The sequence below is a fragment of the aff. Roholtiella sp. LEGE 12411 genome (assembly GCF_015206995.1).
In the GTDB taxonomy this organism is placed as follows: Bacteria; Cyanobacteriota; Cyanobacteriia; order Cyanobacteriales; family Nostocaceae; genus Komarekiella.
The window spans coordinates 1-57,671 of record NZ_JADEXR010000021.1 but is presented as its reverse complement, the minus strand read 5'-3'; the positions used below and the strand labels follow the sequence as shown (position 1 = coordinate 57,671).

49 protein-coding genes and 3 pseudogenes are annotated in these 57,671 nt (G+C 41.2%); 21 read left to right on the top strand and 31 right to left on the bottom strand.

Annotated elements, in window-relative coordinates; genetic code table 11:
- Positions 1-153 precede the first annotated feature (153 nt).
- Together IQ246_RS31220 and tnpA are read right to left on the bottom strand one after the other, a co-directional pair.
- Positions 154-300 carry a transposase gene (locus IQ246_RS31220; protein ID WP_370588466.1) on the bottom strand — a complete coding sequence of 49 codons (147 nt, stop codon included), beginning with the start codon at positions 298-300 and terminating at the stop codon, positions 154-156.
- Positions 290-559 carry an IS200/IS605 family transposase gene (gene tnpA / locus IQ246_RS31215; RefSeq protein WP_370588465.1) on the bottom strand — a complete coding sequence of 90 codons (270 nt, stop codon included), beginning with the start codon at positions 557-559 and terminating at the stop codon, positions 290-292. Before tnpA ends, IQ246_RS31220 begins: the two co-directional genes overlap by 11 nt.
- A gap of 411 nt (positions 560-970) precedes the next feature.
- Here tnpA and IQ246_RS29840 point away from each other — a divergent pair, with 411 nt between their 5' ends.
- Positions 971-1,333: a hypothetical protein gene (locus tag IQ246_RS29840; RefSeq protein ID WP_208492049.1), complete on the top strand. Its 363-nt coding sequence runs from the start codon at positions 971-973 to the stop codon at positions 1,331-1,333.
- Positions 1,334-2,077 carry a transposase gene (locus IQ246_RS29835; RefSeq protein WP_339379192.1) on the top strand — a complete coding sequence of 248 codons (744 nt, stop codon included), beginning with the start codon at positions 1,334-1,336 and terminating at the stop codon, positions 2,075-2,077.
- Positions 2,078-2,212: 135 nt separating this feature from the next.
- Here IQ246_RS29835 and IQ246_RS07365 read toward each other — a convergent pair whose 3' ends face one another.
- The 8 genes from IQ246_RS07365 to IQ246_RS07330 all read right to left on the bottom strand — a co-directional run bounded on the left by IQ246_RS07365 (position 2,213) and on the right by IQ246_RS07330 (position 16,904).
- The gene (locus IQ246_RS07365; protein WP_370588464.1) at positions 2,213-4,516 is read right to left on the bottom strand and encodes a peptidoglycan DD-metalloendopeptidase family protein; all 2,304 of its coding nucleotides are present in this window, start codon (positions 4,514-4,516) and stop codon (positions 2,213-2,215) included.
- Positions 4,517-5,340: 824 nt separating this feature from the next.
- A complete protein-coding gene (locus IQ246_RS07360) occupies positions 5,341-5,802 on the bottom strand; it encodes a tRNA (cytidine(34)-2'-O)-methyltransferase (protein ID WP_194001544.1) in 462 nt (153 codons plus the stop codon).
- A 238-nt stretch (positions 5,803-6,040) separates the two neighbouring features.
- A complete protein-coding gene (gene gshA / locus IQ246_RS07355) occupies positions 6,041-7,180 on the bottom strand; it encodes a glutamate--cysteine ligase (RefSeq protein ID WP_194001542.1) in 1,140 nt (379 codons plus the stop codon).
- A 213-nt stretch (positions 7,181-7,393) separates the two neighbouring features.
- A complete protein-coding gene (locus IQ246_RS07350) occupies positions 7,394-9,310 on the bottom strand; it encodes a hypothetical protein (protein ID WP_194001540.1) in 1,917 nt (638 codons plus the stop codon).
- Entirely contained in the window at positions 9,288-13,610 is a 4,323-nt protein-coding gene (locus tag IQ246_RS07345) for an AAA domain-containing protein (RefSeq protein WP_194001561.1), read from the bottom strand. The genes IQ246_RS07350 and IQ246_RS07345 overlap by 23 nt, the downstream gene beginning before the upstream one ends.
- Before the next feature lie 70 nt (positions 13,611-13,680).
- The gene (locus tag IQ246_RS07340; RefSeq protein WP_194001538.1) at positions 13,681-14,598 is read right to left on the bottom strand and encodes a histone deacetylase; all 918 of its coding nucleotides are present in this window, start codon (positions 14,596-14,598) and stop codon (positions 13,681-13,683) included.
- A gap of 34 nt (positions 14,599-14,632) precedes the next feature.
- The gene (locus tag IQ246_RS07335) at positions 14,633-15,337 is read right to left on the bottom strand and encodes an actin-binding WH2 domain-containing protein (protein WP_194001536.1); all 705 of its coding nucleotides are present in this window, start codon (positions 15,335-15,337) and stop codon (positions 14,633-14,635) included.
- A 22-nt stretch (positions 15,338-15,359) separates the two neighbouring features.
- A complete protein-coding gene (locus tag IQ246_RS07330) occupies positions 15,360-16,904 on the bottom strand; it encodes an FAD-binding oxidoreductase (protein WP_194001534.1) in 1,545 nt (514 codons plus the stop codon).
- A 372-nt stretch (positions 16,905-17,276) separates the two neighbouring features.
- Between IQ246_RS07330 and IQ246_RS07325 the strand changes: the two genes are divergently transcribed.
- The 7 genes from IQ246_RS07325 (at position 17,277) to IQ246_RS07295 (ending at position 25,138) form a co-directional block, all read left to right on the top strand.
- Positions 17,277-18,548 (top strand): glycosyltransferase, encoded by a 1,272-nt coding sequence (locus tag IQ246_RS07325; RefSeq protein ID WP_194001532.1) that lies wholly within the window; start codon positions 17,277-17,279, stop codon positions 18,546-18,548.
- A gap of 154 nt (positions 18,549-18,702) precedes the next feature.
- On the top strand, positions 18,703-19,767 hold the full coding sequence (locus IQ246_RS07320) for a glycosyltransferase family 2 protein (protein WP_194001559.1): 1,065 nt from the start codon (positions 18,703-18,705) through the stop codon (positions 19,765-19,767).
- A gap of 166 nt (positions 19,768-19,933) precedes the next feature.
- The gene (locus tag IQ246_RS07315) at positions 19,934-20,806 is read left to right on the top strand and encodes an ABC transporter permease (protein WP_194001530.1); all 873 of its coding nucleotides are present in this window, start codon (positions 19,934-19,936) and stop codon (positions 20,804-20,806) included.
- A gap of 2 nt (positions 20,807-20,808) precedes the next feature.
- Positions 20,809-22,086 carry a polysaccharide ABC transporter ATP-binding protein gene (locus IQ246_RS07310; RefSeq protein WP_194001528.1) on the top strand — a complete coding sequence of 426 codons (1,278 nt, stop codon included), beginning with the start codon at positions 20,809-20,811 and terminating at the stop codon, positions 22,084-22,086.
- A 281-nt stretch (positions 22,087-22,367) separates the two neighbouring features.
- On the top strand, positions 22,368-23,177 hold the full coding sequence (locus IQ246_RS07305) for a DUF6817 domain-containing protein (protein WP_194001526.1): 810 nt from the start codon (positions 22,368-22,370) through the stop codon (positions 23,175-23,177).
- A gap of 114 nt (positions 23,178-23,291) precedes the next feature.
- Positions 23,292-24,293, top strand: a complete 1,002-nt coding sequence (locus tag IQ246_RS07300) for a glycosyltransferase (RefSeq protein WP_194001524.1) — start codon at positions 23,292-23,294, stop codon at positions 24,291-24,293.
- 269 nt (positions 24,294-24,562) lie between these two features.
- Positions 24,563-25,138 (top strand): Uma2 family endonuclease, encoded by a 576-nt coding sequence (locus IQ246_RS07295; protein WP_194001522.1) that lies wholly within the window; start codon positions 24,563-24,565, stop codon positions 25,136-25,138.
- Here the strand turns inward: IQ246_RS07295 and IQ246_RS07290 are convergent.
- The gene (locus tag IQ246_RS07290; protein ID WP_194001519.1) at positions 25,121-27,145 is read right to left on the bottom strand and encodes a pentapeptide repeat-containing protein; all 2,025 of its coding nucleotides are present in this window, start codon (positions 27,143-27,145) and stop codon (positions 25,121-25,123) included. The genes IQ246_RS07295 and IQ246_RS07290 overlap by 18 nt on opposite strands.
- A gap of 72 nt (positions 27,146-27,217) precedes the next feature.
- Here IQ246_RS07290 and IQ246_RS07285 point away from each other — a divergent pair, with 72 nt between their 5' ends.
- From IQ246_RS07285 to IQ246_RS07275, 3 genes are read left to right on the top strand one after another with little or no spacing between them, the layout of a single operon-like run.
- The gene (locus IQ246_RS07285) at positions 27,218-27,505 is read left to right on the top strand and encodes a hypothetical protein (RefSeq protein ID WP_194001517.1); all 288 of its coding nucleotides are present in this window, start codon (positions 27,218-27,220) and stop codon (positions 27,503-27,505) included.
- 27 nt (positions 27,506-27,532) lie between these two features.
- Complete coding sequence (locus IQ246_RS07280; RefSeq protein ID WP_194001515.1) at positions 27,533-27,775, top strand: hypothetical protein; 243 nt, start codon at positions 27,533-27,535, stop codon at positions 27,773-27,775.
- Positions 27,768-27,983 (top strand): type II toxin-antitoxin system RelE/ParE family toxin, encoded by a 216-nt coding sequence (locus IQ246_RS07275; protein ID WP_208492047.1) that lies wholly within the window; start codon positions 27,768-27,770, stop codon positions 27,981-27,983. The genes IQ246_RS07280 and IQ246_RS07275 overlap by 8 nt, the downstream gene beginning before the upstream one ends.
- A gap of 121 nt (positions 27,984-28,104) precedes the next feature.
- On the opposite strand, the gene IQ246_RS07270 is transcribed toward IQ246_RS07275, so the two are convergent.
- On the bottom strand, positions 28,105-28,692 hold the full coding sequence (locus IQ246_RS07270; protein WP_194001513.1) for a Uma2 family endonuclease: 588 nt from the start codon (positions 28,690-28,692) through the stop codon (positions 28,105-28,107).
- 84 nt (positions 28,693-28,776) lie between these two features.
- Between IQ246_RS07270 and IQ246_RS30195 the strand changes: the two genes are divergently transcribed.
- From IQ246_RS30195 to IQ246_RS07245, 5 genes are all read left to right on the top strand, one after another.
- On the top strand, positions 28,777-28,998 hold the full coding sequence (locus IQ246_RS30195; protein ID WP_244141953.1) for a hypothetical protein: 222 nt from the start codon (positions 28,777-28,779) through the stop codon (positions 28,996-28,998).
- Between the two features lie 355 nt (positions 28,999-29,353).
- A complete protein-coding gene (locus IQ246_RS07260) occupies positions 29,354-31,213 on the top strand; it encodes an NAD(P)H-quinone oxidoreductase subunit F (protein ID WP_194001511.1) in 1,860 nt (619 codons plus the stop codon).
- Positions 31,214-31,396: 183 nt separating this feature from the next.
- Positions 31,397-32,914, top strand: a complete 1,518-nt coding sequence (locus IQ246_RS07255; protein ID WP_194001509.1) for an NADH-quinone oxidoreductase subunit M — start codon at positions 31,397-31,399, stop codon at positions 32,912-32,914.
- Between the two features lie 3 nt (positions 32,915-32,917).
- A complete protein-coding gene (locus tag IQ246_RS07250) occupies positions 32,918-33,106 on the top strand; it encodes a hypothetical protein (RefSeq protein ID WP_194001507.1) in 189 nt (62 codons plus the stop codon).
- Complete coding sequence (locus IQ246_RS07245) at positions 33,103-34,410, top strand: CO2 hydration protein (RefSeq protein ID WP_194001505.1); 1,308 nt, start codon at positions 33,103-33,105, stop codon at positions 34,408-34,410. Before IQ246_RS07250 ends, IQ246_RS07245 begins: the two co-directional genes overlap by 4 nt.
- Before the next feature lie 216 nt (positions 34,411-34,626).
- Here IQ246_RS07245 and IQ246_RS07240 read toward each other — a convergent pair whose 3' ends face one another.
- Both IQ246_RS07240 and IQ246_RS07235 read right to left on the bottom strand, forming a co-directional pair.
- Positions 34,627-34,845 carry a hypothetical protein gene (locus IQ246_RS07240; protein WP_194001503.1) on the bottom strand — a complete coding sequence of 73 codons (219 nt, stop codon included), beginning with the start codon at positions 34,843-34,845 and terminating at the stop codon, positions 34,627-34,629.
- A gap of 21 nt (positions 34,846-34,866) precedes the next feature.
- Complete coding sequence (locus IQ246_RS07235; protein WP_194001501.1) at positions 34,867-35,076, bottom strand: hypothetical protein; 210 nt, start codon at positions 35,074-35,076, stop codon at positions 34,867-34,869.
- A 425-nt stretch (positions 35,077-35,501) separates the two neighbouring features.
- Here IQ246_RS07235 and IQ246_RS07230 point away from each other — a divergent pair.
- Positions 35,502-36,455, top strand: a pseudogene (locus IQ246_RS07230) (lipoxygenase family protein); the annotation flags it as partial.
- 366 nt (positions 36,456-36,821) lie between these two features.
- On the opposite strand, the pseudogene IQ246_RS07225 reads toward IQ246_RS07230, so the two are convergent.
- The 3 genes and pseudogenes from IQ246_RS07225 to IQ246_RS07215 all read right to left on the bottom strand — a co-directional run.
- A pseudogene (locus IQ246_RS07225) lies at positions 36,822-36,923 on the bottom strand (transposase family protein); the annotation flags it as partial.
- A 57-nt stretch (positions 36,924-36,980) separates the two neighbouring features.
- Positions 36,981-37,712, bottom strand: a complete 732-nt coding sequence (locus tag IQ246_RS07220; protein WP_194001499.1) for a hypothetical protein — start codon at positions 37,710-37,712, stop codon at positions 36,981-36,983.
- A gap of 83 nt (positions 37,713-37,795) precedes the next feature.
- Entirely contained in the window at positions 37,796-38,809 is a 1,014-nt protein-coding gene (locus tag IQ246_RS07215) for a sensor domain-containing diguanylate cyclase (RefSeq protein WP_244141954.1), read from the bottom strand.
- Positions 38,810-39,199: 390 nt separating this feature from the next.
- Between IQ246_RS07215 and IQ246_RS07210 the strand changes: the two genes are divergently transcribed.
- Positions 39,200-39,928, top strand: a complete 729-nt coding sequence (locus tag IQ246_RS07210) for a PEP-CTERM sorting domain-containing protein (protein WP_194001495.1) — start codon at positions 39,200-39,202, stop codon at positions 39,926-39,928.
- A 56-nt stretch (positions 39,929-39,984) separates the two neighbouring features.
- On the opposite strand, the gene IQ246_RS07205 is transcribed toward IQ246_RS07210, so the two are convergent.
- The 3 genes from IQ246_RS07205 to IQ246_RS07195 form a co-directional block, all read right to left on the bottom strand.
- Positions 39,985-40,746, bottom strand: coding sequence for a class II aldolase/adducin family protein (locus IQ246_RS07205; protein WP_194001493.1), 762 nt, complete (start codon positions 40,744-40,746; stop codon positions 39,985-39,987).
- Positions 40,747-40,861: 115 nt separating this feature from the next.
- Complete coding sequence (locus IQ246_RS07200) at positions 40,862-41,005, bottom strand: hypothetical protein (RefSeq protein ID WP_194001491.1); 144 nt, start codon at positions 41,003-41,005, stop codon at positions 40,862-40,864.
- Positions 41,006-41,212: 207 nt separating this feature from the next.
- Positions 41,213-42,316: a response regulator gene (locus tag IQ246_RS07195; RefSeq protein ID WP_194001489.1), complete on the bottom strand. Its 1,104-nt coding sequence runs from the start codon at positions 42,314-42,316 to the stop codon at positions 41,213-41,215.
- A gap of 439 nt (positions 42,317-42,755) precedes the next feature.
- Between IQ246_RS07195 and IQ246_RS07190 the strand changes: the two genes are divergently transcribed.
- Together IQ246_RS07190 and IQ246_RS07185 are read left to right on the top strand one after the other, a co-directional pair.
- Positions 42,756-45,959: an ATP-binding protein gene (locus tag IQ246_RS07190; protein ID WP_244141952.1), complete on the top strand. Its 3,204-nt coding sequence runs from the start codon at positions 42,756-42,758 to the stop codon at positions 45,957-45,959.
- A 20-nt stretch (positions 45,960-45,979) separates the two neighbouring features.
- A complete protein-coding gene (locus IQ246_RS07185; protein ID WP_194001485.1) occupies positions 45,980-46,474 on the top strand; it encodes a hypothetical protein in 495 nt (164 codons plus the stop codon).
- Positions 46,475-46,587: 113 nt separating this feature from the next.
- Here the strand turns inward: IQ246_RS07185 and IQ246_RS07180 are convergent, their stop codons facing one another.
- The 11 genes and pseudogenes from IQ246_RS07180 to pgmB form a co-directional block, all read right to left on the bottom strand.
- Positions 46,588-47,025, bottom strand: a complete 438-nt coding sequence (locus IQ246_RS07180; protein ID WP_194001483.1) for an Rrf2 family transcriptional regulator — start codon at positions 47,023-47,025, stop codon at positions 46,588-46,590.
- Between the two features lie 317 nt (positions 47,026-47,342).
- On the bottom strand, positions 47,343-48,734 hold the full coding sequence (rppB, locus tag IQ246_RS07175; RefSeq protein WP_194001481.1) for a two-component system sensor histidine kinase RppB: 1,392 nt from the start codon (positions 48,732-48,734) through the stop codon (positions 47,343-47,345).
- Complete coding sequence (gene rppA, locus IQ246_RS07170) at positions 48,715-49,425, bottom strand: two-component system response regulator RppA (RefSeq protein ID WP_194001479.1); 711 nt, start codon at positions 49,423-49,425, stop codon at positions 48,715-48,717. Before rppA ends, rppB begins: the two co-directional genes overlap by 20 nt.
- A 31-nt stretch (positions 49,426-49,456) precedes the next feature.
- A complete protein-coding gene (locus IQ246_RS07165; protein WP_194001477.1) occupies positions 49,457-49,942 on the bottom strand; it encodes a DUF2808 domain-containing protein in 486 nt (161 codons plus the stop codon).
- 486 nt (positions 49,943-50,428) lie between these two features.
- Positions 50,429-50,944, bottom strand: a complete 516-nt coding sequence (locus IQ246_RS07160) for a hypothetical protein (RefSeq protein ID WP_194001475.1) — start codon at positions 50,942-50,944, stop codon at positions 50,429-50,431.
- Positions 50,945-50,960: 16 nt separating this feature from the next.
- A complete protein-coding gene (locus IQ246_RS07155) occupies positions 50,961-54,077 on the bottom strand; it encodes an efflux RND transporter permease subunit (RefSeq protein ID WP_194001473.1) in 3,117 nt (1,038 codons plus the stop codon).
- A gap of 76 nt (positions 54,078-54,153) precedes the next feature.
- The gene (locus tag IQ246_RS07150) at positions 54,154-55,836 is read right to left on the bottom strand and encodes an efflux RND transporter periplasmic adaptor subunit (protein ID WP_194001471.1); all 1,683 of its coding nucleotides are present in this window, start codon (positions 55,834-55,836) and stop codon (positions 54,154-54,156) included.
- A 429-nt stretch (positions 55,837-56,265) separates the two neighbouring features.
- A pseudogene (locus IQ246_RS29830) lies at positions 56,266-56,439 on the bottom strand (type II toxin-antitoxin system RelE/ParE family toxin); the annotation flags it as partial.
- A 125-nt stretch (positions 56,440-56,564) separates the two neighbouring features.
- A complete protein-coding gene (locus IQ246_RS31210) occupies positions 56,565-56,696 on the bottom strand; it encodes a hypothetical protein (protein WP_339379189.1) in 132 nt (43 codons plus the stop codon).
- The gene (locus IQ246_RS31205; protein ID WP_339379188.1) at positions 56,697-56,822 is read right to left on the bottom strand and encodes a type II toxin-antitoxin system ParD family antitoxin; all 126 of its coding nucleotides are present in this window, start codon (positions 56,820-56,822) and stop codon (positions 56,697-56,699) included.
- Between the two features lie 162 nt (positions 56,823-56,984).
- The coding region (gene pgmB / locus IQ246_RS07135; protein ID WP_194001469.1) for a beta-phosphoglucomutase at positions 56,985-57,671 on the bottom strand (687 nt) is incomplete at its 5' end.

Sequence of the window (57,671 nt, the reverse complement as noted above, 5' to 3'; positions counted from 1 at the left end):
ATTTACATCGTTATTTATGATAGCATACAACTATGCTTAAGCATAGCTTATTTTGCGATGAATTTTTATTGATCGTGCGTCAAACCCCGTCCCCTCGTGGGCGGGGATGTAAGCGCGGTTAAATTAGGGGGTTCAATGCCCCCTAATTTAACACTATCCACGTTGTTTTTGAGTGGCAATATACTGCTTAACTGCTTCTTCTGAGGCTCCACCTACGGAAGAGTAAAACGTTCCATCGCTCCATAATCCAGAACCCCAAAATCTACGTTTTTTTAAATCCTTAAACGTACTAAAATATATGCACAGCAGAGATTGATTTCATTGTCTTGGCTATCTCTACTGGGGCTGTCGTATGGTCTGCTTGCACGAACACATGAACGTGGTCTGACATGATCTCAATCGCGTGAAGTGTCCATCCGTAAGTTTGACAGGTTTCACCAAGGATTCGTTTGAGTTCTATCTCTATCGCTCCCTGAAGCACCTGATTACGGTACTTTGGGCAAAATATGATGTGGTAGCCAAGGCAGTGTTTAGCGTGGGAGGAAGACAATATTTTCATTGAGTGGCGTGTATTGACAAAACATATCTAATAGAGAATCATCTAAAAATACAATATTAGTGACACTACTATGTTTGTGTTTTTAATTAAATAGGACTTACGCATTGACAGGAAAACCCAAATATGGGTTACGGATTCTAGGGATTAATCCTTGATTTTTCGATACCTTTTAGGCGATCGCTATTTATCCAAGGATGATTTATAAAAGCCTGAACGACGTATTTTCGTTGATACACAAGATAATCAATTTGTACAGTGCGTAAGTCCTATTAAAGATAAAGGGATTGTAATTGACACTTTGCCTATTCCTCTTGCAACAACTAGTGATCAAGCCTGGAAAATTGCAAGCATGGCATTAGCTGATTATCCTCATGATTGCGAAGTGTTGCTCGAAGAACGAAACGATTAAGCATGAAACGCACCGTCTCTATCCCAGTCGAATTACCTGATGAAAGATTTTTAAATCTGATGAATCAGTGTGCATCAATATTTAATGCACATATTGATTGGGCGATAGAGAACAAAACTTTTAACAAAAGCAAGGCACACAAAAATTTGTACGCCATCCTACGGCTACAGTATCCAAGTGTGCCTTCTGCTTTGTTGCAAACAGTTAGGGACAACGCTTTAGAGGCAATCAAGGCTACTAAATTTAAGCGTATCCCCAGAAAGAAACCAACATCAGGGTTGAGGTATGATAAGCGCACTATGACGCTGCGCGGTCATCAACTAACCTTGTCCTGTATTGGTAAACGGATAAAATTAGTCCTATAAATTCCTGATTATTTTAAAGATGTTTTTGAAACTTGGGAATTTTGCGGTGCAACTTTAACTTACTCAAAGCACTCAAAACAGTTTTGGGTACGACTAGTTTTTGAGTCAGATAACCCTCAAGAAATTAGTGGAACAATTCAGGGAATTGACCGGGGACTTTACCATCAAGCAGTAACTTCTGATGGACAGTTTTTCTCAAGTTCCCAAATTAGAAATACTCAAAGACGTTACTTATTCAATCGTCGTAAGCTCCAACAAAAAGGCACTCGTAGTTCTAAACGTCGTTTAAAGTCGATGTCTGGACGCGAGAAGCGGTTCATGTCGGATACGAACCATTGTGTAAGTAAAAAGCTAGCCAAGCAACCAGGAGTAGCTGTTTTTGTACTTGAGGACTTGTCTAGCATTCGCACCCAGCGACGCGGCAAAAAAATGAATAAATGGTTGGGTAGTTGGGCATTTTTCCAACAAGAACAGTTCTTGGCTTACAAGGCAGAAGCTTTAGGGAAAAAAGTAGTACATCAAGACCCTAGATACACTTCCCAAAAGTGCAATGTCTGTAAGCACATTAAAAGAACAAATCGCCATAAGTCTAAGTTCCATTGCAGCAATTGCGGATATCAAACTCACGCGGATCTTAATGCTTCCAGAAATGTCCGTGATGACTATATTCTCTCCTCTACCCACGGGACGGAGGAGCAGGGGTCAGTCAATACCCCGTATGTTTCAGGAAATTCTGTTTCCTAGCTACAAGCCACATCCCCTCGTGGGTGTGGCAGTTGACATTGCCAAGTCTGTTTCTATTGAGATGATAGACAGCAAAAGAGGGAGGTAAACTCCCTCAACAAACCAAATCATTTTTTAGATGGAGACAGCCAAGAATTACAGACGTTCTTGGGGCAGCATGGCTATTGGGTTAACTGCGCCCTTGCCTGATGGATGGATTTCAAAATGGCTGTGTGGCCCAGTGCTGTGACCAGTGGTTCCCATTAAAGCAATTGTTGATCCTTGATTTACCTGCTGACCAGGTTGCACCAAAATCTTGCTGTTATGAGCATAGCGAGTTAGGCTGCCATCAGGATGGCGGATTTCGACGAGTTTGCCATAACCACCGCTGTTCCAACCAGCTTTTTCTACTGTACCTTCAGCTGAGGCAACAATCGGCGTACCAGTCGAGTTAGCAATATCAATTCCCTTGTGCATTCTTCCCCAGCGCCAGCCATAGCCCGAAGTCAGAACACCCTTCGCTGGCCAACTAAAAGCTACAGACGAAGTAGACGGAGGGGGTATAGCTTCGTCAATCGACCTGGGTAGGTATTGATCCACTGCTGCCAAAGGCGGTATTGGTAGCTGTGGAGAAACGGTAGTTCCCCGCATTCTTCCTAGGGAATCAGAGGAGTTTAAACCAGCAGGGGGCGTTGCTATCTTCGTGCTGGATGGACTACGAGAGGGAGTCCACTGAGTAGCAGGGCCTAAATTGGGCAAGAACTCTGGATTTACTGGCTCGTTAGTGGGTCTAGTAGCACTGAATTGTGGCTTAATGGGTTGGGTGCTATAGCTAGTAGATCCAATGGGTGTGGGAACTGGAATTGGTATGGCAAGATTACTTGGTCGAGAAGCCAAGTCGGATACTGGACTGAGATTATTGGGACTAGAAACCGGAATCTGTACCGCAGCAAGGCTATTAGTTTCGGTAGCTGCTGGCACAACTAAGTTTCCAGACTGTTGAGCGCGGTATCTTGCTTGTAATCTCTGGATTTCCGCTTGTAAGCTTTGTAGACGTTCATTTTTTGCCCTTGCTACCTTTTGAGGCGGTTTTTTAGGCAGTTGTATTTCGGCAAAAGCTGTTGGTGGAATGTCTCCACCTATGCCACGAGAAGCTGGTGTGTTAGAAGATGTTCCTGGAGCGATGTTAGTTTTTGCCTGAATCCGATTGTTCGCAGTTGTTGGTGTAGGGACGAAAATACTGCTGTTGTCGGCAATAACTGGTAGTTGTGAAGCAACAGGTAGATTTAAGTTGACGCCAGCTGTGTTCACAGGGGAAGTAGGTATATTGGCAGTAACACTGGACTCCCTGAAACTGGTCTTAACCGATACAGTTGCGTCAACTTTAGCAATGGGAATAATTAGTTTTTGACTGATTTGTAATTGGTTGGGGTTAGTAAGACTATTTGCCTTAACTAATTCTGATACTGAAGTACCGTGATGGTTAGCGATCGCTGCTAGTGTATCTCCAGGCTTAACTTCGTATGGTGTTGCAGCCGATGCTATTACTGTTGGTCTTGTAGATGATGCAGGCTTTGTTGCTTGCGGCACGGAGGTGCTTGTCTCTTGTTTCTGTTTTAATCTCGATATCAGACTGGCTTTGCTTGCATCAGTCACTATTTCCGACTGCGCTATTACAGTTTTCTCGGCTATAGTTATTGGCTGTGACAACTCGATACCAGCTTGTGATAAATTTTTGCTCTCCCCAGACCGCAACTGCGCTAGGCTTTTTCTTAAACGGTTCGATTTGTCTTGTAAGCGATTTAGTGCATACTCTTGTTGTGCTTTAAGTTGTGCATTAATTTTACCGTCGGTTGCGTCAGAGGTTGCAGCTGCTTGTAATTGAGCAGTCTGGGATGTATTTTCACCGCCAGTAATACCATCAGCGCTAGAGAATTTTTGTGTCGTCTCAGATAGCTTATTGACTGTTTGTAAATCGGTATTAGCTGAGGTGTTGCTCAATCCCTGTGCTAGTTTGGACTTTAGGTAGATAGAATTTTTATAATTTGTTGTTGTTTGGGAAAGTGCTTCTGATACAGGAACTGTTACAGACATTCCATTTACCGCGACTTGCCATTTAGCTTCAAGCCCAGGCACTTGCGAAACTGCTGTTGGTTCCATTATGACAGGATTTTCAGGCACGCTCGCTGATGAGACGGCTCGATACTCCAGCTTTTTGGAGGCAAATTTCACATCAGTGTCAGGAGCAGCCGGAATTGATGAGGTTGCCTTTTGGCTGCCTACAGGTGCCGCTGCTTGGGCTTGATCGCTTTGTCGAGTCACCAAAAGGCTGGTTGCTCCCATAGAGATTGCCAAGCCAATCATCGCAGCTTTTGTCCGTACCCGGCGGTTAACTCTTGGATTAATCACATTTAGCTGTTCTACCGGGGCATCATCGCTATTGGGGGTATTATTCAACACAGCCTTTACTCTCTTTTTCAATGCTCGTTTCAAAGACGACCTCCTATGATCACTAGCGCTTAACTGATCTCGATTTTTCAGCTGGATACTAGTCAATGGTTTAGATCACAACGAACGATAGATCAAGATCACATTCACCAGAGATGCTTAGGCAAGATTAACCTGCTTCTCTGATTTAGACAAGTTTACACTTATTAGCAAAACTTAAAATTGCTGTGCTTACTTGTCCGAACCACTCCTCACACACTTCACACATTTGGTTTTGCTCTTTGCAGTTGTCCGCGCTTGTCTTGCTTCAATCGCGGGGACTGGACAAACACAGATTTGCCAAGTCCACTGTCGCTGCTATGAATTAAATTGCTGCGACTTCTGGAAAAGCGTTGCCCTCTGCTGTAGATATCTTCAAGATATTTCTACCAAATCCGTACTTCCCAATACGAGACTTTACGTTGATTATTCCCTAAAAGGCAACCGTATGAGCTCCCAGGTAGTTTTGGGCTACTTTCCTAAGCTACTCAAGTCTAAATAGCTGAAATACCTCATTAGACTGGGTTTTATCGGTTTTGTTCCATAATTTCGGATGATTCCAATTCATCAAAATCTATCATTCAAATTTGGTATTGCCCTGAATTTCATATACAAATTTCTTATAATATCCTCTCCATATTCGTAAGTATCTTCCACTACAATTTGACCATAAATTTAAAGTTAAGTATATTAACTTACATTATTGCTGTAACAATACAGATTTTCGCAGCCCAAAAGTAGATACTTTGGTGATGAATAAGTATTTATACTTATTAAAGTGTTGCCAATCCGAAAAACTATTGCAGATGACCTAACTGACGGCGAGCTTCAAACAAACTAATTGCTACACTCACTGACAGATTCAAGCTGCGAACTCCTGGTTGAGCCATGGGAATGTAGAGATTAGCGTCAGTTGCGGAGAGAACAGTTGATGGTAAACCTGTGGTTTCACTACCAAACAGCAGCCAATCATCTGCTTGAAAATTAAAGCTTACGTAATTGAAACTTCCACTGACCGTAAAACCTAACCATCTTCCTCCACGCTGCTGATGTAACTTTTTAAAGGCTTCTAGCGATTCATGATAGTGCAGTTTGACATACGGCCAGTAATCCAAACCAGCTCTTTTAAGGTAGCGATCGCTAATTTCAAACCCCAAAGGCCCCACCAAATGCAATTCCGTACCTGTAGCGGCACAAGTACGAGCAATATTACCTGTGTTAGGAGGGATTTGCGGGTTAACTAAAACTACCTGAGGCATTGTTTGGCGAACTTACGTATTGTATAAAATCATCTATCATCAATATGAAATCTACCAAAGGGTAGAGGTGATATATAGGTTTTGTTAATAATACCCAAGCAATCACCATCGATTAGATTTTTAAAATCAAGCACAAATATTCTTAGAACATTAATTTACATAAGATAGTTGCCAGTATCTTTAAGGAGATACAAGCAACTCTTACGAAAATATACCATTTGTCAGAGGGCAGAAGATGTTAAGCCATCAAGGACGAACACAATTTGTTTTCGAGTTCGATTTCGCGCTCTTGGGTAGCAACAATAGCCTGGGAAATCACACGCTGGGTGTCAAAACCAACTGCATGTAACTGCAACCACTGTTGGGCTTCATTCCCTTCGCGGAGGATTTTGTTTAAGGGGGAAAGAAAACAGCTAAAGCCATTTTGTTTAGCGATCGCCCAAACGTCTTGGCATAGTTCAGCAATCCAATCTCTAGCTAGAATACTTCTCCCGTCTTGCCAATGCGTGAGATGAGCATCAAGACTAGCTGTAGCAGCCGCCGCTTCATTGTCAGCAGTCAGGGTAATGAGTTCTTCGGGAGAGAAGGTACTTTGAGTTAACGGGTCAATGCTGGAATTGTCGATTATTTGTAATATACGGGCTTCTAATAAGGCACAAATTGCCAGTAAGGTGATTGGGTCTGTAACTAAATCGCAAATCCGCAGTTCTAGGCGATTTAGGTCGTAGGGACGGCGATCGCCATTTGGTCGTACGGATGTCCACAGATGGCGCACATTTTGCATTGTACCGATAGCCAGTTGATGTTCTACCCACTGAATATGAGCGGCGTGGCTGGCAAATAAAGGTACATGGGTGGGTGTTTGCGGGAACACGCCCCAACGGGTGGAGTGATAGCCAGTAGCTTTGCCATCCAAGAAGGGAGAGGAGGCGCTGAGGGCGAGAAATAGAGGTGCTTCGGTGCGGATCACCCGACACGCCCGCATTAATAGTTCTGGGTCGCTGATGCCTATGTTTATATGTACGCTAGCGGTGACTACTTTTGTGCCGTAGGTTTTCTCGATGTAGTCGTGATAGGGATTAGTTGGATCGGAACGAAGAAAGCGATCGCTAGCACCTAAAGATAAGGTACTCCCTGGTATCAGGGTATAATCGCCCAAGCGGTTGAGGTAATTTCGCAACTCCCGCCGAGGACGCAGCAAGGCACACAACAAGTTCTCATAATCATGGGATGGTTGAGTTATGTATTCCACGTTGCGGCTATCTGGCTCACGCACAAATCCATCCAAATCTGCGACAATTTTGTCGGAGAGACCTACGATTTCTCCTTGAGGTGTGCCAGTGTACATCTCAATCTCAAAGCCTTTAGATAAGACCACTTTCAATTACTCCTTGGCTCTCCCAGTTTATAAATTGTATCAAATTAAACGAATTTATGTATATACATCTAAGTGAATAATAAAGTTAAAAATCAGTTAATCAATAAGTTAGAAAGACAACTTTTCTTTTACCTCTAAAGAAAGATGAGTACTAACAGCAGAAAAAAAATCTCAAATTCCTAGTTCTTTAATAATCTCTAAGTAAAAACTAATTTAGCTTTTTTCCTTTTTCTTGGTTTTATGATCTACTTTTTCTCCCTTTACTCTCGTCTTATTTTCTTCCTTTTCTTGATGCTGAGATATAGTACATTGCGATATAAAATTAGCAGGTGAATCATTTATTGGAGCAATATTGAGACGTAAGAATTGCACCCATACTTCATTGTTGAGTAAGTTGAAAGCAGTTTCGGGATTTTTAGTAGCGATCGCGCCCATAACTTGACGCCATCCTTGTCGCAATAACTCAATAAAAGCTTCTTCACCCGAAACTTTACTCAGTAACGAAAGTGCTTTTTTATAAATTACTAAATCTAATACATTTTTCGCTTTTATATTCTGAAGAACCAGATTCAGCCACATTGGTAGAAGTTCCAGCCAGTTGTTTTGTTCTATCTCTTGGAGTGCAATGTCTTCCATACCAAGCGCACCCCATATACACAAAGGTTCTACAGATAGTTGAGAATTACGATTCTCTAGAGCATTTTTCCATAATTTTTGAGCGTGGTTTTGGAAGCGATTAGCAAGAAATTCATAGGCTTCCTGGACTTGATGGGGAATTGTCACTTTATAAACTGATTCACCTGTTGGTAAATAGTTACCACCATAAGAAAGCCAGTTATGAGAACCACAAACATAGATTTTTTGGTCAACTATTACTTCTCTGATGTGGGAATCTCCTAAACAAAAAAATTGTATAGACGGTAATCCATCAGGTGTTTTTATCGCTCTAAGTTTTTCCTCTACTTCTAATAGTATTGGTTTCCCTTCATTTTCTTGTCGTTGTGCAATTCCGTATCCAATCAAAATCCAAACTCCGCAATTAGCCAAATTTTGTAATAAATTTAGAAATTCATCATCTATAACTACCTTATTTACCCAAGGCGAATAAATGATAATTTGATGTTTTGCGGAATTTAAAATTTCTAAAAAAGCTTGACCAATTTGTCCATCACGTAACTGTATAACTGTTCCTACTACAGTGGAATCATTTTGTTCTTTACTGATATATGTGGGAGTTTCTAATGCCTTTTCTCGAATCTTTTCGACTCTAGCTTCAATTTCTGTATTTTGATGATTAAGAATCGCCTCACGCTCAAAACTAATTGTTTCATCTGATAATTTACACAATGCCTGTAAGGATATTTTACCTTCTGATAGTAGTACTTCCAGACAACTTGATTCAGCCTCTAAAATTTGCTTGCCATTTATTATTTGCACGCTCAACTTATCTTTGAGTGCATCGAAGATAACGAAAAACGATAGAGTTTTTCCAATTTTTTTAACTGGAGATATTCCTTTACAAGAAACAACTATTTTACCCTCTTGTGGGAGATGAAATGCTAAATCTGAAGCTTGGATACTTTGCTGTAGTTCCTCAAGTGATAAAGAAGAAATATCAGGAATCAGATGATCAATAGTTACAAAATCTGCTAAATCAGGCAGTTTTACTAGTTCATCGTTTAAGGGTTCACATTGAAAGGTAAGTTTTCCAGTTAAAGGATCTGAAATAGCATAAATTTGTACAGAGTATGGTGGCTGTGGCACAGACCCTTTCTCATAAAATGAACGTCCTTCAGAAGTAACTGTAATTGGCGATGTTGCTGACAGAGTTTGTAACGCCTGAAGAGTTGCGGTAGTACTGCGGACAAATACAGGATCAAGACCAAGTATAGATGCTAATTCATCTTCTGTTGGAGAAGGATCAAATTCAATACCTGCACGAATAATAAATTCTTCTAATACATTAAAATCGCGGGATTCTTTTATGGTTATTTCTACAAGATTTTGATATAAACTATAGCGTAATTGACGCGCTGCTATAACTGATATGCTATGATTTTTCGCTTCAATTTCGTTTACAAAATTCTTGAGTTTAGCATCTATAGTTTTAGCAGAAGACGCGAGAAACATCAACAAAACCTCCATGAAGACTGACAATATTTGAAACTTCAGAATACATCATTCCAATTTTGCCTGATTGATGAGTAAATAAATCGTGACAACCCACAATTATCAGTAGTTCTTGAGCGCGAGAAAAAGCAACATTAACCCGCTCTGGCTTTTTAGCAAATCCTACATCTCCCTTACTATTATTGCGAACCATACTGACAATTACAACAGGTCGTTCCATACCTTGAAATCTGTCAACTGTTCCTGTGCGAATTTCTAGCGAAGGGAAAAGTTCAGATTGTAGGCGTTCATCAATTTTTCTTAGTTGAGCGCCATAAAATGTAATCACGGCAATTTCTTTTTTTGGTTCACCATTAGCTACTTTAGAAATCCAAGCGTTCTCAAACTGTTGACACAGACGTTCAATCACATCAATTTCCCGAATATTAGAAAAAGAAGTTCCTTCACGTTGTTCTTGAAACTCATTTTCTTTAGGCATTTTTACCCAAGTAATATGGTGATCTTGTTGAATTATTGTGCCTGCTAAATTATGTGCGCGTTTGGTGTCAGGTTCTAAAATGCCACATTCTAGTTTCCCATCATAAAACTGATTGATTGCTCCCATAATAAATGGATGCATTCGATATTGGGTATTTAGCATTTGCTTGATGGTTTGATCAGCAGTTTCAAACTGGCTTTTGAAAAGTGATTCTTCTAAGAATTTTAGTTCTTCTATTGGACTGCCAATTGCTTGAGCAACTTCTTCTAAAGTGCTAGTATTTAGCATTGGCGGTAATTGTCGATGATCGCCTACCATTACTAACTTTTTAGCTTTCAAAGCTGGGATTAGTAACTCTGGTGGAGTACACTTGCTCACCTCATCAATTATGGCAACATCAAAGTATTTGAATTCTTCAGAGAAATCTCGGCCTGCTGCTTGAACGCAAGTGATACCGACGACATTGGCATTATCTAGATAAATGCGCCTTAAATCGTCGCGATCGCGCTCGGTTGGGTTTCTTAATTTTCCAATCCAATCTCGGACAAAGTGTTGATATCTATTGAGATGAACTTCATCTTTATTAAGTTGCTGTTGCCAATATTTAAACTTAGCTTTGATAATGCGTAAAAAATCTAGATTAAACAAATCTGTAGTATGAATATCTGGTTTGAATTTATCAGGTATGGATTGCCATGTTATCTGCCACCATGTTCTTTGCGCTAGTAATTTTTCTGATAGCTGCGGCTCTATTTCATTTTCTAATTCACGTAGTTCTATTTGTAAATTTTCGAGTTGCTGCATAGAAATTGTAGTTTCTTCTTTCAGCTTTGAGAGATGCTCAAACATGGAGTTTTGAATCATCTCCAACACAGCAAAAGGCTCTGATAATGAAATCAAAGTTTCAAGCTGACTTATACTACTTTCCCAAGAATGTACTTGTGTTGAAAATTTTTGTGGCTGTTCCCAAATATTTGACTGCGTGGTGAGATATTGTTCAGCTAAAGTACATAATTGAGCAGGTACATTTTGTTGTTGGGTAAGTTCTTGCAAAATACCGATTACTCGTCCAAGTTTTAAATTAGCATCTTGTCTTGCTGTTTCTACCTGACATTGAGTAGTAGATATTTGCTGTTGATTGATTACATTTATTTGAAGCTCTTGTAATTGTTTTTGGATGTTTTGAAGTTGTTGTTCAGTTTCATTCTTGACTTGTAAAACACATTTCCGGGCATTTGTTAAGATGCTATCTAGTAATTCTTGGGTAATTCGGGTAAGAGTAGAGTCGATGTTATTCCATTCCCATGATTTGCCATAAGTCTGTTGCATTCTAATTAAGAAAACCTGGGTATTCTCAATCAGTAATTTTCGCTGCTTTTGAGTGAGTAGTTGATAATTATTAAACTGTTGATAAGTCTCTTGCCATTGAGTGCGATCGCTCTTTGACAGCACCATTGGAATTTGACTTAAATTTTGCTGTAAAAAGTAACTAAAATTATACTGCTTACCCCGTCTGTCAGTGAAACCTCCCTCTACTTCATAAGACATTGCTTTTGTTAATAGCTCCCAATCTGGTAGGTTAAGTTGATAACCTTTTGGCACAATTTGTAATTTTAATGTATTAGCAAACATCAACAAGCCTAGTGGTAAATCTACCAAATTATCTGTTAATGGTAGATTAGATTGCTGGCAATTTTTTAAGATTTGATACAGATGAAAATCTGCTGTAGATTTCCATTCCTTAACTGCTGTGATAATATAGTCTATTTCTCGTTTGCGATTTTGCCAAATTTGGAGTGTTTGCTGCAAACTTTGCTGCTTATTAAGTAATTGCTGATCATCTATTTTTAATTGATTCAAATTAGTAGAATTATGTTTGATGATTTGCGCTAACTCTGCAATCTCCAACATCGCCTCAGTTGCATTATGAGCATAACTGAGTGCTGTTTTAAATTCAGAAATTTCAGTGGTTACAGTTTCACGTAACCAAACCGCCAATCCAAATGCACCACGCGTAGGGCGAACAAAGCCAAGTTCATCAGTATATTTAATGGCTTGGCGAACATTGGTCAAAAATTCTTTTACTAAATTGTTGCCTTCTGTGTATGGTTGAAGGCGCGGCAAAAAGTTCGTAACTTCTGGAGTTTCCCAATCTATATTTTGTGTAGTATCTAGCAAATTATCTAACCTGGAAACCAGAGATTCAACCTCGCTTTTTTGGACTTCGGTTTCCTTGGTGACTATTTCTTGTTTTTGACAGGTTGCCTCTAAATCTGCCTTAATTTTATTGAATTCATTTTGTTTTTGATTAAATTCTTTCTCGGCTTTTAGGTATGCTGTGAAACGTTGTGATGATGTTAGTAATTGACTGAGATTTTCTACATTATCGAGCCGTTGAGTAAGGTTATTTTCGCAGTCAGTCGCGGTATTTTGCAGCCATCTGCCAATTACTTGGTCTTCTAAAAATGGCTGTCCTTCCTCCCCAACTTTCTCGGCTCGTCCCTTGCGTACAGCCCGAATTACTGGGTTATGAACTAATCGACTCAGGGCATTATCTACTGCTAGATTAGCTTGAGAAGCAATTAGGGTGCGACCACCCCGGAGAGCAACTTGATAGCAAATTTCGGCAATCACGGTAGTTTTACCTGTACCTGGTGGCCCTTGAATAAGAACTAGATCTTTAGCAGCAAGCACCGTTTCTACTGCTGCTTTCTGACCAGGATTAGCAGAAGATAATAACAAATCTTCTGATTGAAGTTGGATAGTTTTTTGAATAGGTCTTGCTTGGGAAGCGTCGAATAAGAAGTTACCTAAATAGGGATTTTGAGTGTAACCATTATTCAAGTCGTCTAAGGCTTTTTTCTTACGCTGAATCTGTTTGATGTCACCAACAGCCTCGAAACATAAAAATCCAGTAGTTGGTAACTGATAGCGTTCTGCTGCCATATATTCAGCTAAATCGCGTTCTAGCCTGATGCTGATAATGCAACGTTTAGGGTCAACTTCTTCAATAGACCCTAGTTGGCGGCTATTTTGCCAGTTCTTTCCGGTGGGAGCAGTCTCGAAAAGCTTAATTTCTTCGTTTTTTGCCCGTTTCACTCGTTCCCAGAAGCTTTGTACATCGAGGGGATTTTCATTAGAGCCGTCAAGGGTGGCTGAGGTTACATCAATTTCAAAACTGATCCGCCTTTTAAAGTTATAGTTGTGACTCACATAACGCACACAAAATTGACGAGCCTTAGCGATTTTTTCTTCAATTTGCAAAAACGCTTTCCAAACTTTAAGCTGATCTTCTGTAGGTACATGATCGCCACAAATTGGCGTGGCTGCCATGCGTTTTAATGTTGCTGGTGGAATGTTGATATGATGCTGATGATTAGGCAACAAACGCAACCAATAAGGCATAGCATAACTATCAGCGTTTCCTCGTGATGTTTGTAGCAGCTGAGCAGAGAATATCTTTAAACCGCCGTATCCATCTTTTTGTACAGCGGCTCTAAATCCTAATGTTTTTCCCAGCTTTTTAAGCCTTGGAGGTAATTGAAAATTATCTTGATCTGTTGCTATTGTCAAATCCCAAATTTCTTCTTTTGGCTCTTTCCCCGCGCCCTTGCGACGTACATAGAAGAGGCAAGGTTTACCGAAACATTCCAACATTAACTCGTTGGCGCGATCGCGTCGCTGCCAAAACTCAGGATATGATTCTAGGGCAGTTTCACCTTCTAGATTGCGGATCAACCTATCAACTGTCGAACCTACTAACACATAGCCCCAATCTTCTGAGTCTGTAAGCGTTCTGTTATTTCTTCTCTGCACTCTCAGCGCCTCTGTAGTTCGTTAAAGCATTTTCATACTATTTTTCCGAATTTGAGCTCAATTACCCACTAAATGACTATAGTTGGTACTGCCGATAAACTTCACTAGCAGCGCGATGCACCAAAGAGTGCCGCCAGACGAGAGACTTCATATCATTGGCATAACCACCGCCAATCACGCAAGCGACAGGATAACCACTATTCATACAGGTACTTAAAACCTGCATTTCTCGCCGAAAAATGCCAGCATCAGTTAGAGCTAGTTTTCCCAAGCGATCGCCTATATGTGGATCAACTCCAGCATCATAAAATACTAGATCTGGCTTGACTTGCGACAACAAATCTGGTAGATACTTTGCTAAAGTTTGTAAATAAGCATCATCCTCCATTCCCACTGGCAAAGGAACATCTAAATCGCTTTTTTGTTTAGTACCGGGGAAATTGACTTCGCAGTGCATGGAGAAAGTAAAAACACTCTCGTCGCTTTGGAAGATGAAAGCAGTGCCGTCACCTTGATGAACATCCAAGTCTACAATTAGGATTTTTTGGACAAGTCCGAGTTTTTGCAAAACGCGGCAGGCGATCGCTAAATCATTGAAAATACAAAAACCAGACCCATAACTGGGAAAGGCATGATGAGTGCCACCAGCAGTATTGCAAGCTAAACCCTGATTTAGTGCCAGCTTGGCAGTGAGTATTGTACCACCAACTGCTATACACGTACGATTCACTAGTTCTGGACTCCAAGGCAAGCCAATGCGTCGCTGTGCTTTAGTATCTAGGGTTCCCTCACAGTAAGCTTGAACGTAGCTTGGAGTGTGGACTAACTCTATCAAAGCTTGCTGTGGAAGTTCGGGGGTGTGAAATTGTTCTTGATTGGCTACACCGTCAGCTAACAGCAATTCATAGAGTTGTCGGAACTTAGACATCGGGAAGCGATGTCCATCGGGCAGGGGTGCAATGTAATCTGGGTGGTAAATAATTGGTAAGTCCATGTTATTAATTTTTAACCTAGACCCCTCAAAAATGTTAACGAAATCCTAAGAGATAGCTAATAGCTTGAATAACACTCAGATAAAAATTGCCTTCTCGCTCGCGGAACAGTTGAAATACAGAATCAGGTGTACCAAAAAATGGTCGGAGAGTCCATCCTAGTTGACTACCTACAAAAGCATAAAGGAGTAGCCAAAATTGCAAAATCTTTTGGCGTGTATTGCTACCTTCATTTTCTTGTTCTAAAACTAAACTTGTGGCGTGATATAAAGACGAAATCCCAATAAATCCAGTGATTGCAAAAAGGAATACATTTAACAGGATTAAAAATTGGTAATTATTAGTCGTAATTAAGAAAAATAGTGTGATGGGTGCAAAACTGAATAAAAGCACACTAGTGATTGAAACAGCAGTCAATACTAATGCTAAATGCTGAGAAAAAGTCCGCTTTGAACCAAAAATAATATTAGCAAAATACAAAGTCGGTAGACAAATTAGCAGTGTAATTAAATAGAGGGCTGGCAGTTTAATGGCGGAAGATAAAGCTTGCATCCAGCTATGGTATGCACCAATAATTCCGCCATAAATAGCGAGAAATATGGAACTACAAACCAACAGAGAAATGATTTTATTTGGTAATCTCGTACCTTGCCGAACTTCTTCTAAAAATCCATTGCGATCGCGCAATAAGTCAATCAGTACTGCAAAGTATTTTATTCCTGATGATTTCCGTTCAATCATATTATCCTCACACACATATTATTCAATCTCCATCCAAATAATCAGCGCCAGAACCATACTTCCAAGTATCAATTAAGCGATGCCAATAATATTGTTGTTCGCTTGGTTGATTCTTTAGCCATGTTTCTAACATTGGACTCAGCCCAAACAAGGCAGTATAAACACCCAAATTTCCGTAATGCACCATCCAATCCAGCAAACTTTTCAAACCTACTTGCGGAATTATTTTGGCAACTAATCCTGGATGTGCCAAACCAGTTTTTAATAGCGTTTGTGTTAGTGCTGAAAACTGCACTATATCTTGCAAAAACGGTTTTAGTACTGGCGTACCTAACTGTTGCATTTCTTGAAATACAGCAGACAGCAGTTGATTAATTTGCTCTGGAGCAATCTTCTGATTCACACCGACACTCATCGCCCTTTGAAACAACCAGGTAACAGTCAAACTTGGCTGATAAGGTTGCAGCAGTGCGAGCGACTTAGCAGATAATTGTTCAGTTTGTAGCGCCTCGTAAATGCCAAATGTTAAACGCTTCAGGTGACGCACCATCGCACCAAAACCACCAAAACTTAAGGGAGATTGACTCCCACTACTATCTCCCACTGGTAAAATGCGATTCCAAGGGGTTTTGAGGGGACTTTGGCGATAGGTAGGAAAGAATCCAAACAGCGCTCGTTGAAACTTTAACTGGCTCAATTCCACACCCTGATATTCTGGTAAAAGGCGCAGATATTCTTCAAATAGAGCTTCTAAACTTAAGCGTTGTGGATGTGCATCCATGTAAGTGAATAAGTAAGTGGTTCTACCATCTTTGGCTGGGAAGGCTTCCCAGAAGTACTGGCATTGATTCTGCAAGGATGTGAATGATAACAACAAGTCGCCTGAGTGATTTTCCGGAAAACCTTGAGCACAACTTCCCACTACTAGGCAAAGAGCATCTGGTTTTTTGCCTTGGCGTGCTTGCTGGGTGATGGGAGAAAGATGTCCCATTGCGTCGATTAACAACCTAGTTTTGAATTGCTCTACCATCACTCCATCTGGATGAACTACCGCCCCAGTAAAAGGTGTGTTTTCTAACAACTTTCCACCAGTAGCCAGAAATCGTGTTTTTAAAGTAGCTAGTAGATAAACCGGATCTATGCCAATATTTAGAACATCTTCTACCCAAACTTCTGTACCACCATGAAAACTGACTCGTGCTGGGTTATATTTGGTGGCGATCGCTTGATCTAATTCCGCATCTGTCAATAGGTTTAATTCCAAAAAGACATTTAATTCATTGCGGGAGATATTCCATTCTTGTTCTCTACCACGCAGAATACCTCGTTCCATTAAGGCCACACGCAGTCCTTTTACTGCTAAAGCGCAACCAATCAAAATTCCTAATGTGCCGCCACAAATAATCACATCCCAGTCAAAATTACCTAAAGATTGTTGACTTTCTTTAACTACTGTTGGTACTGGTGCGGTGTTTTCTCTAAGTGATGTTAGGATGCGATCGCCTTGACGCAATCCTCCTAGAACATCGCCCGGTAGTTGGGAGAGAATCTCTTCAGTTAAGGACATAAAAGTTAATTTCAGCAGAGTTACTAATACTGATCGTATCTTTTCTGGATTTTTTAGCGTGATTTTTCAGATAGAACTTTGACTTTCGTCATAAATAATCTTTGCCTATTGTCAGTACTAGTAAAATGTCTCGATTTTTTTAGCAATCTGCACATAAATTCTTCTAGATAAGACTGTCTAGGCTTTTTTTGAAATTCAAAAAAAATATGCATTACTTTATTATTCATTTAAAAATATTTTTTGAAAACTTTATTTCTGTTAAACAGAGAGTAGACATACACTTAAAAATATTGTTATAGCAAGAGAGAACTTTAGAGTAACAGTAGGTTTCGCCTCAGAGTGTAAACAGTTAACAAGCTTTCAACTTTTTCTATGAAAATCGCCTTTATAGTTGGAAAGTTCCCTGTATTATCAGAGACATTTGTTCTGAACCAAATTATAGGCTTGATTTCCCGCGGACATAAAGTAGATATCTACGGTTATCAACCAGATGAAACTTTTAAAGTTCATCCAGATGTCGAAAAATATCAGCTATTAGCTCATATATACTATCCACCAAAAATACCCGATAATTACTTTTTGCGCTTCCTAAAAGCTCTGCAATTAGTACTCACCAATCTTCATAAAGAGCCTTTAGTTTTACTGCGATCGCTCAACTTCTTCAAGTATGGTAGGCAAGCAATTTCCTTACGATTACTGTATTCAGTAATCAGGCTATTGAAAGCTCAGCCCTATGACATAATACACTGCCAATTTGGTACATTCGCCCAAGAAGGCATGGCTTTGCGTGATATTGGCGCTATTCAAGGAAAGTTAATTACTTCGTTTCGAGGCTACGATATCAGTCAGATTGTGCAGCAGTATGGAGAAAATGTTTATGACTTACTATTTGCTAAAGGAGATTTTTTCCTAGCAAATTGCGAGTATTTCAAAAAAAGAGCTATCAAACTAGGTTGTGATGAGAAAAAAATTGTCGTGCATGGTTCGGGGATAGATAGCAGTCGGTTTCCACTAAAAGTTAGAAATCCCCATCCCGATGGCAAGATTCGCATTACCACAACTGGTCGTCTTATCGAAAAAAAAGGCATAGAATATAGCATTCGTGCCGTTGCTAAAGTGTCCAAAATTCACCAGAACATCCAGTATAATATTATTGGTGATGGATACTTAAAAGAAAATTTACAACAGCTAATTAGGGAACTGAATATTGCAGATAAAGTCCACCTTTTAGGCTGGAAGAATCAACCAGAAATTATTGAGATTCTGGAAAATTCCGATATTTTCATGGCTCCCAGTATCACAGCCAAAAATGGTGATCAAGATGCTCCTGTGAATACTTTAAAAGAAGCAATGTTGATGACCTTGCCAGTCATAGCTACTCGCCACGGTGGTATTCCTGAACTTGTGCAAGATGGTGTTTCTGGTCTTCTAGTTCCAGAGCGAGATGCTGATGCCATAGCTGAAAAATTAAGTTATCTCATAGAACATCCAGAAATTTGGACATATATGGGTCAAGCAGGTCGTACCTATGTAGAATCAAATTACGACATCAACAAGCTAAACGATGAGCTAGTACAAATTTATCGACAAGTGTTGATGAATGATTTATATTCTCCAGATCTGGCGCTAGTAGCTTCAACATGAGAGATGAAATCAATCCTACATTTCTCAAGAGATGGAAATAATAATATAAGACCAATTACAGGCGTTTATGACATTAGAAATTTTCAATTTATATCCTGTCTTTGGTCTTTCACAACCACATCAATTGAAATTACACAAGGATATTGATTTAGATATGAACTCCTCAGCGATCGCAACTCCAGAAGTTACAATTATAGTTTCCCCACGGGAGCGTTTCAGCCATACCCGTGAATCCCTGGAAAGCATTTACGAGCATACTGAATATCCCTTTGAGTTAATTTATATAGATGGAGGTTCTCCCCGTCATATCAGAGATTATTTGGCAGAGCAAGCAAACCAAAAACAATTTAAGTTGATTCGCACTGATTATTATCTCTCGCCAAACCGTGCCAGAAACATGGGGCTGGGTCAAGTTACTAGCAAGTATGTCGTTTTCATTGATAATGACGTAGTAGTTACTCCCGGTTGGCTCAAGGCTTTGGTACAGTGTGCAGAAGAAACAGGCGCAACCATAGTTAGCCCCCTCATCTGTCAAGGTAAATTTCTACACGAAGAAGTGCATTGTGCAGGCGGAGAATCTGGGGTGAAGGTGGAAACCAAAGGTGAAACAACAAAACGGCGGATAATTGAAAAGATTTATAAACAAGGTCGGCGGATAGCAGATATCCGGCCCCAACTACAACGGCAAAAAACCGGGCTAGCGGAATTCCACTGCATGATAGTACGCACAGAGATATTTCAGCAAATTGGTCTGCTTGATGAAGCACTGCTGAGCACTAAAGAACACGTTGATTTATGCATCCTGGTAACTGAAGCTGGTGGTACAGTCTACCTGGAACCCGAATCTCTGATGACTTATATGACAGGACAACCACTGGAGTTGACAGACCTAAATTACTACATGCTACGTTGGAGCGATGCCTGGGAACTAGCAAGTCTCCAACGCCTGCGCGACAAGTGGAACCTCACCGAAGATGAATACTTCAAAAATAAGTACAAACGGTTGGGGTGGCGGCGAAATATGGCAATCATCAATCCCTTTGCTAGTAAACTACCCATCGGCAAATTTGGCTCGCGGGCGGCTAGGAAAATTTTGAGTGTTATGGACAAGGCGCTCAACCGTTATATTACTACCCGCTACACTCAAACTTTGCCAAATATGCAAAACCAAGCCCCAACAAATTTAGAGAAATCTGCAAGTACAGCAACATCTCGGTAAATATAGTAATCCGATTTGATTAGTGAACTGACTCGTAGAGACACCGAATGGGGAATAGGAAAAAAGGGAGTTAGAGGTGTACGCAGTTTTTTCAAAAATCCAATAGGAATCCTATAGGGTACAAACAATTGATATTTGCAATCTTTTTGGCAAAGGGTGAGAAATTTTGAAGCAACGTCAAAGGCTTAACTCTCAAATACCGAAGGTAGTTTATACACCTGACAGTAGGCTGAGACATCCGATAGAGTTGTTCCAACAAATGTGGCGAGACTTGCTAGCTTCTCGCGAACTGGCTTGGCGACTGATGGTGCGGGATATCAGCGCCCAATATCGTCAGTCATTTTTAGGAATAATCTGGGCTTTTTTACCGCCTATTGTCATGGCCGCTGGATTTACCCTTGCGAAGAATGCCAACGTTATTAGTTTTGGGAGCACAGATTTACCCTATCCTGCTTATGTCATGTTTAGCACCGCATTATGGCAGACATTCGTTGAGGCTTTAAATGGGCCTGTGCAAGCGGTAGCAGCGGCAAAACCCATGTTAGCTAGAGTCAACTTTCCTAGAGAAGCACTGATTTTGGCGAAGGTAGGCGAAGTATTTTTCAACTTTGGCATTAAACTGATTTTAATAACGGCATTGTTTATCTGGTTTCGCATTCCCATAACTTGGACAGTGATTTTAACTCCAGTGCCCTTAATTCATTTAGTTTTACTAGGAACATTCATCGGCATTTTATTAGCTCCAATAGGAGTGCTATATCAAGATGTATCTAAAGGGCTAACTCTGATTACAGGCTTTTGGTTATTCCTAACTCCAGTAGTTTATCCAATTCCCAAAGAGGGAGCCTTTGGATTTTTAGTACAGCTTAATCCCGTCACCCCTTTATTAGTAACCGCGCGAGAGTTAGCCACAACTGGTGTGGTATCAGAACCTGATCGTTTTTGGATGGTAAGTGCAATTAGTCTAATGGGCTTGCTACTAACCTGGGTAGCTTTCCGCCTTGCTATGCCTTTTGTGGTTGAAAGAGTGAGTTCCTAAAAATGACTAACTTGATTGAAAGAGAAATTGCTGTTTCCCCTGAAGATACGGATGTAGTTGTCTCGATTGAGAATGTTTCTAAAAAATTTTGTAGAGTTTTGAAACGCTCTTTACTATATGGTGTCCAAGACATTTTTACAGAGTTAGTAGGGAAAAATAGAAGGAGTGATACTCTTCGCCCAAAAGAGTTTTGGGCAATTAAAGATGTTAGCTTCCAACTGCGGCGAGGAGAAGCCCTAGGGTTAGTAGGATCAAATGGAGCCGGAAAAAGTACGCTGCTACGTATCATTAGTGGTTTAATTAAACCTGATACTGGCTGTGTCCAAATTAGGGGTAGAGTCGCTCCGTTAATTGCTCTAGGAGCAGGGTTTAATCCCATCCTGACAGGGAGAGAAAATATCTATGCAAATATGTCTATTCTGGGTCTATCAACTAAAGAAATAGAAGATAGATTTCAAGAGGTGATAGATTTTGCTGAAATTGAAGATGCTATTGATGCGCCTGTACAAACTTATAGTTCCGGTATGGCAGCTAGGTTGGGCTTTGCTTGTGCAGTTCACATAGAACCAGATATTTTACTAATTGATGAAGTGCTGGCCGTCGGAGACATAAAGTTTAGAATGAAGTGTCACCGTAGGCTGGCTAAACTTCGAGAAAAAGGCTCAGCTTTCATTCTAGTTTCTCATAATGCACCAGCAATATTAAATGTATGTAATTCTGCGGTTTACCTTTCAAAGGGTAAGTTAATTACATCCGGTAGTGTAGATTCAGTCCTTCAGAGGTACGAAGAAGATTTGTGCTTAGGTGGTACAGAAAAATCTGTAGGGCCAATGTTTTTGCCAGAAAAGCCTGAGAGTGAAAGTACAGGTATAGATATTGTTTCTTTATGTTTTAAGGATAGGCAAGAAAATATCATAGAAATGCCTATTAGTGGTGAACCAGCTTCCTTGTGTGTAGCGTGTAAAGTATATAAAAAAACTGCTAAAGCTAGCTTGTGCATAACAATTACAGCTATTGGTGGAGAAAATGAACGTATTTTATATCTAACATCAGGAAGTGATAATGAGTATCTAGAAGTATTTCCAGGAACAGTTGAATTGCAAATGTATATGCCTTTTTGTTGCTTAGTTCCAGGTGTATATAATGCAAAAATCTTTATAAAAGAAGGTGCATACTCTTTTGATGCAGTTGAATCTTTTAGATTTACTGTTAAATCAAAGACAATGACCAATCAGTCTTTATTTTATCAACCCCGGCAGTGGAAAGTTATGAACTACTGAACTTAATTCAAGCTATAGGATTCCTATTTGATTTTGGAAAAAACTGCGTACACCTCTAATATCATGTCCGCCTAATTAGTTATAATTCCCGCATCTGTGCAAAAAGCGCAAAAGCCTCTTTTCCCCTGCTCCCTGCCCCCTGCGGTCTAAATGATAAGCCTTTAACCGGACATGATATAACTCCCTTTTTTCCTATTCCCCATTCCCTATCCCCCATTCGGTGTCTCTACGAGTCAGTTCACGAATCAAATCGGATTACTATATCTGTTTCAACTATAACTATGAACTCCTACGCGCAAACGAATATTCAACTATTCAACCAGTTAAAACGTGAGGGTTACTCAAACATTGAAATTAGATCTGTTTTCAATGCTTATCAGCTGACAATCTGCCTATTTACAGGCTGTTTCCGAGCCTCTGGGAAGACGTTTATTGCCCATCTAATAGGTACGGCTAGTATTCTCTGTAGTCTTCACGTACCTGCGAAAGTCGTAACCGCAGGTCTTTTACATGCAGCATATACTAATGGCGACTTTGGAGACGGGAGCAAGGGTATCTCAAATACTAAACGTCAACAATTAAGACGTACTTTGGATGAAGAGGTGGAGGAGTATGTTAATAGATATACAGCTTTGCAATGGAATGAACAAACTATTACTAACATTTGCGATCGCTTTGATGCTCTTGATTCAATTGACCGTAATATACTATTAATTCGTTTAGCAAATGAATTAGAAGAGTATCTAGATCTTGGTATTCTTTATTGTGGAGATGTCAAATATCAGCGATATATTAATCATTACAACTATCAGCTTGTAGAGATGGCAGAAAAATTAGGTTTTCCCACTTTGGCTGTGGAATTAGCAAGGGTCTTTAAAGAAACTGCTTTATCTGAAATCTCTGTAGAACTGCATAATCCAAGCGGACATGATGCATCATTTGTTTTTGTCCCTAATTCATACCGTAAACGACTATCGATAGTGTTTTACCATTGGTTCAACAGAAAGTCTCGTTATTTGTCCTCTGTAATTATCCGCCCACTTGGTTATTTAACTTCTGCAATTAATGTGAAGTTCCATATTGGAAGTTAATTGTAGTAGTCAGTTTGAGCTTCTACACGATTATTTTATAGGTTGCATATAGAATTAACAGCGCTTATGTAATGGCGTTAATACCCTGTTTTTGTAAATTTCAGGACTATAAAAATGCAAAAGATTGTTTCAGTAATTATACCATGTTTCAATGCCGAAAAATGGTTGGCAGAAGCAATTAATAGCTGCTTGGAACAAACCTATTCCAATATTGAAATTATTGTAATTGATGATGGTTCTACAGATAATTGTTTAGAAATCATCAGAAGTTACGGAGATAAAGTTATTTGGCAAAGTTTGCCTCATAAAGGAGGAAATTACGCTAGAAATAGAGGCTTTGATTTGTCGAAAGGTGACTATATTCAGTACTTAGATGCAGATGACTATATTTTACCAGAGAAGATAGAAAGGCAAGTCCGTTTTCTAGAAGAAACCGGAGCAGATGTTGTTTATGGTGATTGGAGACATCGGCGTCATTTGCTTGATGGATCAAGTGTTATGGAAGATATAGAAACTTCTGAAGCGCACGCAGATATCTTGGCTTCTCTGTTGGCAAATTGGTGGGTGGCTCTTGCTGCTTTACTTTATAAGAGAACCGCAGTAAAAAATAGTGCCGGATGGGATGAAACTTTAACCGCTGCACAAGACAGAGATTTTTTCTTATCCGTGGTAATGAATGAAGCTAAGGTTGTATATCAACCTGGTTGTTATTCAATTTATAGACGATACGGTTCTGTAACAGTTTCTACTTCTTCTAAAAACCGCTGGTTAAAAAGTCACTATTTGGTATTAGAGAAGGTCGAAAAGCAATTATTCGAGATGAACAAACTTTCAATTAAGTATCGTCATGCTTTAGCTAAATCATATTTTGAACTGGCTAGAGAGTCATTATTTGTTGACTATTCACAATATTTAATCTTCTTAGAAGAGGCTTTGGTTCTGTTTCCAGAGTTTAAAACTAACAGTAAAAGGGCAGCTTACAAAGTTGTGCAAAATATTTTAGGGTTTCGGCAAACTGAAAGAATAGCCTGTCGTGCTTTATGTGTTAAAAAGCTCGTCAATTCATTAAGCGATCGCATTGTTCAACCAAAAGAAAAATTTAGCGTCACATCCTAATTTAGCGCTCCACAAACTGGATTGTTATCGATTACTGTAAGCGATCGCTTGTCCCAATACCTAAAATGTCATAAAATTTGGCACTGGTGAGTTGTCTGCTCTCAGCAGTGCTAAACTGCGATCGCTTTGATGCAACCCTCTCAAAACATCTGTTGACTTAAAGATATTTTGGAAAAACTGAACTCTACATTCTAAAATTACCTGAGAATGTAGAAAGTAGATATGATTATGGCACTCCCACCCTTGCTAGAGGAACTGGAGACAGAAGTATGTCCACTACAAAACCTGTAGAACGTCTGTATAGTTTTGAGGAATATCTCACCTACGATGATGGCACTGATCAGCGCTATGAACTTGAGGATGAGATACTGCTAGAAATGCCTCCAGCCTCAGATTTGCATGAAGCTATCATTACTTTCTTGTTGATCCGCTTCTATCTGGAAATTCAGCGACTAGGGTTAGATTGGCAGGTTCGCCCTAGCGGTACTGGCGTTCGCACCTCTGTTAAAAAATCTCGTCTCCCTGACTTAATTGTGATGACTGAAAATCAGCGACAGTCTATTCAGGGTAAATCAGCGGTACTGGAGTTACCACCACTGTTGATCGTAGAAGTGGTTAGCACTGAGTCTGTGAAGCGAGATTATGAAAAGAAACCACTTGAGTATGCAACTCTGTCCATCCCAGAATACTGGATTGTTGACCCTCTCAAAGCAAAGGTGACAGTATACTTATTGGATCAGGGACGTTATAACCAAACTGTATTCGCAGGGAATCAGCAAATCTGTTCTTCGACTTTTCCTGAGTTAACACTGACAGTACAGCAGATATTATCCCAAACCGAATAATTTAGCGATCGCAGGCAATAAATTATTAGTCGATTCAACCAGCGACGCAACAGCAGGTAAACCAGAAAATATCCCTTTCAACATGGTGATTGCATTTTTTGCAGTTTTTTGATTAGTGGATTCTTGGGGATTTGTACCTGCTTCTGCTAAAGCTTCTACCTGTATCAATGCATCAGCTTTGTCTGTTTCAGGCAAATCTGCCGACTGTGAAATTATCTCTTGCAATTGCGTCAATAATTCTTTAATTCCTGGTTTATCTGCATCGGTTGCATCAGGCAATTGATTGAGGGCAATACTCACATTACCGCTGATGGTTCCTAGATTAGCAACAGAATTATTCCCAGCGATACCGCTAACGTTACTGCTGCCTTGAATATTGATACCGCTGATATCAGACATGATGGTATTTCCTTGTGTATAAGATTTAGGCTGCCCAAGTGCAGTTATGATCATATTTTTTAAATCACTAATATAACTATCTCTTTCTACAAGCAATAATTGCTGACTCTGTGATAAAGCTTTGAGTTGATTATAGTCATCAAAATATTCTGCACTCAGTTGAGATTTATCGCTACCTGCTGCGGTTTTAGCTCTGAGTAAGATTTTATCTTCGCCGCGTTTCTCCATTGCGACGATTTCTAACTGAGCTTCGGGATGGTTTTCGGCAAGGTTTTTGAAGGCGATCGCAACAGCGCGGGGATCAATGCCTTGATTGTGGTAAAGGTTGAGGGTATCAAAAATTGGCTTGATAAAGTCGGCAAAATCTCCGTCTGCAAATACCTCTTGTTTATTATCAGGTTTGCGGAGGGGGTCAGGATCTTCTTTGGTGGGTAAGCGCATGAAGACATATTCACACCTCACCCCATGCAATTTAGTTGTATTTGTAATGCCCCAATCTTCAATGTAGGCTCCGGTGAGGGTTGCACCTGTTAAATCAGTTGCGTTTAGTTGCGTTTGCTTGAGCTTTGCTCTTGACAAATCGGCATCTTGCAAATTGGCTTCACTGAGATCAGCGCCAATAAAGCTGGCATCTGCTAAATTTGCTGATTGTAAGTTGATACCCCGCAGGTTTTCACGGTAAAAATTCTTATCCTGTCCCTGTCCTGTAACTAGCAGTTGACGTACTTGTGAGTTTTGCAGATAAGTTGAGCCAGGACGAACACGGTCAAGCATTTTGGCTTGATGCCAACGGCTACAGATAAGAATAGTGTTGCGTAAATCTGTACTTTTGAGTGTGGCTTGGGTGAAATCAGCATTGGTTAAGTCAGCGCCACGAAAACTTGTACCTCCTGTTGCAGCAAAAGCGATCGCAATGTTGCGAATTAAGGAGTGCTTTTGATCTCCTTTTATAGCTCGCCAACTGATGTAAATGCTAACTAACGTTCCAGCTACGGCTAAAGCTCCGGCTACGGTTCCGATTTTGGCTATGGCTAAGGCTACGGTTAAGACTAAAGCCCCGGCTACAGCTAAAGTTCTGGCTCTAGATCCGGCTCCGGCCAAGGCTAAGGCTCCGGCGACAGCAACAGCTAAAGCTCCGGCTCCGGCTCCGGCTAAAGCTCCAGTTCCAACTCTGGTTCCGCCTGAAGTTAAGGCTCCAGCTACAGCTACGGCTACGGCTAAGGCTCCAGCTACAGCTACCGCTCCGGCTCCAGCTACGGCTCCTTGGCAAATTGTGACGAAGAAAAAGGCAATTAATACGACTAGGGCAGTCCAGCCGCGAATCTGATTCTCTAAGCTGGAAGTATCAAATATTAGTGACACCAAATAACCATTGACAGACCATAAACATCCTGATAGTCCCGACAACAATAATGAGACAAAGACTAAGAAAATTGCCCATCGGCGTTGCAGTCCTGCTTTGGTATGACTAAAATTTGTCCCTCTCAGATTAGCATTAGTAAAGTTTGCCCCTCGGATGTCGGCATAGCTAAAGTTTGCACCCACAAGGTCTTGTCTGCCTTTGAAGTTTCGTCCTCGAAGATTTTGACCGGAGAAGTCTAAAGCCATGTTGCACTTGACGGAGGTGAGCAAATTTTACTACATGCTCACCCCTGTAAATTCAGGAATGGTGAGATATATTTGTTAGTTGAGGCTAAAAGGTGCAACTTCGAGGGTAAAAGGCGCAACTTCGAGCCTCAAAAGGTTATCGTTGAGCCTCAGAAGGTCATCGTTGATGATAAAAGGCGCAACTTCGAGCCTCAAAAGGTTATCGTTGAGCCTCAGAAGGTCATCGTTGAGGATAAAAGGCGCAACTTCGAGGCTCAGAAGGTCATCGTTGAGCCTCGGAAGGTCATCGTTGAGGTTCAGAAGGTCAACGTTGAGCCTCAGAAGGTCAATAATATAATAAAGAAGGAAAAAAATCGATAATAAATAGTGTTAAGTGTAGAAATAACTATGGAATCAAAGCAAGATGACGTTACTATTCTTCAGGAAGCTGAGAAGCGTTTACGGCGACTGTCTCCAGAAAGGCTGCGGGTAGTGAGTGATTTTCTAGCTGATCTAGAAGAAAGAGAAGAAAATGAGGCGACAACGGAACTTTTGAATGTCCCTGGTTTTGAGCAAGCTTTGCGTGAAGCTATGCAGGAAGCTGAGGCTGGGGAAGTGGTGTCATTTGACAGTATTCGTCGTCATGTATGAACTGGTACTGACTCGCAAAGCACAGAAGTTTTATCAAGAAGTAGATGCATCACTAGCGGAACGACTAAACCGTTGCTTTGACCAACTGCGGCAGAATGCTTACGAACATCCAAACATCAAACGGCTCAAAGGTGATTTCGCAGGTCTTTTTCGCTATCGAGTTGGTGTCTGGCGAGTTGTTTATAAGTGGATGAAGAACAGCAACTAATTACTATTTTACTGATAGCCCATCGGAGCGATGTATATCGGTAAGTGTTTAGTGTATCTCAAGTATTAATGTAGATATAGGCACAGATGTCTACCGATAGCACATCGGTAGTAATTGAGAGTCACTTCCGTCCTGCCAAGACTTGTTCGGCACTCAAATCCAACTGTGGAAAAGTAAAAGAAATGATGCGTTCTTGTCCTCGGAATGCAACAGCATCATAGAACCCTTCTACTAGGGTGCATATTGTTACTATCTCTTGAATCGGGTCAACAATCCAGTATTCGGGAATTTCCAAAACAGCATATTCAGAACGTTTGCTGCGATAGTCTGTGGTTTGTGTAGATTCGCTGACGACCTCTACCACTAATATGGGGGGAGTTTCGTTGAGTTCGATTACAGCTTCTCGATTGGAAAGTGCTTCCCACTGCTGTGTTGGTAATACTACTACATCTGGAATTCGTGAAGTGTCCCAGCGTCCCCCTCGTGGCGAACGTACTCCGACAGAAAACTTTTGTGCTGTCCAATTCTTGCCCATTTTGACACTTTCATCATCAAAGCTTCGTTCTAAAAACTTAGAGATGCCACCGTGCTTGCCAGTGCCAAGGCTCATGGGAAGTAATTCTCCATCTACCAATTCATATTGGGTATCCGTGCCATTGTTATACTTAAGATACTCTGCAAAAGAAAATTTTTTTGTGGTTGCAGTCATAGCGATACCTACGGTGGACTGCGCCTACGCAATCCTTATCGATCACTCAATACAGTTATTCTACTTGCATTACAGAAAATACTGATGGAACGTTCAAAATTAATTGCTATTCTTACAGGCGCGATTTCTATTCTCTTGGCGATCGCCTACCTGATCTTAGTTCAACTGCTGGACTACCGGGACATGAAACCCGCTCCCATCAGCCAAGTTGATCAAATGCCTGCGTTAGTGAAGCTTACCGTTGGCGGAGCCTCTTGTAGAGAAGGTATCTTTGTTTATACTTGCCAGGTTGACAAAATTCTCTAAGTGTAAGCTATATTTAGCCGACTTCCAAAGACGCGATTTACTGCGTCTTTTGTCATTTATGTCAATTCATAATAATTAATCGTAACTATTGAGCAAACCCTGATCTATTCTATAGATTAGAGATAATAGTGATTGTTGGAAAATAAAGTATTTAATCATATAAGAATTAATTAGATTAAATATCGCTAATTTATTTAGTTAAGTTATTCCATTTGAGCAAAGATAAATGTAAGCTATTTATAACAAAATGAACAAAAGATAAAATTGTCTTATCTGCGATAGCTGGGTTTAAGGGTATTAGCGTTTGTTGATTTAAAAACCCCTGAAGTTTGACTGCAAATCTAGAGGTGCTTTGATGGCTCAGTTTCTACTTGAGACTGTTTGGCTAGTTCCGTGCTATGCATTAATGGGTGGACTTTTAGCCGTACCTTGGTCGCCGGGTATTATTCGTCACACCGGGCCAAGACCGGCTGGTTATGTCAATTTGGTAATGACATTTTTGGCGTTCGTTCATAGCGCGATCGCTTTACAAGCTACTTGGAATCAGCCGCCCCAAGAAGTATTTATTCCTTGGTTATCTACAGCTGGTTTAGACCTAACCATTGCTTTAGAAATTTCCTCTGTAAGTGTCGGCGCGTTAGTTGTCATTAGTGGCTTGAATTTACTAGCGCAGATATTTGCAATTGGTTACATGGAAATGGATTGGGGTTGGGGGCGCTTTTATTCTTTGTTGGGATTATTTGAAGCGGGACTATGCGCTCTAGTCTTGTGTAATAGCTTGTTCTTTAGTTATGTGATACTGGAAGTCCTCACACTAGGAACATACTTATTAGTCGGTTTATGGTTTAGTCAGCCGTTGGTAGTCTCAGGTGCGAGAGATGCTTTTTTAACCAAACGGGTGGGAGACTTATTCTTGCTGATGGGGGTGTTAGCACTATGGCCTCTAGCTGGAACTTGGAGTTATCCAGAACTAGCGCAATGGGCGGCTACTGCGAATGTTAACCCAACAACGATGACACTAGTGGGTTTAGCCTTAGTTGCTGGGCCGATGGGTAAGTGCGCTCAGTTTCCCCTGCATCTGTGGTTAGATGAAGCGATGGAAGGCCCCATTCCTAGTACGATTTTGCGGAACTCGGTAGTAGTTGCTAGTGGTGCATGGGTGCTGATTAAACTGCAACCGGTGTTAACTCTGTCGCCCATAGTTTCCTCAGCCATAGTAACGATTGGTGCAGTGACAGCGGTGGGTGCTTCCTTAATTGCGATCGCTCAAGTTGACCTCAAACGCTGTTTATCCTATTCTGTTAGTGCTTACATGGGCTTAGTATTCATTGCTGTGGGAGTACAGCAAGACGAAGCAGCACTATTGTTGGTACTCACCCATGCTATATCAGCAGCCCTGTTGGTAATGAGTACTGGGGGAATTATCTGGAACAGCATTACCCAAGACGTAACCCAATTAGGTGGATTGTGGTCACGCCGCCCCATCTCAGGATTAGCCTTTATCGTCGGGACTTTAGGGTTAATTGGTTTTCCGCCCCTGGGTAGCTTTTGGGCGTTGATGAAGTTAGCAGATGGGCTATGGGAAACGCAACCTTGGTTAGTAGCAGTGGTGATAGCCGTCAACGCTTTAACAGCCTTTAGTTTAACCAGAGAATTCGGTTTACTTTTTGGTGGTAAACCGTCACAGATGAGTGAGCGATCGCCTGAAGCTCACTGGCCGATGGTTTTGCCAATGATGATTCTACTTGGTTTTTCCTTGCATCTTCCCTTAATATTACAAAGCTTATCACTCCTACCCGATTGGACAATCATAAATAAAGATGTTGCACTACTTTTAATTTGGTCGAGTATTTTCGGTTGTAGCATTGGTGGTGTGATTTATTTAGGCAATATTCCGAAACCGATTCGTCTGCCTTGGAAAGGTTTACAAGATTTGCTATCATACGATTTTTACACCCCAAAACTCTATCGAATGACCGTTATTTTCGGCGTTGCCAAAATTTCCCAACTTGCCGATATGATTGACCGCTTTGTAGTCGATGGCATCGTTAATATGGTTGGTTTGTTTTCACTATTAGGTGGCGAAAGTCTCAAGTATAGTACTTCTGGACAAACCCAGTTTTATGCATTCACTGTGCTGTTAGGGGTAAGCGTCTTAGGAATGTGGGTAACTTGGCCATTCTGGGGAGTACAGTTTTTAGATTTGATGTTTTAAATTTCTGCTGTCATTAGTCATTAGTATTTTGTCATTTGTACAAAAATTAATGACTATCACCTATCCTCGGAATACACTGCGCGATCGCTCCATTCAAAATAAAAAGTAAGTATTGTATTTGGAAAAATCCAAAATGGTTTTGAATGCACTACTTATTACTAGTTTTGTAAATCTAAAATTGCCATGTTAAGTGTTTTGATTTTGCTGCCGATTTTAGCCGCAGCTTTCATAGTATTTTTACCTAAAAGTTTCTCCGCCAATCGGATTCGTTTAGGAGCATTATTCTTTTCGGGAATAGTCCTGATTTGGAATATTTTTATATTGCTTAAATTTGATATCAGCAATCCGGAGATGCAATTTCAAGAGTATCTGCCTTGGAATGAAACTCTAGGCTTGAGCTATCAATTAGGAGTTGATGGATTATCGATTTTGATGTTGGTGTTAAATAGCCTGCTAACCTGGATTGCTATTTACAGCAGTAATCAACAAACTGAACGCCCCCGGCTTTTCTATTCGATGGTTTTATTAGTTAGTGGTGGGGTTGCAGGCGCTTTTCTAGCAGAAAATTTGCTGCTATTCTTCTTATTTTACGAGCTTGAATTAATCCCTTTTTATCTACTTATTTCTATTTGGGGAGGAGAAAAACGAGCTTACGCAGGGATTAAATTCCTAATTTATACCGCTGTTTCCGGGGCATTAATTCTGGCGACCTTCTTAGGTATAGTATGGTTGACTGGTTCTACTAGTTTTGCAGCTGATGGAATCTCTACAGAAAACCTGTCAACAGCCAAGCAAATCCTCTTACTAGCAGGAATAGTATTAGGTTTTGGCATCAAAATTCCTCTGGTTCCCTTTCATACTTGGTTGCCAGATGCTTATGTTGAAGCCTCAGCACCAATTGCTATTCTTCTGGGTGGCGTGTTGGCAAAACTGGGAACTTATGGACTGTTGCGGTTTGGCTTGGGTATGTTTCCTCAAACTTGGAGTACCATCGCGCCGACTCTGGCAATTTGGGGAGCAGTCAGTGCTATTTATGGGGCAGTAATTGCGATCGCTCAAAAAGATATCAAGCGCATGGTAGCATACAGTTCCGTCGGTCACATGGGCTATATATTGCTAGCTAGTGCCGCCGGTACTCCCCTAGCACTTGTTGGTGCTGTCGCCCAAATGTTTAGCCACGGCATTATCCTCGCCATTCTCTTCCACTTGGTGGGAGTCGTGGAAGCAAAAGTTGGCACCCGCGAGTTGGATAAACTCAATGGTTTAATGAGTCCCATACGCGGTTTACCTTTAATCAGCGCTCTATTAGTTTTAAGCGGGATGGCTAGTGCTGGTATTCCTGGTTTAACAGGATTTATCGCTGAATTTATCGTTTTTCAAGGCAGTTTCTCGGTCTTTCCCATCCCTACATTGCTGTGTGTAGTAGCTAGTGGATTAACCGCAGTTTATTTTGTCATCCTCCTCAATCGCACCTGTTTTGGCAAACTCGATAACTTAGCCTACTATCCCAAAGTCCTATGGTCTGAGAAAATGCCAGCTCTAATTTTGGCAGCGCTAATTATCTTTTTAGGAGTACAACCTACTTGGTTAGTGCGTTGGAGCGAACAGACAACTACAGCAATGGTGGCTGCAATGCCTTCCTCCGAAAAAACCGTAATCTCTCAAGTAGCTTTGAACAAGGGATTGGGCATTGGGGAATAGGGATTGGGCATTGGGCATTGGGCATTGGGAATTGGGCATTGGGCATTGGGCATTGGGCATTGGACATTGGGCATTGGACATTGGGCATTGAGCATTGGGCATTGGGAAGATTTGAATGAGGATTCAGACCCCAACCAAATATTAAAAAGTTTCTTCTTAAAAACAGGAATTAGCAAACACCAATTACTATGACAGCAACTAAAACAGCAATTAAATTACCTCCTTCTAAGCACGAATTTCCCGAAGTAATTCATCGCCTAGAAGCAGGCGGTGCAATGTTGCCAGATACTCCAGAAAATCTGATGCAAATTATCGGTTTATATAAAGCTTATGCCGTGCCAATGGACTTTTATTGGCGTGACCTACTTTATATTGCCGAACGCGAATTTTTAAACCCGTTGCCTTTCTTTAAATACTTCTTGCCCAAAGAGTATTTAGAACGGCATAATCATTACGCTGGGGATGATGCCGATTTGCGTATTTGGCGCGGCGAAGCTACTGCACATCCAGAACTGTTGGCATTTATCGACAAAGGTGAAACCTTCAAAATGCCAAAGTTGTTGCATCACTTATTCCACGATCGCATCAATATGGAATTTGCGGAAGCCTGTATGCGAGCAATGCTGTGGCATAGAGGAATGGGTGGGCAATTTGACCCTTACCTAGACTCAGATGAATACAAAGCCAACGCTGATAGGGCAATTAAAGCTTACTTCCAAGGTAATCCAGTAATGCTGGGACTATATAAGCTGTTCCCAGAGATGTTTTTGGAACAGTGCCGCCAGATGTCTTACTACGCTAACCTGGGCTTATTCTGGGAAATCATGGCTCCAGTATTCTTTGAAATGTCCGATCGCTATGACGAAGGTACAATTACTAGCGTCCCAGAGGCGATGGCTTTCTTAGTTAATGGTATATTTGCGATCGCAGGTCGTCCCATTTATCATCACGTTTATATTCGTGGCGAATGTTACGAAATTATCCCCAAATCTAAAGGCTTCATGTGGCTATATGAAGCCGCACTACCTTATGTAGAAGCAGTTTTCTATCGTACTGCTCCTTTCCGGGGGACAAAATCTTATAATGCTCAAGCACGTCAAGTACCCGAAGATCAAAAAGACTTCCACTATGGCATTCTTTACGCTGATGTGTTTCCAGTTGGTACTGCTGGTATTCCGCCTACATTATTAATGCAAGATATGTTGCATTTTTTACCCCCATATCTTGTTGATTACTACAGCAAACATTGCCGTGGTGAAGAAGATATGTTGATTCAGTTAGGAGTTAGTTTCCAACGCTCAATGTACTGTGTTACTTCTGCGGTAATTCAAGCTTTGCGAACAGCACTTTTATACCCTTTAGATGACCCCAATCCCAGACATTTACAAGCAAATCGAGATTTCTTTGAGATGCAGATAAATCGCTTTACTCGTCCTGAATATAATATTCGTGACGCTGCACGTTTAGGGAGTATTCAAAGCCAAGATTATAGATAGATAGTGAGATGGACTGACATTCCCACGGCTTGGCTACGCTAAAGCCGTGAAATTTTTCTTTAGTCACATTACTCGCTTTTTTGTTTAGAGGTTGTTTGAAAAGTCCTCGGCGAATATAATTCGCTACTACACAAAGCTTAGTCCCTTCGGGTTCGCAGTCGCCTGGGTCGGGCTAACCCTCCCGCAGCGCTGTTTCACCACCTCTGTTGACTAACACTAAATCAAGGGTTTATTAACCTGCAAAGGCTGGTTTGGTCTGGTGTAGCCAAGCCACTGCGTTGGTGTTAGCGTTCGCGCAGCGTCTCGTACAGAAGCGGTAGCGAGTCTTCTCCCAAGGGGAGACGCCAAGGGCGAACGAGCGTCAAGGATTCCCCGACTTGTAGCAAGTGGCACGCGATTTCTAATCGCCAGGATACATGAAAATGGACTTTTCAAACATCCTCTTAACTACAAAAATCAATCATCTAACAAATTCATCAATGCTTGCAATTCTTGCTCTTGTGGCTCTGGTAATTGTGAGCGTAAGTTTAGCAATTCACTTTCTACTGCTTCTGCCACATAGATCATATTAGATTCTTGGGCAATTTTCAGCTGATTTTCTTTAATTTCGATTTGTCGAAGCAGATTTTCTTCAACATAAGTTGCGTTGTAATTGCGAGAAATCATAGCTTTACATTTATTAAAAGTTCAAAAATGACATTAGATCGGCTGTCTATATATAGTAATCCGATTTGATTCGTGAACTGACTCGTAGAGACAGGGAATGGGCAATGGGGAACAGGGAACAGGAAAGAAGGGAGTTAAAGGTGTACGCAGTTTCTTCAAAAATCAAATAGGAATCCTATGTTATCTGGGAATTGTACCAAACTGTATTGGATTATAGTGTAGGCTTCCCAAATTTACGATAGGTGTTATGAAAATGCGGAGTCACGATTATTCAGTACTCATGTCTGCATTACCGCCTTGGACTCATGCATAAATTTACCGTGCCATGATTGCTTACCAATCGGTCAATGCGTAAGTTCTAAAAAAAACATATTATTATAAATAATAAGTAATAATACTGTAGTATATAAGCAGATGCCAACTATCAAGCAGTAATTTCTCATTTAGGTCGTACTCACTTATTTGTTGAGGCTTTTGTTGTCCCGACTAATAATTTACCTAACAACCACCCTTTAAAAAGTTTACTGATACCTCATCTTGAGGGTACTGTATTAATTAATTATGGCGCTCATACGATTTTAGTAGCACCAGAAAATACTGTAGACTCGCTTTTAGGTAGTACTATTGGTGGTGATCAGTCAGTAGCAGCCAAAGCAACACAAAGTTATTTGTTTAACTTTAATCAGGTTTCATTTCCCCAAACTTTAGTAAATCGTGGCGTTAACGATACTAACAAGCTACCTACCTATCCCTACCGAGATGACGGGTTACTGATTTGGAATGCTATTGAAAGTTGGGTGAATGATTATTTTAGTATCTACTACAGCAACGACTCATCAGTTCTTGCAGATATAGATTTACAAACATGGGCATCTACATTGATTTCGTTTGAAGGAGGACGGTTACAAGATTTTGGGGACTATGGCCAAGGACAAATTCAAACACGAGATTATTTAGTTAAAGCTGTCTCGACGGTTATTTTTATAGCTAGCGCTCAACATGCTGCTGTTAACTATCCGCAAAAAGAGTTTATGATGTATTCGCCAGCACTTCCTTTTGCGCGTTATCTTGTAGCACCAACGAATACTCAAGAATCACGAAGTTTTATCGACGGTCTACCACCCCTATTTCAGGCTCAAGGACAGATAGTTTTACTTTATTTACTTGGCTCTGTTTATTACACAAATCTAGGCAATTACTCTACATCAGCTTTTCCAAAAGATGAAAAAGGGCAACAAGTGCAAAGTGCTTTGAATAAGTTTCATCAAAATCTACAACAAGTTACGAGTAAAATTAACCAGCGAAACAGAGAAAGTGATAGGTTGATAGCTTACGAGTTTTTGCTTCCTAAGAATATTCCTCAAAGCGTCAATATTTAACAGAAATTGTTGACTGTCAGTAAACAAAAACTTTGGTATTGCTGATTGTTTTTATAATTGACGTAGAGGCAATTCATGAATTGCCTCTACAACTTGAGTTTAGAGGATGTTTTAAAAATTTTAGGCGAATATAATTCGCTACTACACAGGCAAAGTCCGCCTGCGCGGACTAACATAAAATTAAGGTTTCATCTGTGTAGCCAAGCCACTGTGTTGGGCGGCTATGCCGACTTGTAGCAAGTGGCGCGCGATTTCTAATCGCCTGGGCAAGTGATAAATTAGACTTTACAAACATCCTCCTAGACGAGAGCAACGCTATTTTGTAATTTGCTAAAATTTCGGGGTATAAATCACCTATTTAAATTAAGATTCTGAAAGCCCCCAATCTAATCCAATATGATAAAAAGTGCGATATTTCCGCCAATATTGAAGAACCATTAAAATTTTATCTTCAATAATTAATATTGGCAAATTCGTGACCATACCACAAAAAAATTTTGCAATAGTTCTAATTAATCAAATCTTTTAACTGCATTTAACTGCCGAAGCCGAAGTTACCTTTGTTAAGTCACCAGTAAATATAGCTGTATATTTATAAGGTGATGAATCAATGCATGTCATGGAATTTGTATCAGCGCGACGGGGAGTCCACCATGAATCTGCTTGTACAGTCAAATTTGTACCATTCAATGATAATTTGGTCACAACTAAAGAGTTAGTTTTACCATCATTCGCCTTTTTTGCGGAAAGAAATGTCGCATAGTAAACATCACCATTAGTTGGATTAAGACGGGCTATAACTGATACTTTTGCACCGCCGCCGCTACCATAACTAGATAGCCAACGACCATTGGCATAGCGTCGAAAATCATTACCAGTTTGGCTACCAGTGGAGGTGAAAATGCCATACAAAACATTTCCCCCATCCCAAAGTAATCCGTACCCTGTACCATCGTCATTCGTTGTTTCGTAGTCACCACGACACCATTTCTTGACACCATTATCGAAACGAACAATGCGAGGGTCTTTGTTCTGAGATGATACTTGCCGATAACCAATATAGATAGTTGATTGCCCAATAACTACCTTGGGGCCATTTTTAGCTTTGATAGTCGCTTCACTGTCACCACAGGTGAATGTCACAGCTTTACTGATAGATGACTGCACACCATTTTGAGCGATCGCTAAATCAGATCCTAATATTACTGAGAAAAGCAAAAATCCCAGAGACTTAGACAATTTGCGGTGATCAATCATTGAATTAAAATGGCTAATCTGTTTAAAAAATTACCATATCATAAAACGAATTGTTTAGTTTCAAAATAGCCAATTAGGGAAATTTAGCTGATAGATTGTCGCTTAAGACGCTTGTGAGCGTACATTAACTCGTCAGCCTTAGTAACCAGTTGTTCAATTGACATATTGCTCTCTGGAGCGTAACGCTCTATTCCCATACTCATCGAAAGTTGATAACTACGGTTTTGCTGTTGATTGAAACTGCTGATATTTGTTTGCAGACGCGCCTGAATACTATCAGCGTCTTTGAAGCGGCTTGCTACGAAAACAATGAACTCATCTCCACCCAGGCGAGCAACAAAATCCGAGTTACGAAAACTTCGCTTGAGTAATTGAGCAGCATCAACAATCATGGCATCTCCCATGTCATGACCAAGAGTATCATTAATCTGTTTGAGTCCATCCAAGTCAATAAAAATCACCCAACACGACATATTCATGCGGTGAGCGAGTTTCAACTGTTGCTCAGCCAGTACGAAAAAGCCACGTCGGTTATGCAAACCTGTTAGTTCATCGGTGAGCGATAACTGTCTGACTTCCATTTCTGCTTGTTGGCGTTTGCGAACTTCCTTAATCAGCTCCATGTGGGCGATCGCCTGACGGCTCAGGCGGTGCAATCCATCCAACTGCTTGTCAGTTAGATGACGAGGAATGATATCGATGACACACAGTGTCCCTATGGGAAAGCCATTAGGCGTAACCAGTGGCGCACCTGCATAAAAACGAATCTTAGGATTACCTGTTACTAGGGGGTTGTCAGCAAAGCGATCGTCTTGGATGGCGTTAGGAACTACTAAGATATTATTTGGTTTAAGAATTGCATGGGAGCAAAAAGCCCACTTTCTGGGTGTTTCAATGGCTTCTATTCCTATCTTAGATTTAAACCATTGGCGATTGGTATCAATTAAGCTGATTAAAGCAATTGGAGTCTTACAAATGTAGGCAGCAAGAGCAGTCAGATCGTCAAATGCTTGCTCAGGCAGAGTATCCAGAACATTGTAGTCTTCCAAGGCTTTGAGTCTTTCTGCTTCATTTTTAGGTAGAGGAGCAGGCTGCATTTTCACAGATGAATGTCTGAACCTTGGACAAGAGAGTTTGGGTGACAGAAGATATTGCAGCAACTGTAGAATTACCTTCCTAGCATCGAGACTATGGGATAAAAACATCTCTGCCAGAAAACTTAACAGTCTTTTGAACGTGCAGAAATACTGCATTATATTATATTCTTCATGCCTTTAGTTTTCTCTGCTCATTTCACCCTGAATAATACTCACAGCTGTTGCGATCGCCGGATGGGACATCCCAAAGCTGTTAATGAGCAATATTTCACTCGTTGAACAAAAGATTTTTACGCTTTATTACGTAAATATACGGTAAAAAGCTGTATGATAATTGCATCTAGCAGTTTGTATATTTAAATATCCAAATTCTACGCAAGGAAATAATTAATGCGAACAATTAAACTCGCTGCTGCGGTCAGCACAGCAATGATTATTTTTGGAACCGTAAGTGCTGCAAAAGCTTCATCGCTCGGTTTTGCATCGGACACTAGTTGGGGTGTCACTGATGCTGACGCAGTTTCCCAGGGAAATGCACAATACGTCTGTTTAAATTCGAGTTCTCCATTGAATTGCCCATTTGGTGCAACATCTTATTCCTATGTGGGAGATGGCTGGTCGGCGGATCTGTCGAGCATTGCAGGTGCTAATTGGATTTGGGCACCTGGTATTGATGGAACAACTCCGACGGCCAGTTTAGCTCAATACACGTTTTCTCAGGAATTAAATCTGCCCGGTTCGCCAATCTTGGGAAGTATCTCCATAGCAGCTGATGACTTTGCCGAAGTATTTGTAAATAATAATTTGGTTGGGTCTTGGGGTAGCATATCTGATGCTTCACAATCGACACAAGCGCAGTCATTTTTGAAAACATTCTCTATTACACCATTTTTGGTAACAGGCAAAAATATCATTCAGGTTGTTGCACAGAACGGCCCTGGCGTATTTGCTGGTATTCCGGGTGATACCAACTATGAACAAAATCCAGCTGGTGTTGTATTTGGAGGCTCAGTAACCTATGAACCTCCTACCTCTGTGCCGGAACCGACGACATACCCAGGAATATTTCTTGGCCTCGCTATCTTCTTAAAACTGAAATGGCACAAACGTAATTTGTGAGTATGTATAATCTATTGTTAGCAAATACTTAGCTATTGACTAACCTCATGTCAGCACTACTCAAGTAAATCGGGTTCTTCACGCACAATCCTGTCATAAAGTGGCTGAAAACTGAACCACCCGCCTGAAGGTGCTCCCACTTGGCTGTGTGTTAAACGGGCTGTTTCGTGTTTGATCACGCTGGGTCTACCTGCGGCTTCTGCTAGAAGTTGCGCTTGACACGATTGCTCTAAGCTAATGTACCACCAAGCAGCTTCGTCCACTGTGTATCCTACAGTCAGAATACCGTGGTTACGCAGAATTATTGCTTTGTTCTGGCTCAAAGCTTCAGCAATTTCCTTGCCTTCGCAGGTATCTAACACAACATCTGTACAGTCATGGAACAAGGCATGGTCTTCGTAAAAAGCACAAGAATCTTGTGTAAGAGGATCAAGCAGGCGACCCAAGCTAGACCAGGCTTTACCATAAATTGAATGAGCATGTGCTGCGGCGATAATATCGGGTCGAGCCTGATGAATCTGGGAATGGATGGCAAAGGCAGCTTGATTTACAAGAGGATCACCTTTGACAACTTCACCTTCTTTATTAACTAATAGTAGGTCAGACACACAGACATGCCCGAAGTACTTTCCTAACGGATTCACCCAAAAATGGTCTGTAAATTCCGGATCGCGAACTGTAATATGACCTGCTATCCCCTCACTAAATCCAAACCGACCAAACAGGCGAAAGGCAGCGGCTAGACGTTGTTTGCGGTGCAGGCGTTCTTCTTCAACTTGCTCAAAAACGGGGGGTTGCAGTCTATCGAATTTGAACATGTTCTTTTTCCTTCTCTCATTTGCAAGGTAGCGTTAGAATATCCAGAACGAAACGATTTAACGCTTTCGGATTCTCGGATGAATTGATGACATCAAATATAGCCAGTATCATTACCTAAGACATGGATCGATACAGATGCTCTATGGGAAGTGGTTTTGACGGCGTAAATATCACCATTTGGGGTAAGAGGCGATAAATATCAACTAGTTGCAGCTTAGGCGCAGCCCGTCGTTCACCCTGGTCTCGCAGAGAAGACATCGCACTTTGACTACTTTTAATTGTGCATGTCCTTGTGAAGAACCGTTATCTAGATGTACGAAAAATTGACATTAATAGATTTCTGGTAAAAAATTTTGTGATAAATTGGTGGGCTGACTAAATTATTAGAAGCAATTGAAAGCTTGGTTAGTTAAGCATCTGTCTGGATTTCATTTGACTCTCTACAGTATCAGGTTCCCCACTTCCTTAGCGCTCCCTGGGAAAGTTAGCGAGAATTCGACAACCAGCGCCTAGTTTACTGACAATTTGTAGCTGTCCGCCTACCGTAGCTGTTCGTTCTTGCATTCCTTGGAGTCCGTATCCTGCCACGGCTTGATCTGATTGAAAGCCTTGACCGTTGTCTTGGAGTATCAGCGATAAACCTGTAGCCGTTGTTTGAATTTTAATCTGAACGCTCGTGGCTTTGGCATGTTTATAAATGTTGGTTAGCCCTTCCTGGATAATCCGATACACTACATGATTCACCGAGTCGGAAAGCGGTTGTGATAAATCAATTTGGCACTCTGGTAAGATATCGGTGAGGTGATAGAATTCCTCTGCAAGGTTAGCGATCGCACCTCCGATTAATTGTCCGTGGAGTGGGTCGGAGCGAATGGCGGAAACTGATTCCCGCACTGCTTGCAGAGCTTCGGAACCCAGTTTTTTCGCCTCTACTAAAAACGATCGCGCTCGATTAGGATCAACTTGCCAAAGTGTGAGCACTGTTTCCATTTGGACATTCAGCGCTACAAGGGAATGTCCCAGCGAGTCGTGGATATCACGCGCAATCCGATTGCGTTCTTCTAGAGCCGCCATTTCCTCAATGCGTTGATTTAGTGCGCGTTCTTGCTCAAGCGATCGCCTTAGTTCTGCTTCTGTCTGCTGCAAGCGACGATTTTGCTCCTGGAGTTGGAGTTGTAAGCGGCAAAGTTTTAGTTGATGCTCGATGCGAGCCATAACCTCCTCAATCTGAAAAGGTTTGTTGATAAAATCAACGCCTCCAACTGAGAAAGCTTTTACTTTATCGAATACCTCATTCAAAGCGCTAATAAAAATGACCGGAATCTCCTGGGTTTGGGGATTAGACTTGAGGCGCTGACATACCTCATAACCGTTCATTCCGGGCATATTGATGTCCAGCAGAACTAAATCTGGTGGTTGAGCGTGTATACCGATCAACGCGATCGAACCATTGGTGACACTCCGAACTTCGTATCCTCGCTCGGTAAGCATTGCTGATAGGAGGCGGAGGTTATCTAGAGTGTCGTCAACAATGATAATATCTCCCTTGGCTGATTGGTTAAATTCCATACTTCTCAAGGAGCTAATCAAAGGGCTAAGAGAATTTTCAAAATAACTAATTTACATTTATTAATGTGGATACTTTTATTTCTGTCTCCCTTCTTAAAATAATTTTTGAGCAGCAATTAGCAAGCAAATAACAACATCAAAAAACATGGATTTTTCCTCTATTAATAACCTTTACGGCGATTAAAAAATTAAGTTCTTACATTATTTTATGATGTTTTCTTACTTGATTATTATCCATGAGGATAATTTTATTTCAGATTGATCATTTTATATATTATGCTAATAAGCTTCACTAAAATTGGAAAGCTTCTAGGTTAGCATTAGCACCCTAGCATTGCTGTTTAATTTAAGGACTTCGGACATGCGTCCTCTCACCCATCAGGTTTTAAAGCTTGCTAAAAGTATGTCGTTGCTTCACATTCTTGTGGTGCCGTTCATAATGCAAATTTCTCTAGCCGTGGGGTTAACTGGCTGGCTATCAATTCACAATGGACAACGAGCAGTCAATGAGGTAGCAATTCAACTCCGAAGTGAAATCACGAGCCGAATTCAGCAGTACCTTCAAACCTATGTTGAAACGCCTCATAAAATCAATCAATTGAATGCTAATGCGATCCGGCTGGGTGAAGTTAATGTCCAAGATTTATCAGCATTAGAACGACACCTTTGGTATCAACTTGAAACATTTGATACGGTGACAGCAGTTTACGTTGGGTCAGAATATCGAGAACATGTTGCGGTAGAAAGAGCAGATGATGGTCGCTTTCAAGTGAAAGTTTCCACGGAGTCGATGGGGCATGATATACGGATTTATGCCGCAGACCGGCCAGGACATTACACTAAACTCTTAAGATCCAAGCCCAATTACGATCCCCGGACTCGTCCTTGGTATCAATCAGCAGTCAAGTCCAAAACAGCGAACTGGGGTGGAATTTATAAATTGTTTGCCACGCCCAAATATGTGTTGAATGCCAGCTTGCCGATTTATGACGATCGCGGTACTCTGCTAGGCGTTGCGGCCGTAGATTTTTCACTCACTGGGATTAGTCAATTTTTGCAGAGTCTGAAAATAGGGCGATCGGGCGAAACGTTCATTCTTGAACGCCGTACGGGATTGCTAGTTGGCAGTTCCGCTACGCAACAACCTTACATGATTGAAAATCCGACAGCGCCTATTACAGCGCAGAATCCCATCCGAGTCAAGGCGACAGCCAGCAATGATACTTTGACGCAACGCACCGCCAAATATTTGCTGCAACGCTTCGGCAACTTAACCCAGATTACTAAAAAACAACAACTGGAATTTGATATTAAAGGTCAACGGCAATTTTTGCAGGTTGTGCCAATGAAGAATGATCAGGGGTTGGACTGGCTGATCATCGTCGTCGTCCCCGAACGGGATTTTATGGATCAAATCAATGCGAATACTCGCACAACAATTGTGCTTTGTCTGGCGGCGTTTGGACTGGCAACTGGATTGGGCATTTTGACAGCTCGCTGGATTACGCAGCCAATTCTACGATTGGGGAGCGCAGCAAAAGCGATCGCAGTAGGAAACTTAGACCAAAGAGTTTCTGTAAACAGTACAACCGAGCTAAACTCTTTGGCCCAGTCTTTTAACCAAATGGCGCAACAATTGCGTGAATCCTTTTTAGCCCTAGCACGAACCAACGAGGAATTAGAAAGCCGAGTCACGCAACGCACCACAGAACTTGGCGAGAAAAATGCCCAACTTCAGCGGGAAATTCGTGTTAGCGAAGCTGCCCGAAGGGGTCGTCAAAAAGTCGAAGCAGCACTAAAAACATCCGAAGCAGAACTCCGGTTAATGTTTGCAGCCATGACCGACATGGTAGTGGTTTTTGATGCCGAGGGTCGTTATCTAAAATATGTGCAAACGAAGTATGTGCAAACGCAATCCTTTGCTTACAAACCTGATATAGATCGCATTAACAAAACAGTTCATGAAGTTTTACCTGAAGCGGTTGCAAATTTGATATTCGATGCCATTCAGCAAGCGTTGCATCTGAGGGAGGAACCCAGAAACCCTGATGGAACTCGCAAGAATGTTTTTGTTGAATACCACTTATCGATTAAGAATCGAGAAACTTGGTTTTTAGCTAGTGTCTCGCCGTTGTCTGACCGGACAGTGCTTTGGGTGGCTCGTGATATCACCAAGCTCAAAAAAACCGAAGCTGCGCTGAAGAAAGCTAAAGAAACCGCAGATGCTGCCAACCTTGCCAAAAGCCAGTTTCTCTCTAACATGAGCCATGAACTGCGGACTCCTCTTAACATCATCCTCGGCTTTACCCAATTGATGCTGCGGAATAGAACGCTCAATTCCCAGCAGCAAGAATACTTGGATACCATCAATCGCAGTGGCGAAGACCTGCTGACCTTAATCAATGATGTATTAGAAATGTCCAAAATTGAAGCGGGTCGAATCACCCTCAACGAAACAAATTTTGATCTCTACGGACTTCTCGATCGACTCCAACAGATGTTTGCTCTCAAAGCCCGCTCAAGAGGGTTAGAACTAATTTTTGAGCGATCGCACACAATTCCGCAATATATTTGTGCCGATGAGAGTAAATTACGCCAGGTTCTGGTTAATCTGCTAGGAAACGCAATTAAGTTTACCCAGGTGGGTGGAGTGACACTGCGGGTGGAAGCTCTTAGCCAAACTATTACGCCCGATCATCCCATTACCCTTTGCTTCAGCGTCGAAGATACAGGTTGCGGCATTGCTGACTCGGACTTTAATCGCCTATTTGAGCCATTTGTGCAAACGGAGGCGGGGCAAAAAGCCCAGGAAGGTACTGGACTCGGATTACCCATCAGCCAGCGATTTGTCCGCCTGATGGGTGGAGATATAACGGTGAATAGCACATTAGGAAATGGCTCGATTTTTACATTTAATATCCAAACTCGTGCAGTGATTTTAGATACCTTGCCAACATCTGCACTGAGTCGGCAAGTGATTGGTTTAGAAAAGGGACAACCCACTTATCGCATTTTGATTGTCGAGGATAAATTAGAAAATCGGCAGCTTCTGGTTGAGTTGTTGACTCCCATTGGCTTTGAGGTGCGGGAGGCGGTCAACGGTCAAGAAGCGATCGCCCTTTGGCAAAGCTGGTCGCCTAACTTGATCTGGATGGATCTCCGAATGCCAATTATGAACGGATTTGAGGCAACCCAACAAATCAAAGCCGTAGGCTCTCAAGCCCCGGTGATCATCGCGTTAACCGGAAGCGCATTTGAGGAAGACCGTCTTACAGCCCTGTCTGTGGGCTTTGATGACTTTGTGCGTAAGCCGTTTCGGACGACTGTGATTTTTGAAAAAATGGCTGAATACTTGGGCGTTCGCTATGTTTATGCCGACGCGGACAATCAGGAAGATAGTAAAGGAGCATCTTGGCTTGCTAATGGTTCATCCTTGACGCCTGTGCTAACGGTTGCAGACTTGGGCGTAATGCCAAGCAACTGGATCAACCAACTGCATCAGGCGGCGCTGCGAATTAATGCCAGGGAAATTATTATGCTAATTGAGCAAATCCCTGAGCCGCACGATCGCCTCATCAAGGCGCTGAGTGATCTCGTTGACCACTTCTGTTTTGAAGAAATTATCGCATTAACCCAAATGTAAAAGGGATTGGGCATTGGGCATTGGGCATTGGGCATTGGGCATTGGGCATTGGGCATTATAAATCTGGAATATTAGGTGTCTGTACTTCTGCCATAGTTATCCATGAAAAGCAGGATGAACTGTATTGTTTGTTGAATTCAAATTTAAATTTATCTTCTATTTTTGCTGAAAATATAATTGTTGAGGAAAATGGAGATATTTCCGGAGATTATGCAATCATCTTGAACAAAAAAGATGAAAGTACTGAAAGCTCGTTTTATAGATACAAGAGTGAAATTGAAGAGTTATTTAAAGGAATGGTATCTAACTCATTTATGAAATCTCTAGATTACAAAATTTGCATAATACATCAAGATGATTTATGTAGGAAATTATTAGATTCTAATGAATTATTAATAGGTGCATTACAGTTGCTAGATAATTCTTATATAGTTTGTCTAGTAAACCGCCAAGCTGTTGTTAATAACAACTTTTTTAAAGAGAGACGCACCTTACTACAGATAGCGTGTAAATAAGCCATTAAATAGTCAACTTTTAACCTTGCACCAGGGTGTTAGGGTTTAGTTTCTCAGTTGTCACTTCACCTAAGTCCCCAGTACCCAGTACCCAGTACCCAGTACCCAGTACTTTAAATGTAATACATCAATTCTTTGTGTTTTCGGATTGCCCGTCGTTCACAAAGGTCTTGGAGTGTATATTTTTGCAACACGGCATTAGCAGCTTGACGGGCTTCTTGCCAAACTTCTTGAATCACTTCGCTTTCTACTGTGTTGACATTTGGCTCACAAGTAGAAACAGGAACGTCTGCTCCTTCCATGCAGTTAAAAGCATCCAAGACTGTAATTGTCCGCGGATCTCGTGCCAGGACGTAGCCACCTTTGGCTCCGCGTATACTCTTAATCAAGCCTTGACGCCTTAATGTTGCTAGAAGTTGTTCTAAATAGCGGTTCGGGATATCTTGTAATACCGCTATTTCTCGAATTTGTAGGGATTCACCGCTAGCGTAGCAGGTTGCCAACTCCAACAGGGCTAGAAGTGCATATTCTGATTTGTTAGAGATTACCACGGGCGTAACATTTTAAATTCACACCTAAAGCTATGAGTTCACTACTTCAGTTTTCTTCAGCTACTGCCAAAGGAAATAGAACAGTTAAGTTTTTGCTAATTAGCTGGTACTAGTGTAAGGACTTTTAGCAATCGAAGCAAATATTTTTTTTAATTTTTATCTCACCCAGAGGCGTAATGGTAGCGGTGAACGAGGGTTGCAACGAGCGTCATGTTTGGTAAATAGCGATCGCATAGGCAAAAATCCTCAAGCCTCATGATTGTATTCTACCATCAAGAAGTTTCGCTTGGTTTAGCCCGGATTCAGACTTAGGGTGGCTAGGTTGAGTAACTGCTGTTAATTTTAGGTCTAACTGTCAAAGACAATCTCACGATGAAGGTGCTACCTTTACCAAGTTGGCTTTGGATGTGGAGGCTACCGCCGTGAGTTTGAACAATTGCAGTCGCGATCGCCAGTCCCAATCCAGATCCACCTGTCTGACGTGAGCGATCGCTATTCACGCGATAAAAACGGCCAAAAATCCGCTTTTGTTCATGGGGCGAAACTCCAATACCCGTATCTTTCACTTCAATTAGAGCATGATTGTTGTTGCGTTTAAGGATGACAGTTACATAACCGCCTGCTGGGGTGTATTGAATGGCATTGGCAATTAAATTATAAAATAGACGTAGAAGCTGGTCTTCGTCTCCTATGACATAAAGCAGCTGCTGGCATAGCACTGAAGATGTCAGTGTCAAATCAGCTGCACTGGCTAATGCTGAGAACTCTTCTATCAGGTCATTAATTAAAACGTTGAGACAGCAAGGTAGCCATTGTGTAGCCTGCATTTGCTGATCCAATCGGGAAAGCAGCAGTAGATCCTGAACTAGTTCAGCAAGGCGATAGTTCTGACGCTTAATAGATGCCAAGGTATCTCGCGCTTCTTGCTCAGGTAGATGCTCCACATCGAGTACAGTTTCAACAGTTGCATTAATCGCCGCCAAAGGAGTACGCAACTCATGGGAAGCATCAGATGTAAACTGTTGCATTTGTTTGTAAGATTGGTTAATCGGTTGGATTGCCAATCCCGCCAGCCACCAACTAGAACCACCAACTAGAAGTACAGTAATCGGTAATCCTAGCCCTAGAATGAACTTCAAAGCTGTGAGACGACTATCAAGATCCTTGAGACTTCGCCCCACCTGTATAGAACCCCAAATCTGATTGTTTCGAGTGTGGAGCAGCAAAGATTTTTGACTATAGCGATGGCCATCAGGAGCTTTAACAGTTTGCCATACTTCTGGTCGCACAGTCGGGGGTAATTCATGAGGCTGCAAACCAGACACTGCAATTAAGCGTCTGGAATTGTCTATAAAACGGATGTAATATTGCTGATCTTTGTAGACAATACTAAAAATGCCATGTTCCGCATGATTGTTTTGGCTGTGATTAAAGATTTTTGGGGTGGGACAGCCGGACTCGATTAAACAAATATTCGGTAAAACCTGCTGTAAAACTGGCTCTGCGCGACCAGGCTGTTTGAGAGTCGGTTCAATCACATTATGCAGCGTGCCTGTCACAGATTCAAGTTCTCGGTTGATGGAAACCAAGTAAGCGTCAATGATTACCTTATAAACAGCTAAACCACATAAGGTCAGAATTAGACCCATAACCATCGCATACCAGAGAGCTAGTTGTCGGCGAGTTTTACTAAATAGTCGAATCTGCATTGCTTGGATGGAAACGATAGCCCATACTGGGGACAGTTTCGATTAAACCATCACAACCATGCTCCGACAATTTGCGTCGCAATAGTCTGATTTGAGCTGCCACCACATTACTAACACGCTCTGCATTGAGGGTATAAAGATGACTCAAAAGTTGCTCACGAGTAACAATCTGGTTAGGACGTTTCATGAAGTATTCCAGCAGATGAAATTCCTTCTTTGTTAAATAGATCGCGTGGCCATCACCATTAAGTTGCTGACGGAAAACTGTACAACTACCATAGTCTAACATCAGATTACCAACTCGAAGTTGTGGCGGCTGAAACTGGGGCGATCGCCTTTGCAATGCTCGTAGTCGCGCCAGCAGTTCTGCCATGCCAAACGGCTTAACCAAGTAGTCATCTGCACCCGCATCTAGCCCAGCCACCTTATCTGCCATGCTGTCTCTAGCTGTTAATAGTAATACAGGTAAAGACTTACCCCGAACCCGTAACCTACGCAGCAATTCTAAACCCGATATCCCTGGAAGTAACCAATCAAAAATTGCTAGTGTATACTCCGCCTCATCGTATTCTAAATATCTCCAGGCTTCAGTCCCATCCAAAACCCAGTCAACAATATATCTTTCTTTACTCAATTTTAGCTTAATTGATGACCCTAAATCTGGCTCATCTTCAACTAACAGAACTTTCATAAAAAGCAGCTATACCCTTGAAATTGGTGCATTAATAAACACGAAGTCGAACTATACCAATGGGTATTTCCGTATTAATGTCAATAAACTTACCAAAAAATTTGTATAGTTTATTACCATTAGTTACCGATGATTTTTTGACATTTTTCATCTCAATAGTGAGCATCGTTCCAGGAGCAATAGGTTCGGGAAATCCTAATATAACTTTCTTGCCATTGATGGATACATCTACAGTGATTTTTTTATCGGATTGGTCAAATATATTAATGTCATTGCTGACAGTTAAATTAGATGGAATGTCGATAATTAATTGCGAAAGAGCTTTGCTTTGTTGAGGAATTTCTATCTGGAATGTATGTCTAATATTTTTCCAGTGGCGAATACCTTGAGGAAATTCTTCAAAGCTAACAACACGAGGAAAGTTACCAGCTTGTTTTATAGTATTTGCGTAAGTAACAGGTACTGAAGCTGACAGTGCTAAAGATATAACAGCTGCATAAATTAGTGTGATTTTCATCTCACTCCTCTCAATAATCAACTAGGACAATCAACCAAACATCAGAATCATTTTCGGCAAATGATGCTTTGATTCCATCAGTTTGACAGAAGGAGATGAAATTAGGATGAAATTTGATGCTGTTACAGTAGATTTTTACAAAGTTCAGAAATAATTATATCTATTTCGATTTTTAGTTTCTTTTCATAATTTCCTAATAATTTTACTATGAAAATACAGTTCAAACTAGGAATTTACATAGATTTTTAGGTAATCTTTTTAATAAAAATTCCTAAGAGTGATATTACCGTTATTACTCTTGACCAACTTTAGCTAAAGTAGGGTGTGTTACATCTTTAGCCTAAGCATCATGTTATGCAGCAATACAATGAAGATAAAATATTTCGCACGACCGATAAACTGTGTAGAAACGTTGCATTGCAACGTTTCTACATATATAAAATCCATTGTTAAATGACCTCCAATAACAGCAACACCAGATGTGTTTTATTCTTGAGCGGCTCTATTAAAGCTAAAACGACCGTTTAGTTTTTCGCCATTAACATCAGTTTGGATGACAACTTTATATTCTCCTGTAGCTGTTTCAGGGAGCAAAGCCGCATATTGATCCTCCTCAGACTTATAAGGAATTTCTAGAGTTTTTTTAGTACCATCGGGTAACTGAATTTGAGCGGTAAGTTTGGCATCAGTAATTTCCTTATCTTGTTCGCCATGCAGAGCCACATCTAAATGAGTGCCATCTTTTTCTATATCTGGTTTAAACTCTAAATGATATTTTCCCAAATTAACAACTTGACCACTATGCCCTTGGTTATGAGAATGTTTTTTATCAGCAGGGTTTCCGTTTAATTTCTCAGAACTTTGATCAGTTTTAGCAACATTGTTTACACTTGGCTTTGCTAGATTTTGACTGTTGTTTTCTTCTTCCTTGTTGGCACAGCCGCTAAATAAAATCAGGATAGTTCCACTTAAAGTAATCAAAACTAATTTCAATGAATTCATGATTTTGCTCCTGGTTTTAAACTCTTGTTTCCACAACGTTCTTTGGCATTGCGTTTGAGATATTTTTTGGTATTACAAACCTACTAAATAGGGAATATAAGGCTGGTAAAACTATCAAAGTTAATGCCGTAGAAGTGAACAATCCGCCTAACACTACAACTGCTAATGGCTGCAAAATCTCCTTCCCAGGGCCAATGCCAATTACTAAGGGAGCCATACCCAAAGCTGATGTCAAAGCAGTCATCAAAATAGCACCAAGACGTTCTTGAGAACCTAATACCAGTACTTCATGCAAAGGCATTCCTGTAGCTATTTTAGAATTGTAGTTTTCTACTAACAGCAGTCCGTTTCGCACAGCTACTCCAAACAAAGTGATGAAGCCCACAAGGGAAGCTACAGAAACAACACCACCTACTAAAGCAATCGAAAAGATTCCCCCCACCAATGCTAGAGGTAAGTTAACCATAATCATTAGCATGGAAGGAATTGATTTAACAGCAAAGTACATTAACACGGCAATTACAACAAGAGCTAAGGTACTGAACAGCGTTAAATTTTGACTTGCTCTTTCTTCCGATTCAAATTGACCGCCATACTCGATAAAGTATCCAGAGGGAATCTGTACCTGTTGTTTAATCTTCGCCCGAATATCAGTAATCACAGATTTTAAGTCACGTCCAGTTGCATTTGCAGAGACTATAATTCGTCGAGAAACATTCTCACGATTAATTGTATTTGGCCCTGAGCCGTATTCAATTTTGGCAACTTGAGCTAAGGGAATTTTTTGTTTGCTAGGAGTATCTATCAGTAAATTACTGATGGTGTCTATATCAGCGCGATCGCTTGCTTTTAACCAAACCAAAAGGTCAAATACTTGTTGTTTTTCTAGGACTTGAGACACAACTCGACCATTCAAAGCTGTTTCGATAGTTTCTGATATTTCTCCTACTGATAGTCCATAACGAGCTGCCGCTTCTCGGTCAAACTTAATTTGTAGTTGTTTTATCGGTACTTGGGGTTCTGTTTGCAAATCTACGACTCCCGCAACGCTACTGATCGTTGTCTGAATTTGACTGGCGAGAGTGCGTAATTCATCTAAATCGGGGCCAAAGATTTTGACAGCGATCGCACTCCTTACCCCCGATAAAACTTCATCCATGCGGTGAGAAATAAAACCGCCGACATTCGCAGCCACACCCGGTAATTTAGCAAACTCTTCTCGCAACCACTCAAGGGTTTTTTCCCGTTCTTTCATTCCTTCTGGACTGATTTCCACATCTATGTGTGCAAAGTCAACACTTAAAATATCGGAATCTCCCGGTGTCATCCCGGCGCGTACCTGAACCGAATCCAGCCTTTTGTCACCTTTCAGCGCATCTTGAATTGCTAAACCGGCTTGTGTAGTAGTATCTAGAGATACCCCTGGTACAAGATTCGCCGCAATAATTAATGACCTTTCTTGAAACTCAGGTAAGAAAATTCGTCCCAAGCTGGGAAAAACAATTAGAGAAGTCACCAAAGAAGCGATCGCAGCTACTAAAACAATTTGAGGACGGCGGATAGAAAACTGCAAAATTGGTTGGTATAGTCGTTTACTTAGACGAGCAACAAATGGTTCTTCTGGCGGTAATGGACAATTAACCAGTAATAAGGCACATAACGCTGGAGTTACAGTAAAAGCAACCACGGTAGAGGCGAAAACTGTTAGCAGATAAGCCAAACCCATAGGTGTAAAAATGCGACCTTCCACACCTGTAAGTGTAAAAATAGGTGCAAACACTACCGCAATAATTATTGAAGAAAACAGCACACTAGCTCGCACTTCGTTGGAGGCTTCCAGGATGATCTTCATCTGTGGTACAGGGTCGCCAGCCAGGCGGTTTTCTCGCAAGCAACGGTAGACATTTTCTACGTCTACAATTGCATCATCTACCGCCGAACCAATGGCAACTGCCAACCCTCCCAAAGTCATGGTATTTATACCCTCTCCCAACCAATCTAGGAATAAAAGACCCATCAGTAGAGATAAGGGAAGCGCACTCAGGCTAATAATAATTGTGCGCCAATTCATCAAAAACAAAATCAAAATTACACCAACGATAATGCCTCCATCGCGCAGAGATTCTTCGACGTTTTTGACGGATGACTCAATAAAATCTTCCTGGCGGAAAGTAACTGCAAATTTTACATCCTTGGGTAAACTAGGCTTAATTTCCTCTATTGCTGCTTCTATTTTGCGGGTGACTGTTGGAGTGTCCGCTAGTGGTTGTTTGTTAACTAAAACAATCACAGCTTTCTGTCCGTTAAAACTGGCATCACCTCGCTTAAATGCTGCACCTATTTGTACATCAGCAACATTTTCTAGCAGAACTGGCGTACCATTACGTTGGGTAATTACTGATTTTTTCAGTTGTTCAATTGATTCGATGCGCCCAACACCACGAATTAAGATTTCCTGATTTGATTTAATCAGAAATCCACCAGGAGCGTTGACATTAGCACCAGCAGATGCCTGTGAAACTTGCTGCAAAGATACATCAAAAGCTTTTAGCTTGGCTGGATCGACTAGCACCTGATACTCGCGGATATCTCCACCTAATACAAAGACTTGGCTGACTCCAGGCACAGCTAAAAGACGATTAGTAACTTGCCAATCGATGATCCGTCGCACCTCCATTAGAGGAGTTGTTTGTGCGGTGAAGGCGTAACTAATTGTTGCTCCTAAAGGTGAACTAATCGGGGTAATCTCTGGGGGAGCTATACCATTTGGCAAACTACCAGCAGCTTGCTGCACTCTTTCTGTTACCAGTTGCCTAGCTTTATAAATATCAGTTCCCCAATCAAAGACAACTTTGACCGAAGAAAGCCCAACGGCTGAGGCGGAACGAACTGTGGTGACTCCTGGGGTACCATTAATAGCACTTTCAATGCGGAGTGTAATTAGCGCCTCGACTTCTTCGGGAGCCAATCCAGGGGCTTCTGTCTGAATTTCGACTTGGGGAGGAGCAAAGCTAGGAAAGACATCTAGGGGCATTTGCTTTATGGTTTGCACTGCCCAAATGCTGATAATAATCGAGCTGATGACAACTAGCCAACGTTGAGCAATTGACCATTTAAGAATAGTATTTAGCATTTACTAATTTGGGATTTTAAATTGTGGATTGATTACTCCTGTCTCCCCAGAAGAATACTTATTTTTTGGTGTTAAGTTAATTTTTGTGAGAATTATCTTCGTGAACTTCAATAGAATCCGATTTTTTAAATTCTGATTCCAGAAGATGATTGTTGTGATTTAATGATGAATGATCTGATTTATGGTCATAGATAAAACCTTCAATTGCTGGCACTAAATTTCTTTGGGTGCGACGACCAGCCCAATAAGCTGCTGCTGCGATCGCTAATACTCCAGATGCTCCTAAACCCAATAACAAAGGTAATGACATTCCGTTAGGCAAAGAAATGCTATTATTTACTTGATCCTCATCAGTATGTTCATCTAAGAGAGCTTTGTTTGGGGTACGCAGAGATTGACCGTAAACGAGAACAGCATTGTTAGTAACTATGCGATCGCCATCAAACAGACCATTTTCTACCTCCACCATATCCCCAGAAGTTTTACCTAGCGTTACTTCCACCGCTTCATAACCATCGCCATTTTGTACGAAAACTATATTTTTACCATTGGCTTCCACCACCGCATCACTAGGAATTGCCAAAAGAGATTTTGTGGTTTGGTCTGTTAGCACCTCCAGTTGGGCAAACATCCCTGGTTTTAATTGACTGCTAGAGTTATCAACTTCTGCTTTCACAGGGACAACTCGCGTTTCTCCTTGTACCACCGATCCAATCACGGCAATTTTTCCGGTAAAAGTACGATTAGTGCCAGTAGCTTTTACTCGTACTTGCTGATTTTGGCGCACCAAATTCAGATCTTTTTCATAAATATTCGCTGTGGCAAAAACGCGCCTGTCATTAACAATCGTCATCAGCTTCCCACCTGCGTCCTGAAATGTTTGACCGAGAGTAACTTCGCGGTTGGCAATCCTGCCAGAAATAGGAGCCGTCATTGTCACCAGTCCTTTAGCATTCGCTCTTGTCCCAAGTTGTTGCAAGCGAGTTTCATAGGTGGTATTGCTAAGTTGCAGGCGGGACTGAGCTACCTGGACAGATGACTGAGCGCGTTTAAGTTGAGCTTCCGCTTGGATAACATCGCGGCGGCTGGCTGCTGTAGTCAATTGAGCTTTGGCCTGAGCTAGCTGAGTTTCGGACTCTAAAGCATTGCGACGTGCAAGAGCGCCTGCATCAGCTAACTGCTGATCTTTGCTATACTTTTCCTGAGCATAAGCTACCTGACTTTGTGCTTGTGCAATCTCTGCGGCAGCTATTTGTGAGTATCGTTGATAGTTTTGTTGAGCTAGTTTTAAGTCGGCTTGAGCTTGCTGTAAATCTCCTTGAGCCTCTGCCCGTTTTTCCTGGGAGTTAACGCGTAGTTCTACCAAATCGGGGCTGGATAACACAGCAACGGGTTGACCTGCTTTCACAAATACTCCAGGTTCTACGAGCAACTCAACAACTTTCGCCCCTGAAATTGGCGTAGTTACCTCTACTTGTTTACTCGGCAAGTTTTCAATCTGTCCGGTAGTTTTAATGCTGATAGCCAGTCGCTGTCTGGTAACAGGCTCGACTTTTATGTTTAGCCTTTGTGCAGTTTTGGCATCAATCTGAACTTTACCAGCAGCTTGACCAGCTTCGGTATTAAAGGCTGGCTCACCGTGACTATGCCCACCGCCAGCTAGAACTGGTACGCTCATCGTTACTAGAATCAGGCTCAGGAATCCTCCAGAAACACAACGGAGCATCATAAATGCTTGGGAACGTTCAGGGCTATGCATTATCAGGAATTTCCTTGAGTACGGAGCAACTAAAGTAACGGCTATTAGCTGGCATTTTCATTCTCTTAAAATCACCAGCTATGAAGGAAAGACAGCAAGTTTTTCATATTCATAGGACTGCCTTCATAATTAGTTTGTCATATCAAAATGAAATTACTGTGAAATTTTTGGCGTTTATTCCAAAAATCTGCCAAATCTGTATGCCATTCGCAGTGTAAATCGATGAAAAACAGTTTCAGCCGGGTGTAGTCGTATTCCGTTACACGCCACCCCATTTAACAATACTTTTTTTTATAAATAGTTATTTTTGAAATTTGAGGCAGTTCCTCATTTTTAGTACTAAAGTAAGTATTTTAATTCCTTGTAAGAGTGCAATTCACATCAGATCTCAAATAAAAATCAATCAATATTCACTGGCTACAGGTTTTATTATTCATCTGCATCTGCAAACAAAGATTCTAAATCTCGATCACCACTAGCAACACGAGTAACACTAATTCCGTCTTCTAGAGGATAGTAAAATATAACGTAATCATCCACAACAAAACCGCGCAGATTCGGTACAAGCCTTCCATAACTTTTCCCCATCTTGGGAAAACTAGCTACTAATTTACACTTTTAGCGAATGTCATCAAAAAGCTTACTAGCTGCTTTTGGGTTACTCCGAGCAATATATTCACAAATTTCATCTAAATCTTGAACTGCTCCATCTGAAAATGAATAATTGCTCATCCAGATGACTCCTCAGCAATTTGACGAATTTTTTCCTGGAATCTGGCAAATACAACTTCGCCATCAGTTACTTGTCCCTTAGCAATTTGTTCAGTTCCCACAGCAATTTTTTGCCGTAATTCTTCCATTCACTGTTCTCTTTCCTGTAGCAGTTTAAAGGCTTCATTGATGACATCATCTGCATTAGCAAATCTACCACTTGCCAGCTGTGCCTGAATAAATTGCTCTAGTTCTGGTTTAATTTGGATGTACATATTTTCTAACTCTATATAATTAATACTCTTATCTTTGTTTTAGCAACATTGCCACATCAAGAGCAATTTTTGCTTCGCCCTCGCGGTGGGATAGGTAACAGAACAAGATAATTTTCACAAATGATTTAGCACTGCTACAGATTAGTTCTTATAATGCGATTGTTATTTTTTTTGTGTAGCAATACTATTCAATTTAGCTTTCAGGTCTGTCCATTTGATGCCTGCTAGGCTAGGCAGAACAATATGAGCTGAGCCAACTCGTTCAGTTGGGCCGAGTCCTACCGTCAACATACCTGCGGCTAAAGCAGCCTCAACCCCTGCTGTTGCATCTTCTACGACTACACATTGCGCTGGTGCGAGTCCTAGCAAGTTGGCAGCGTGTAGAAATAGATCGGGTGCTGGCTTAGGTTTCTGTACACTATAACCGTCAGCGATCGCATCTATTTTGTCGGCAATGCCTAATCGCTCTACTACTGTGTGAGCATTTTTACTAGCTGAGCCAATAGCTATCTTAATACCAGCTTGCCGCAGTTCATTCAAAAGTTCAATCGCTCCTAGTGACAAATCTCTAGACGTCATATTTTGGATTAAGTCCACATAATAGCGGTTCTTGCGCTCCATCATCTCTTCAAGTTGTGCTTCGGAATATGGTCTATCTCCAACTATCAGCATGAGGGAAGCATGACGGGATATACCTCGCAGTGCTTCATTAGCCTGCCGATTAAAAGGTATACCTTCTTGATCTGCTAGTCTCTGCCAAGCTAGGTAGTGGAATTCTGCCGTATCTGTGAGCACACCATCTAAATCGAAGATGAATCCCTGGATGTCGGGGGAGGGGGACGGGAGGGG

Excerpts from the sequence above, each read along its gene's own strand:
- tnpA (WP_370588465.1), bottom strand. The coding sequence starts at position 559 with ATGAAAATATTGTCTTCCTCCCACGCTAAACACTGCCTTGGCTACCAC.
- IQ246_RS29840 (WP_208492049.1), top strand. The coding sequence starts at position 971 with ATGAAACGCACCGTCTCTATCCCAGTCGAATTACCTGATGAAAGATTT.
- IQ246_RS07360 (WP_194001544.1), bottom strand. The coding sequence starts at position 5,802 with ATGCCTCAGGTAGTTTTAGTTAACCCGCAAATCCCTCCTAACACAGGT.
- IQ246_RS07350 (WP_194001540.1), bottom strand. The coding sequence starts at position 9,310 with ATGTTTCTCGCGTCTTCTGCTAAAACTATAGATGCTAAACTCAAGAAT.
- IQ246_RS07340 (WP_194001538.1), bottom strand. The coding sequence starts at position 14,598 with ATGGACTTACCAATTATTTACCACCCAGATTACATTGCACCCCTGCCC.
- IQ246_RS07335 (WP_194001536.1), bottom strand. The coding sequence starts at position 15,337 with ATGATTGAACGGAAATCATCAGGAATAAAATACTTTGCAGTACTGATT.
- IQ246_RS07330 (WP_194001534.1), bottom strand. The coding sequence starts at position 16,904 with ATGTCCTTAACTGAAGAGATTCTCTCCCAACTACCGGGCGATGTTCTA.
- IQ246_RS07325 (WP_194001532.1), top strand. The coding sequence starts at position 17,277 with ATGAAAATCGCCTTTATAGTTGGAAAGTTCCCTGTATTATCAGAGACA.
- IQ246_RS07320 (WP_194001559.1), top strand. The coding sequence starts at position 18,703 with ATGAACTCCTCAGCGATCGCAACTCCAGAAGTTACAATTATAGTTTCC.
- IQ246_RS07310 (WP_194001528.1), top strand. The coding sequence starts at position 20,809 with ATGACTAACTTGATTGAAAGAGAAATTGCTGTTTCCCCTGAAGATACG.
- IQ246_RS07305 (WP_194001526.1), top strand. The coding sequence starts at position 22,368 with ATGAACTCCTACGCGCAAACGAATATTCAACTATTCAACCAGTTAAAA.
- IQ246_RS07300 (WP_194001524.1), top strand. The coding sequence starts at position 23,292 with ATGCAAAAGATTGTTTCAGTAATTATACCATGTTTCAATGCCGAAAAA.
- IQ246_RS07295 (WP_194001522.1), top strand. The coding sequence starts at position 24,563 with ATGTCCACTACAAAACCTGTAGAACGTCTGTATAGTTTTGAGGAATAT.
- IQ246_RS07290 (WP_194001519.1), bottom strand. The coding sequence starts at position 27,145 with ATGGCTTTAGACTTCTCCGGTCAAAATCTTCGAGGACGAAACTTCAAA.
- IQ246_RS07280 (WP_194001515.1), top strand. The coding sequence starts at position 27,533 with ATGGAATCAAAGCAAGATGACGTTACTATTCTTCAGGAAGCTGAGAAG.
- IQ246_RS07275 (WP_208492047.1), top strand. The coding sequence starts at position 27,768 with ATGTATGAACTGGTACTGACTCGCAAAGCACAGAAGTTTTATCAAGAA.
- IQ246_RS07270 (WP_194001513.1), bottom strand. The coding sequence starts at position 28,692 with ATGACTGCAACCACAAAAAAATTTTCTTTTGCAGAGTATCTTAAGTAT.
- IQ246_RS30195 (WP_244141953.1), top strand. The coding sequence starts at position 28,777 with ATGGAACGTTCAAAATTAATTGCTATTCTTACAGGCGCGATTTCTATT.
- IQ246_RS07260 (WP_194001511.1), top strand. The coding sequence starts at position 29,354 with ATGGCTCAGTTTCTACTTGAGACTGTTTGGCTAGTTCCGTGCTATGCA.
- IQ246_RS07255 (WP_194001509.1), top strand. The coding sequence starts at position 31,397 with ATGTTAAGTGTTTTGATTTTGCTGCCGATTTTAGCCGCAGCTTTCATA.
- IQ246_RS07245 (WP_194001505.1), top strand. The coding sequence starts at position 33,103 with ATGACAGCAACTAAAACAGCAATTAAATTACCTCCTTCTAAGCACGAA.
- IQ246_RS07235 (WP_194001501.1), bottom strand. The coding sequence starts at position 35,076 with ATGATTTCTCGCAATTACAACGCAACTTATGTTGAAGAAAATCTGCTT.
- IQ246_RS07220 (WP_194001499.1), bottom strand. The coding sequence starts at position 37,712 with ATGATTGATCACCGCAAATTGTCTAAGTCTCTGGGATTTTTGCTTTTC.
- IQ246_RS07215 (WP_244141954.1), bottom strand. The coding sequence starts at position 38,809 with ATGCAGCCTGCTCCTCTACCTAAAAATGAAGCAGAAAGACTCAAAGCC.
- IQ246_RS07210 (WP_194001495.1), top strand. The coding sequence starts at position 39,200 with ATGCGAACAATTAAACTCGCTGCTGCGGTCAGCACAGCAATGATTATT.
- IQ246_RS07205 (WP_194001493.1), bottom strand. The coding sequence starts at position 40,746 with ATGTTCAAATTCGATAGACTGCAACCCCCCGTTTTTGAGCAAGTTGAA.
- IQ246_RS07200 (WP_194001491.1), bottom strand. The coding sequence starts at position 41,005 with ATGTCTTCTCTGCGAGACCAGGGTGAACGACGGGCTGCGCCTAAGCTG.
- IQ246_RS07195 (WP_194001489.1), bottom strand. The coding sequence starts at position 42,316 with ATGGAATTTAACCAATCAGCCAAGGGAGATATTATCATTGTTGACGAC.
- IQ246_RS07190 (WP_244141952.1), top strand. The coding sequence starts at position 42,756 with ATGCAAATTTCTCTAGCCGTGGGGTTAACTGGCTGGCTATCAATTCAC.
- rppB (WP_194001481.1), bottom strand. The coding sequence starts at position 48,734 with ATGCAGATTCGACTATTTAGTAAAACTCGCCGACAACTAGCTCTCTGG.
- rppA (WP_194001479.1), bottom strand. The coding sequence starts at position 49,425 with ATGAAAGTTCTGTTAGTTGAAGATGAGCCAGATTTAGGGTCATCAATT.
- IQ246_RS07165 (WP_194001477.1), bottom strand. The coding sequence starts at position 49,942 with ATGAAAATCACACTAATTTATGCAGCTGTTATATCTTTAGCACTGTCA.
- IQ246_RS07160 (WP_194001475.1), bottom strand. The coding sequence starts at position 50,944 with ATGAATTCATTGAAATTAGTTTTGATTACTTTAAGTGGAACTATCCTG.
- IQ246_RS07155 (WP_194001473.1), bottom strand. The coding sequence starts at position 54,077 with ATGCTAAATACTATTCTTAAATGGTCAATTGCTCAACGTTGGCTAGTT.
- IQ246_RS07150 (WP_194001471.1), bottom strand. The coding sequence starts at position 55,836 with ATGCATAGCCCTGAACGTTCCCAAGCATTTATGATGCTCCGTTGTGTT.
- IQ246_RS31210 (WP_339379189.1), bottom strand. The coding sequence starts at position 56,696 with ATGGAAGAATTACGGCAAAAAATTGCTGTGGGAACTGAACAAATTGCT.
- IQ246_RS31205 (WP_339379188.1), bottom strand. The coding sequence starts at position 56,822 with ATGTACATCCAAATTAAACCAGAACTAGAGCAATTTATTCAGGCACAG.